Origin of the sequence: Actinomadura sp. NPDC000600, assembly GCF_040492135.1 — a bacterium.
In the GTDB taxonomy this organism is placed as follows: domain Bacteria; phylum Actinomycetota; class Actinomycetes; order Streptosporangiales; family Streptosporangiaceae; genus Spirillospora.
On the sequence record NZ_JBEUPD010000006.1, the window covers coordinates 275,753 to 331,756 of the forward strand.

General features: G+C 70.9%; 50 protein-coding genes and 2 tRNA genes (1 of these 52 running past the window's edge). 25 read left to right on the top strand and 27 right to left on the bottom strand.

Annotated features, from left to right (window positions below; genetic code table 11):
- The 4 genes from purB to ABWI07_RS12095 form a co-directional block, all read left to right on the top strand.
- Positions 1-442, top strand: partial view of an adenylosuccinate lyase gene (purB, locus tag ABWI07_RS12080; RefSeq protein ID WP_149260523.1) — the 3' portion only. 869 nt of this gene lie to the left of the window's left edge; only the last 442 of its 1,311 coding nucleotides appear in the window; its start codon lies off the left edge, out of view; it ends in the stop codon at positions 440-442.
- Positions 443-450: 8 nt separating this feature from the next.
- Complete coding sequence (locus ABWI07_RS12085) at positions 451-1,239, top strand: MOSC domain-containing protein (protein WP_149260524.1); 789 nt, start codon at positions 451-453, stop codon at positions 1,237-1,239.
- A 269-nt stretch (positions 1,240-1,508) separates the two neighbouring features.
- Positions 1,509-2,795 carry a UDP-N-acetylglucosamine 1-carboxyvinyltransferase gene (gene murA / locus ABWI07_RS12090; RefSeq protein ID WP_353818548.1) on the top strand — a complete coding sequence of 429 codons (1,287 nt, stop codon included), beginning with the start codon at positions 1,509-1,511 and terminating at the stop codon, positions 2,793-2,795.
- An 855-nt stretch (positions 2,796-3,650) separates the two neighbouring features.
- On the top strand, positions 3,651-4,982 hold the full coding sequence (locus ABWI07_RS12095; protein WP_141579421.1) for a transcriptional regulator: 1,332 nt from the start codon (positions 3,651-3,653) through the stop codon (positions 4,980-4,982).
- Positions 4,983-5,091: 109 nt separating this feature from the next.
- Here ABWI07_RS12095 and ABWI07_RS12100 read toward each other — a convergent pair whose 3' ends face one another.
- Positions 5,092-5,265, bottom strand: coding sequence for a type II toxin-antitoxin system prevent-host-death family antitoxin (locus tag ABWI07_RS12100; protein WP_149260525.1), 174 nt, complete (start codon positions 5,263-5,265; stop codon positions 5,092-5,094).
- A 53-nt stretch (positions 5,266-5,318) separates the two neighbouring features.
- On the opposite strand from ABWI07_RS12100, the gene ABWI07_RS12105 reads away from it, so the two are divergent.
- Positions 5,319-6,551, top strand: coding sequence for an RNA-guided endonuclease InsQ/TnpB family protein (locus ABWI07_RS12105; protein WP_149260526.1), 1,233 nt, complete (start codon positions 5,319-5,321; stop codon positions 6,549-6,551).
- 13 nt (positions 6,552-6,564) lie between these two features.
- Here the strand turns inward: ABWI07_RS12105 and hisC are convergent, their stop codons facing one another.
- The 7 genes from hisC to ABWI07_RS12140 all read right to left on the bottom strand — a co-directional run bounded on the left by hisC (position 6,565) and on the right by ABWI07_RS12140 (position 11,991).
- On the bottom strand, positions 6,565-7,638 hold the full coding sequence (gene hisC / locus ABWI07_RS12110; protein WP_353818549.1) for a histidinol-phosphate transaminase: 1,074 nt from the start codon (positions 7,636-7,638) through the stop codon (positions 6,565-6,567).
- A 39-nt stretch (positions 7,639-7,677) separates the two neighbouring features.
- Positions 7,678-7,971, bottom strand: coding sequence for a DUF6401 family natural product biosynthesis protein (locus tag ABWI07_RS12115; protein ID WP_149260528.1), 294 nt, complete (start codon positions 7,969-7,971; stop codon positions 7,678-7,680).
- 57 nt (positions 7,972-8,028) lie between these two features.
- On the bottom strand, positions 8,029-8,703 hold the full coding sequence (locus ABWI07_RS12120) for an NUDIX hydrolase (protein ID WP_149260529.1): 675 nt from the start codon (positions 8,701-8,703) through the stop codon (positions 8,029-8,031).
- Between the two features lie 77 nt (positions 8,704-8,780).
- Positions 8,781-10,127 carry an SPFH domain-containing protein gene (locus ABWI07_RS12125; RefSeq protein WP_149260530.1) on the bottom strand — a complete coding sequence of 449 codons (1,347 nt, stop codon included), beginning with the start codon at positions 10,125-10,127 and terminating at the stop codon, positions 8,781-8,783.
- A 144-nt stretch (positions 10,128-10,271) separates the two neighbouring features.
- Positions 10,272-10,454, bottom strand: coding sequence for an NfeD C-terminal domain-containing protein (locus tag ABWI07_RS12130; protein WP_149260531.1), 183 nt, complete (start codon positions 10,452-10,454; stop codon positions 10,272-10,274).
- A 114-nt stretch (positions 10,455-10,568) separates the two neighbouring features.
- Positions 10,569-11,267: a hypothetical protein gene (locus ABWI07_RS12135; protein WP_149260532.1), complete on the bottom strand. Its 699-nt coding sequence runs from the start codon at positions 11,265-11,267 to the stop codon at positions 10,569-10,571.
- 52 nt (positions 11,268-11,319) lie between these two features.
- A complete protein-coding gene (locus tag ABWI07_RS12140; RefSeq protein ID WP_149260533.1) occupies positions 11,320-11,991 on the bottom strand; it encodes a lysophospholipid acyltransferase family protein in 672 nt (223 codons plus the stop codon).
- A gap of 411 nt (positions 11,992-12,402) precedes the next feature.
- Between ABWI07_RS12140 and ABWI07_RS12145 the strand changes: the two genes are divergently transcribed.
- Positions 12,403-12,753: an STAS domain-containing protein gene (locus tag ABWI07_RS12145; RefSeq protein WP_149260534.1), complete on the top strand. Its 351-nt coding sequence runs from the start codon at positions 12,403-12,405 to the stop codon at positions 12,751-12,753.
- Between the two features lie 49 nt (positions 12,754-12,802).
- Here ABWI07_RS12145 and ABWI07_RS12150 read toward each other — a convergent pair whose 3' ends face one another.
- The 7 genes from ABWI07_RS12150 to ABWI07_RS12180 all read right to left on the bottom strand — a co-directional run bounded on the left by ABWI07_RS12150 (position 12,803) and on the right by ABWI07_RS12180 (position 22,268).
- A complete protein-coding gene (locus tag ABWI07_RS12150) occupies positions 12,803-13,630 on the bottom strand; it encodes a glutamate ABC transporter substrate-binding protein (protein WP_149260535.1) in 828 nt (275 codons plus the stop codon).
- Positions 13,631-13,660: 30 nt separating this feature from the next.
- Positions 13,661-15,196 (bottom strand): GlnX family signal transduction membrane protein, encoded by a 1,536-nt coding sequence (locus ABWI07_RS12155; protein WP_353818550.1) that lies wholly within the window; start codon positions 15,194-15,196, stop codon positions 13,661-13,663.
- Entirely contained in the window at positions 15,193-15,954 is a 762-nt protein-coding gene (locus ABWI07_RS12160) for an FHA domain-containing protein (RefSeq protein WP_353818551.1), read from the bottom strand. Before ABWI07_RS12160 ends, ABWI07_RS12155 begins: the two co-directional genes overlap by 4 nt.
- Positions 15,955-15,959: 5 nt before the next feature.
- Positions 15,960-17,279 (bottom strand): VWA domain-containing protein, encoded by a 1,320-nt coding sequence (locus ABWI07_RS12165; RefSeq protein ID WP_149260537.1) that lies wholly within the window; start codon positions 17,277-17,279, stop codon positions 15,960-15,962.
- Entirely contained in the window at positions 17,276-18,463 is a 1,188-nt protein-coding gene (locus tag ABWI07_RS12170) for a PP2C family protein-serine/threonine phosphatase (RefSeq protein WP_149260538.1), read from the bottom strand. Before ABWI07_RS12170 ends, ABWI07_RS12165 begins: the two co-directional genes overlap by 4 nt.
- A gap of 2 nt (positions 18,464-18,465) precedes the next feature.
- Entirely contained in the window at positions 18,466-20,514 is a 2,049-nt protein-coding gene (locus ABWI07_RS12175; RefSeq protein ID WP_502912818.1) for a serine/threonine-protein kinase, read from the bottom strand.
- 539 nt (positions 20,515-21,053) lie between these two features.
- Positions 21,054-22,268 (bottom strand): hypothetical protein, encoded by a 1,215-nt coding sequence (locus tag ABWI07_RS12180; RefSeq protein WP_200842015.1) that lies wholly within the window; start codon positions 22,266-22,268, stop codon positions 21,054-21,056.
- Positions 22,269-22,609: 341 nt separating this feature from the next.
- On the opposite strand from ABWI07_RS12180, the gene ABWI07_RS12185 reads away from it, so the two are divergent.
- The 3 genes from ABWI07_RS12185 (at position 22,610) to ABWI07_RS12195 (ending at position 26,054) form a co-directional block, all read left to right on the top strand.
- Positions 22,610-23,959, top strand: coding sequence for a hemolysin family protein (locus ABWI07_RS12185; RefSeq protein ID WP_353818553.1), 1,350 nt, complete (start codon positions 22,610-22,612; stop codon positions 23,957-23,959).
- Positions 23,947-24,963, top strand: coding sequence for a hemolysin family protein (locus ABWI07_RS12190; RefSeq protein ID WP_149260540.1), 1,017 nt, complete (start codon positions 23,947-23,949; stop codon positions 24,961-24,963). Before ABWI07_RS12185 ends, ABWI07_RS12190 begins: the two co-directional genes overlap by 13 nt.
- A 74-nt stretch (positions 24,964-25,037) precedes the next feature.
- The gene (locus ABWI07_RS12195; RefSeq protein WP_149260541.1) at positions 25,038-26,054 is read left to right on the top strand and encodes a cation diffusion facilitator family transporter; all 1,017 of its coding nucleotides are present in this window, start codon (positions 25,038-25,040) and stop codon (positions 26,052-26,054) included.
- Positions 26,055-26,583: 529 nt separating this feature from the next.
- On the opposite strand, the gene ABWI07_RS12200 is transcribed toward ABWI07_RS12195, so the two are convergent.
- Positions 26,584-27,234 carry a hypothetical protein gene (locus ABWI07_RS12200; RefSeq protein ID WP_353818554.1) on the bottom strand — a complete coding sequence of 217 codons (651 nt, stop codon included), beginning with the start codon at positions 27,232-27,234 and terminating at the stop codon, positions 26,584-26,586.
- 18 nt (positions 27,235-27,252) lie between these two features.
- On the opposite strand from ABWI07_RS12200, the gene ABWI07_RS12205 reads away from it, so the two are divergent.
- A complete protein-coding gene (locus ABWI07_RS12205; protein WP_353818555.1) occupies positions 27,253-29,682 on the top strand; it encodes a hypothetical protein in 2,430 nt (809 codons plus the stop codon).
- Positions 29,683-29,697: 15 nt separating this feature from the next.
- On the opposite strand, the gene ABWI07_RS12210 is transcribed toward ABWI07_RS12205, so the two are convergent.
- A complete protein-coding gene (locus ABWI07_RS12210; RefSeq protein ID WP_353818556.1) occupies positions 29,698-30,081 on the bottom strand; it encodes a phage holin family protein in 384 nt (127 codons plus the stop codon).
- Positions 30,082-30,184: 103 nt separating this feature from the next.
- On the bottom strand, positions 30,185-30,643 hold the full coding sequence (locus tag ABWI07_RS12215; protein ID WP_353818557.1) for a hypothetical protein: 459 nt from the start codon (positions 30,641-30,643) through the stop codon (positions 30,185-30,187).
- 193 nt (positions 30,644-30,836) lie between these two features.
- Between ABWI07_RS12215 and ABWI07_RS12220 the strand changes: the two genes are divergently transcribed.
- The gene (locus tag ABWI07_RS12220) at positions 30,837-31,499 is read left to right on the top strand and encodes an HAD family hydrolase (protein WP_353818558.1); all 663 of its coding nucleotides are present in this window, start codon (positions 30,837-30,839) and stop codon (positions 31,497-31,499) included.
- 30 nt (positions 31,500-31,529) lie between these two features.
- Here ABWI07_RS12220 and ABWI07_RS12225 read toward each other — a convergent pair whose 3' ends face one another.
- A complete protein-coding gene (locus ABWI07_RS12225; protein WP_353818559.1) occupies positions 31,530-32,732 on the bottom strand; it encodes an RNA-guided endonuclease InsQ/TnpB family protein in 1,203 nt (400 codons plus the stop codon).
- Between the two features lie 200 nt (positions 32,733-32,932).
- Between ABWI07_RS12225 and recQ the strand changes: the two genes are divergently transcribed.
- The 9 genes from recQ to ABWI07_RS12270 all read left to right on the top strand — a co-directional run bounded on the left by recQ (position 32,933) and on the right by ABWI07_RS12270 (position 42,595).
- Positions 32,933-34,759, top strand: coding sequence for a DNA helicase RecQ (gene recQ, locus ABWI07_RS12230; protein ID WP_353818560.1), 1,827 nt, complete (start codon positions 32,933-32,935; stop codon positions 34,757-34,759).
- 554 nt (positions 34,760-35,313) lie between these two features.
- On the top strand, positions 35,314-35,775 hold the full coding sequence (locus ABWI07_RS12235; RefSeq protein ID WP_353818561.1) for a DUF5666 domain-containing protein: 462 nt from the start codon (positions 35,314-35,316) through the stop codon (positions 35,773-35,775).
- A gap of 90 nt (positions 35,776-35,865) precedes the next feature.
- On the top strand, positions 35,866-36,549 hold the full coding sequence (locus ABWI07_RS12240) for a response regulator transcription factor (protein ID WP_149260547.1): 684 nt from the start codon (positions 35,866-35,868) through the stop codon (positions 36,547-36,549).
- A complete protein-coding gene (locus ABWI07_RS12245; RefSeq protein WP_149260548.1) occupies positions 36,546-37,874 on the top strand; it encodes a sensor histidine kinase in 1,329 nt (442 codons plus the stop codon). Before ABWI07_RS12240 ends, ABWI07_RS12245 begins: the two co-directional genes overlap by 4 nt.
- Before the next feature lie 78 nt (positions 37,875-37,952).
- A complete protein-coding gene (locus ABWI07_RS12250; protein WP_353818562.1) occupies positions 37,953-38,921 on the top strand; it encodes an alpha/beta hydrolase in 969 nt (322 codons plus the stop codon).
- Positions 38,918-39,781, top strand: a complete 864-nt coding sequence (locus tag ABWI07_RS12255) for an SDR family NAD(P)-dependent oxidoreductase (protein WP_149260550.1) — start codon at positions 38,918-38,920, stop codon at positions 39,779-39,781. The genes ABWI07_RS12250 and ABWI07_RS12255 overlap by 4 nt, the downstream gene beginning before the upstream one ends.
- Before the next feature lie 348 nt (positions 39,782-40,129).
- Positions 40,130-40,762: an acetate uptake transporter gene (locus tag ABWI07_RS12260; RefSeq protein WP_149260551.1), complete on the top strand. Its 633-nt coding sequence runs from the start codon at positions 40,130-40,132 to the stop codon at positions 40,760-40,762.
- Between the two features lie 106 nt (positions 40,763-40,868).
- On the top strand, positions 40,869-41,411 hold the full coding sequence (locus tag ABWI07_RS12265; protein WP_353818563.1) for a DUF1707 SHOCT-like domain-containing protein: 543 nt from the start codon (positions 40,869-40,871) through the stop codon (positions 41,409-41,411).
- Between the two features lie 434 nt (positions 41,412-41,845).
- Positions 41,846-42,595, top strand: coding sequence for a hypothetical protein (locus tag ABWI07_RS12270; RefSeq protein WP_149260554.1), 750 nt, complete (start codon positions 41,846-41,848; stop codon positions 42,593-42,595).
- A 59-nt stretch (positions 42,596-42,654) separates the two neighbouring features.
- Here the strand turns inward: ABWI07_RS12270 and ABWI07_RS12275 are convergent, their stop codons facing one another.
- The 3 genes from ABWI07_RS12275 to ABWI07_RS12285 form a co-directional block, all read right to left on the bottom strand.
- Positions 42,655-43,176, bottom strand: a complete 522-nt coding sequence (locus tag ABWI07_RS12275; protein ID WP_353818564.1) for a hypothetical protein — start codon at positions 43,174-43,176, stop codon at positions 42,655-42,657.
- 106 nt (positions 43,177-43,282) lie between these two features.
- Positions 43,283-43,681 (bottom strand): hypothetical protein, encoded by a 399-nt coding sequence (locus ABWI07_RS12280; RefSeq protein ID WP_149260556.1) that lies wholly within the window; start codon positions 43,679-43,681, stop codon positions 43,283-43,285.
- A gap of 736 nt (positions 43,682-44,417) precedes the next feature.
- A tRNA-Arg gene (locus tag ABWI07_RS12285) sits at positions 44,418-44,490 on the bottom strand.
- A 188-nt stretch (positions 44,491-44,678) separates the two neighbouring features.
- Between ABWI07_RS12285 and ABWI07_RS12290 the strand changes: the two genes are divergently transcribed.
- Together ABWI07_RS12290 and ABWI07_RS12295 are read left to right on the top strand one after the other, a co-directional pair.
- Positions 44,679-45,110: a hypothetical protein gene (locus ABWI07_RS12290; protein ID WP_149260557.1), complete on the top strand. Its 432-nt coding sequence runs from the start codon at positions 44,679-44,681 to the stop codon at positions 45,108-45,110.
- A 137-nt stretch (positions 45,111-45,247) separates the two neighbouring features.
- Positions 45,248-45,339 (top strand) — tRNA-Ser (locus ABWI07_RS12295).
- Positions 45,340-45,500: 161 nt separating this feature from the next.
- Here the strand turns inward: ABWI07_RS12295 and ABWI07_RS12300 are convergent.
- The 4 genes from ABWI07_RS12300 to ABWI07_RS12315 form a co-directional block, all read right to left on the bottom strand.
- Positions 45,501-47,072: a site-specific integrase gene (locus ABWI07_RS12300; protein ID WP_353818565.1), complete on the bottom strand. Its 1,572-nt coding sequence runs from the start codon at positions 47,070-47,072 to the stop codon at positions 45,501-45,503.
- 461 nt (positions 47,073-47,533) lie between these two features.
- Positions 47,534-47,734, bottom strand: a complete 201-nt coding sequence (locus tag ABWI07_RS12305) for a helix-turn-helix domain-containing protein (protein ID WP_230298595.1) — start codon at positions 47,732-47,734, stop codon at positions 47,534-47,536.
- A 60-nt stretch (positions 47,735-47,794) separates the two neighbouring features.
- Positions 47,795-49,615, bottom strand: a complete 1,821-nt coding sequence (locus ABWI07_RS12310) for a relaxase/mobilization nuclease domain-containing protein (RefSeq protein WP_353818566.1) — start codon at positions 49,613-49,615, stop codon at positions 47,795-47,797.
- Between the two features lie 31 nt (positions 49,616-49,646).
- Positions 49,647-50,069 (bottom strand): hypothetical protein, encoded by a 423-nt coding sequence (locus tag ABWI07_RS12315; protein ID WP_353818567.1) that lies wholly within the window; start codon positions 50,067-50,069, stop codon positions 49,647-49,649.
- 1,074 nt (positions 50,070-51,143) lie between these two features.
- Here ABWI07_RS12315 and ABWI07_RS12320 point away from each other — a divergent pair.
- The 3 genes from ABWI07_RS12320 (at position 51,144) to ABWI07_RS12330 (ending at position 54,904) form a co-directional block, all read left to right on the top strand.
- Positions 51,144-51,524 (top strand): mCpol domain-containing protein, encoded by a 381-nt coding sequence (locus ABWI07_RS12320; protein ID WP_353818568.1) that lies wholly within the window; start codon positions 51,144-51,146, stop codon positions 51,522-51,524.
- Positions 51,521-52,270, top strand: coding sequence for a hypothetical protein (locus tag ABWI07_RS12325; protein ID WP_353818569.1), 750 nt, complete (start codon positions 51,521-51,523; stop codon positions 52,268-52,270). The genes ABWI07_RS12320 and ABWI07_RS12325 overlap by 4 nt, the downstream gene beginning before the upstream one ends.
- Positions 52,271-52,816: 546 nt before the next feature.
- Positions 52,817-54,904, top strand: a complete 2,088-nt coding sequence (locus tag ABWI07_RS12330) for a HEAT repeat domain-containing protein (protein ID WP_353818570.1) — start codon at positions 52,817-52,819, stop codon at positions 54,902-54,904.
- Positions 54,905-55,136: 232 nt separating this feature from the next.
- Here the strand turns inward: ABWI07_RS12330 and ABWI07_RS12335 are convergent.
- The coding region (locus ABWI07_RS12335; RefSeq protein WP_353818571.1) for a hypothetical protein at positions 55,137-56,004 on the bottom strand (868 nt) is incomplete at its 5' end.

Sequence of the window (56,004 nt, forward strand, 5' to 3'; positions counted from 1 at the left end):
CGTCCCGGTGCTGGAGGGCATCCCGCTGTGGCACGAGCGCGACATCTCGCACTCCTCCACCGAGCGGATCGCGCTGCCGGACGCCTCCATCGCGCTCGACTACATGCTGAACCTGACCAACCGCCTCATGTCCGGACTTGTCGTTGACGAGGCCCGCATGCGGGAGAACCTGGACTCGACCGGCGGGCTCATCTACACCTCGACCGTCCTGCTGGAGCTGGTCGAGGCGGGCATGTCGCGTGACGACGAGGCGTACCCCCTCGTCCAGAAGGCCGCCATGGAGACGTGGGAGACCGGGACGCCGTTCCGGGAGACGCTGCGCGCCCACGCGGCGGAGGCGGGCCTCACGCTGGACGAGAAGCGCCTGGACGAGGTGTGCCGCCCCGAGCGCTTCGTGGAGCGCCTGGCCCCGATGTTCGACCGCCTGACCGCTCTCAGTTAGGAGGGGCCGTGAGGGGGATCCTGACCGAGCTGAACGCCTACCCGCTCAAGAGCGGCGGCGGGACCGCGCTGCGCACCGCCGAACTGACCGCGCGCGGCCTGCCGTTCGACCGCGAGTTCATGCTGGTCACCCCCGAGGGCCGCTTCCTGTCCCAGCGCGACCACGCCCGGATGGCGCTGATGAGCCCGTCCTACGACGGGACGGTCCTCACGGTGGACGCGCCGGGCGCCTCGCGGCTCGTCCACAAGGCCGTGGACGCGGGCGAGGTGCGGGAGGTCTCCGTCCAGCGGTCGGAGTGCCAGGGCGTCGACCAGGGCGACGAGGCGGCGGCCTGGTTCGGCGACCTGCTCGGCGCCGACTGCCGCCTGGTGCGCTTCACCGGGCGGCGGCCCACGCGCCGCGGCGGCGGCGAGGTCATGTTCGCCGACGGCTACCCGCTGCTGGTCATCTCCGCCGAGTCGCTGGCCGACCTCAACACGCGGCTCGACGAGCCGCTCCCGATGAACCGGTTCCGCCCGAGCCTCGTCGTCGAGGGCCTCGGCCCCTACGGCGAGGACGAGGTGCGGCTGCTGCGCGTCGGCGAGACCGTGATCGAGATGGTCAAGCCGTGCTCCCGGTGCGTCATCACCACCACCGACCAGCGGACCGCCGAACGCGGCCGCGAGCCGCTGCGGACGCTCGCCTCCTACCGCACCCGGGAGCGCGGCATCCAGTTCGGCCAGAACTGCGTTCCGCGCGTCCTCGGCACGCTCACGGTGGGCGACCCGGTCGAGGTCGTCGAGGTCCGCACCCCTTGATGATCTTCAAAACACCGGCGGCGGGGGTTCGCCGCCCCTAGGCTCCTTCTGGGAATTTTCCCAGGGAACGCGAACCTTTGGCGTGTTCCGGAAGTCTCAACGAGCAGACTGACGCCCGCGGGACCAAGGCCGGACACCACACCTCCGGCCCGATGGTTTACTGGGGTCGCGTCGGCAACGGGGGGACACCGTCAGGCACGCTCGGCCCTCGTGCTCCCAACTGGATCGCACACGCAACCGCACCCGAGAGGAAGTTAGGCGGCATGAGCATGGGCCACGAGGTTCGCTACCGCATGCGCGGCGGCCGGCAGCTGCACGGCACGGTCTTCATCCAGGGCGCGAAGAACGCCGTCCTGCCGATGATCGGCGCCTCGCTGATGGCCTCCAGGGGACGCACCGTGCTGCGCAACGTCCCGATCATCGAGGACGTGCGGCGGGCGGTGGAGCTCGCGCGGGCCGTGGGCGCCAAGGCCGAGCTCCACGAGACCGAGCGCACGCTGGTGATCGACGCGTCGTCGCTGAACAGCCCGGTGCTGCCCGCCGAGATCGCGTCCCGGTTCCGCGGCTCGTTCCTGTTCGTCCCGGCGCTGCTGCACCGCCTCGGCGAGGCGGTCATCGAGGGCGTCGGCGGCTGCAACCTCGGCAGCCGCAACCTGGACTTCCACTACAACGGCTTCAAGCGGATGGGCGCCACGGTCACCGAGCACGTGGCCGACAACGGCGACGGCATCATCCACATCAAGGCCGGCGACCTGCGCGGCGGCACGCTCTACTGCGACACCCCCTCGCACACCGGCACCGAGAACCTGATCATGGCGGCGGCGCTGGCGCACGGCACCACGCTGATCAAGAACGCGGCGCTGGAGCCCGAGGTGCTGGACAACATCGCCATCCTCCAGGCGATGGGCGCCCGGATCAGCGGCGGCGGCACCGGGTTCATCACGGTCGAGGGCGTGGACGAGCTGACCGCCGTCGAGCACACCGTGATGCCCGACCGGATCGACGCAGGCGTCTTCGTGATGGCCGCCGCGATCACCGGCGGCGACCTCAGCCTCGTCGGCGCCTCGCTGGAGCACCTCGGCGTCGCGGCCGACAAGCTGGAGCAGATGGGCGTCGAGTTCCACCAGCAGGGCGCCGTCCTCCAGGTGCGCCGCGACCGGACGCTCCGCCCGATCAACGTCATCACCGACGAGTACCCGGGCTTCGCCACCGACCTGCAGTCGCCGATCATGGCGGTGTCCTGCCTCGCCGAGGGCCCGTCCTACATCTACGAGCGGATCTTCGACGGCCGGTTCAAGCTGGCCGGCGAGCTGGCCAAGATGGGCGCCGACATCGAGGTGGACGGCAACCGCGCGAAGGTCAACGGCCCGCGCGGCCTGCGCGGCGCCGAGGTCGCGGCGCACGACCTGCGCTGCGGCAGCGCCCTCGTGCTGGCCGGCCTCGCCGCGGAGGGCGAGACCACCATCACCTCGGCCTACTACCTCGACCGCGGCCACGCGCACACGGCCGAGCGGCTCTCCCAGCTCGGCGCCGAGATCGTCCGCGAGGTCGGCTAGCCCCGCCCGCCACGCCGCGCCGGACCCCGGCGCGGCGTTTTGGCGCGCCGTCAGGACCCGGCGTTCCGGCTCGGCGCCCCGGGGCGGGGATCGGCCGAATGTGGCCTCGGCCTGACCAACTCCCGGTTGATCCCTGACGGGCCGTGTAACGAACCACTGCAATTCGCCTGAGCTATGCGTTACCATCCGACTACGCACGGCACGGGCGAGGCGTCCTTACTGTCCGAAGCCCGACTCTCTGACCTGCGCAGTCATGCCTGGAACGGTCCCGATCGACCTGACCGTAACGCGGTAAAAAATCACCTGCCGGCGCGGACGGCCCGCTCCGGACGGATCCCTCGTCTTTCCGGAGCGGCCGAGATCGGGTCGCCGGATTTCGGCCATCGGGTAAACCAAACGGACGCCGCAGGGGTCCCTCCAGTACGTAGGTGCGTCAGGAAGGGGCCTCCGCGGTGATTTCGGGTCTTGTTTTTCTACTTCGGACATCCGAAGATGCAGGATCAAGGCTGGCCGAATGGTGACAAATTACTGACCAGGGGGTCCCGTAGGTTACTTTTTCGCCGCACTCTTGATTCGATTTCGCGTCTGGGTGTCACATCACGTCGCCCTGACCCGATCTGCCAGCTGGAAGGAGCTCGTGTCCGCTTCACCGGAACGGACGAGAGCTCGGGTAAGAGGACCCGCCCCGCTTCGCGGAGGCGGGCCCGCGGGAAGGCGAATCGCACGGGAACTGCGGTGCTGGGTCAGAAGGCAGGGGCGACAAGCCATGAGTCAACCGTTGGGCGGAACGTGCGCGAGCAGGTGGCCGGGGCGGCGACCCCGCCGAGAGGCCGGATCGGAAGCGAGCGATCATCGATGACGGCGGCACGAACGGGGTCGGTCACCCCCGACCTCACGATCGGTGTCGTGGGCCCTCATGACCTCGTGGAACGGGTCATGCTGATGGGCCACGGCCCCACACCCGTACCGAGCAGGCTGGTGGCCGCCGCGTACCGCGACGAGCAGGAGGCGGCCGACAAGGTCGTCCGCCTGGGCTCGGGCGTGGACGTGTGCCTGTTCGCCAGTCCCGTCCCGTACGACTTCGCGCGCAAGGCCGGCGTCCTCACGATGCCCGCCACCTACGTGCCGCTGAACGGCGCCGCCCTGCAGGGCGCGCTGCTGCGGGCGTCCCTCGACGAGCGCTTCGACCCCGCCCGGGTCAGCATCGACGTGCTCGGCCGCGCCGAGGTCGAGGAGGCCTACTCCGAGATCAGCCTCGGCACCGAGCAGGTGCACCTGCGCGAGGAGGCCGCGGGCCCCGGCACGCTCGCCGCCTTCCACGAGCGGCTCTGGCGGCGCGGCGCCACGACCGTCGCGATGACCTGCGTGCACGCGACCGCCGAGCGCATGGAGATGGCGGGCGTCCCGACCATCCGCGTCCGGCCGACCGGGGCCGCGATCCGCAGCTCCCTGCAGACCGCCGCGCTCCTCGGCGCCCACCACCGCCTCGAGGAGTCGCAGCTCGTCGTCGTGCTCGTGGACGTCCCGACCCTCCGCGAGACCCCGCGCCGCGTCACCCCCCGCTACTGGCGCGACGAGCTGAAGCTGGCCCTGCACCGGGTGCTCCTCCAGGAGGCGCACCGGATGAACGCCTCCGTCTGGCCCGTCGACGACCACAGCTACCTCGTCATCGCGACGCGCGGCTCCGTCACCGCGTCCACCGAGGGGTTCCGCACCCCGCCGTTCGTCGAGCGCGTCCGCGAGGAACTCGGCCTCGCCATCGAGGTCGGCATCGGCATGGGCCGCACGGCCCACGAGGCGGAGAACCACGCCCGCGCCGCCCTGGCGCGCTCCCAGAGCTCCCAGCGGGCGCAGGGCTTCGCGCTCGACCGCGACGGCCGCGCGCTCGTCCCCGCGCCCCGCACGCCGCCGCGCGCCCAGCCGCAGGCCAAGCCGAAGGGCCTGGAGATCCTGGCCCGGCTCGCCGACAAGCTCGGCGACCAGGAGCAGCCCCTCATAGTGGACGCGGAGAACGCCGGCAAGATGCTCGGCGTCACGCCCCGCACGGCCCGCCGCCTCCTGCGCACCCTGGTCGAAGAGGGCCTCGCCTGGCCGCTCCCCCCGAACCGCACCCCCCAGCCGGGCCGCCCCCGCCAGCTCTACCGCCTGATCGTCGAGAAGCTCGGCCCGGCCGCGAAGACCAGCTGAGGGATCGGTCGGCTACCGGGTTGCGGGACAGTGCTTGGGCTTTCAGGCCGGGGGTGAAGGCCCGAGCGGGAGGGCTTTCAGGCCCGAGCGTGCCTTGACCGGGCCGGCATTAGGGGGCGTCGTGGTCCGGGTCGGCGGCTTCGGCGATGGGGACGGGGACGATCGCGGCGATGCGGCGGCCCCGGTTCGTGATGTAGGTGATGCGTCCCCGGACGGCGGCGTCGTTGAGGACGTCGGCGAACTGGCGGCGTGCGTCGGCGACGCTCATCTCTTCCGACTTCATGAACGTCAGTGTACGACCAAGCTTCTTAAAGTGCATGGATGTACAATCCAAGCGTGCAGCTCAGGTACAACTTCCGGCTCTACCCGACCCCCGGCCAGCAGCAATCGCTGGCGCGGGCGTTCGGGTGCGCGCGGGTAGTGTTCAACGACGCCCTGCGTGCACGCCAGGAAGCGCATGCGGCGGGGCTGCCCTACCCCTTGGACGGGGAACTGTCCAAGCGGGTGATCACGGAGGCGAAGAAGACCGGCGAGCGGGCGTGGCTGGGCGAGGTGTCGGCCGTCGTCCTGCAGCAGGCCCTGGCCGACTTGAACACCGCCTACCGCAACTTCTTCGCCTCGGTGTCGGGCACGCGCAAGGGCCGCGGGGTCGCGCCGCCCCGGTTCCGGTCCCGCAAGGACCGGCGCCAAGCGATCCGGTTCACCCGCAACGCCCGCTGGAGGATCACGCCGGGCGGGAAACTGCGCCTGCCCAAGATCGGGGACGTACGGGTCCGGTGGTCACGGAACCTGCCGTCCGAGCCGTCAAGCGTGACAGTGATCAAGGACGCGGCCGGACGGTACTTCGCCTCGTTCGTGGTGGAAGTGCCGGACGAGCCCCTACCGCAGGCGGCAGCCGATGTCGGCATCGATCTGGGGCTCACGCATTTCGCGGTGCTGTCGGACGGCCGGAAGGTGTCCTCGCCGAGGTTCCTGCGCCGCGCCGAACGCCGTCTCCGCAAGGCCCGGCAAGCCCTGTCGCGCAAACAGAAGGGATCGGCGAACCGCAAGAAGGCCGCCGCGAGGGTCGCGCGGCTGCACGCCCGCGTCGCCGACGCGCGCCGGGACCATCACCACAAGCTCTCCACCCAGTTGATCCGTGACAACCAAGCGGTCTACGTGGAGGACCTGGCGGTGAACGGCCTTGCGCGTACGCGGCTGGCCAAGAGCGTGCACGACGCGGGCTGGTCCCGCTTCGTGGCGATGCTGGAATACAAGGCCGCCCGGCACGGCCGCTCCTTCGCGCGGGTGGACCGCTGGTTCCCCTCCTCCAAGCTGTGCTCGACCTGCGGGACCTTGGCCGAGTCGATGCCGCTGAACGTCCGGTCGTGGACCTGCCCGTGCGGGGCGGTCCACGACCGGGACGTCAACGCCGCCATCAACATCCTGGCCGCCGGGCAGGCGGACAGGCTAAACGACCGTCGAGCGCAGGTAGGACCGGGACACGTCCCGGCACCGCGCAGTGAAGCGGTAACCCACCCGGACGCAGCACGGTCAACGCGCAGCGTGGAGGGAATCTCCGTCCTTTAGGGCGGAGAGGATGTCAACGGTTGAAGGTCTTGGCGACGGCCAGGAAGGCGTCGTTCTCCTCCGGGGAGCCGATGGAGACGCGGGCGCCCTCGCCGTCGAAGGGGCGGACGCTCACGCCCTGGGCGTCGCAGGCTGCCGAGAACTCCATCGTGCGGTCGCCGAGGCGCAGCCAGACGAAGTTGGCCTCGGTGGGCGGGACCGTCCAGCCGTCGGCGAGGAGGGAGTCGCGGACGCGGACGCGTTCCTGCACCGTGCCCTCGACGCGCTGCATCAGCTCGTCGGTGGCCTCGAGGGACGCGATGCCGGCGGCCTGCGCGACGGAGTTCACGCTGAACGGCAGGAACGTCTTGCGGATGGATCCGGCCACGAGCGGGTGCGCGACGAGGTAGCCGATGCGCAGGCCCGCGAGGCCGTAGGCCTTGGAGAACGTGCGCAGGATCGCGAGGTTCGGGCGGTCGCCGTAGAGGGTGAGCCCGTCGGGCACCTCTTCGTCGCGGATGTACTCGCGGTACGCCTCGTCCAGCACGACCAGGCAGTCGGCGGGAACGCGGTCGAGGAACGCCTCGATCTCCGCGCGGCGCACGGCGGTCCCGGTCGGGTTGTTCGGGTTGCAGAGGAAGATCAGCCGCGTGTTCTCGGTGATCGCGTCCGCCATCGCGCTCAGGTCGTGGGTCTCGTCCCGCAGCGGCACCTGGACGCTCGTCGCGCCCGACAGCGACACCAGCAGCGGGTACGCCTCGAACGACCGCCACGCGTAGACGACCTCGGCCCCCGGCTCGGCGACGGCCTCCAGCAGCATCTGGGTCATCCCGACGGAGCCGCAGCCCACCGCGACGTGGTCGGCGGGGACGCCGCAGAAGGACGCGATCGCCTCGGTCAGCGCGGTCGCGTTGTTGTCCGGGTAGCGGTTGACGTTGCGCGCCGCCTCGCCGATCGCCTCCACGACCGAGGGGAGCGGCCCGTGCGGCGACTCGTTCGACGAGAGCTTGAACGAGCGCCCCTCGGGCGACACCACGACCTTGCCGGGCTTGTAGGCCACGAACCGGTCGAGGACGGAGCGGAAGCGGGGTGTGGTTGCCTCGGACACCGTTGTCCTCCAGATTGCACAGGGGTGATGATCCCCAGCCTACGCAGCGTCCCTCATCATCCAACAAACCGCCACGATTCGGACGAACTCCCAGTCCCGGGTGTCGGCGGGCCACCATCCCCGGTTGAAGGCGTCCTCCGCGAAACCGTGCAGGTACCCCATGAGCTCCTCCGCGCCGGGCGGTTCGCCCGGTGCGCCGAGCTCGTCGCGGAGGCTGGCCACGTGCTGGTCGACGGCCGCCGCGAGACCCGGGGAGCCGGCCATCTCCGCGACGCCCGCCTCACCGATGTCCCGGACGATCAGGCCGAGCGCTTCTGGCGAGTCACCGTTCATAGGGGGTGAAACTAGCAACGGTCCGGCGCTGCTCGGAACATCACCCCAGGTAAAAGCTCATCCGCGGGGCCGCAGCATGGGCGGCCGCAACTGCTCGGCGTCGCCCCTGCGGTACAGCCTGGCGGGGCGTCCGCCGTCGCGCGTCGTCGTCCGGTCGGTCGGGATGAGGAACCGGTCGGCGCCGGTCACCTTCCGGTGGAAGTTCCGCGGGTCGAGGGTCGTGCCCCACACGATCTCGTAGACGCGGCGGAGCTCGGCGACCGTGAACTCCGGCGGGCAGAACGCCGCCGCCAGCGAGGTGTACTCCAGCTTCGCCCGCGCCCGCTCCATCCCGTCGCACAGGATGCGCCGGTGGTCGAACGCGGCCCGGTCGTGGTGCAGGAGGTCGTCCACGGCCGTCCACAGCACCTGGGCCCGGCTGGACGCGGGCAGGTCGGGCGCGAGCCCCAGGTACGCGACGCTCACCACGCGCTGCCGGGGGTCGCGGTCCGGGTACCCGTAGGTCGCGAGCTGCTCCAGGTGGATCCGCACGTCCGCGAGCCCGGCCCGCTCCGCCATCAGCCGGGCCGCGGCGACCGGCAGGTCCTCGTCGAGCTGGATGAACCCGCCCGGCAGCGACCACGCCCCCTCGTAGGGCGCCCGGTCGCGCCGCCACCGCAGCGCGCACAGGCGCTGCTCCCGCACGGTGAGCACGACCAGGTCGACGGAAACGGCAAGCCGCGGCACGGACATGCAACGAACTTAGCGGGACCGGCCCACCTCCGAGGCCAGGAAGGCCCGGCGGGGCCGGGCCTTCCGCGCATCGGCGACTAGTCCTCCTTGGGGATCTCCACCGGGACGGTCGCCGCCGGGGCGCCGCCGTGGCCGTTGGCTCCGACCGGGGCGCTCTGGGCGTTCAGGTTGCCCAGGAGCTGGCGGGCGACGCCGAGGCCGGTGCCGCCGAGGGTGAGGGCCTTGGCGAGCATGTCCTCCACGCCCTGCGCGCCGTTCAGCACGACCATGTTGTCGACGTTGCCGAACACGCCCGCGCCCGCCTCGACGATCTGCGGCCACTTCTCGGCGAGCTGCTGGGCGATGACGGCGTCGGTGTTCTCCGCCAGCGCCTCCGCGCGGGCCTTGATCGCCTCGGCCTCGGCGAGGCCCCTGCGCCGGGTCGCGTCCGCCTCGGCCTCACCGATCAGCCGGATGGCCTCGGACTCGCGCTGCGCCTTGAGCTGGACCTCCGTCGCGGCGGCCTGGGCGTAGGAGATGCGCTCCTCGCGCTCGGCCTCCGCCAGCTTGACCTGCTCGTAGGCGCGGGCGTCGGCGGGCTTGCGGACCTCGCTCTCCAGCCGCTTCTCGGTGCGCTCGGCCTCCAGCTCGGCGTTGCGGGTCTCCTTGAGGATGACCTCCTGCCGGGCCTGCTGCGCGGCCTGCTGCACCTGGCCCTCGTACTCGGCCTTCTTCATCTCGGTGTCCCGGATGACGGCCGCGTTCTGCCGCTCGGTCTCCTGCTCGCGCGCGGTGGCCTCCTGGTTGCGCTCGGCCTCGGCGATGCGGGCGGCGGCGGCGACCCTGGCGGCGTGCGGGCGGCCGAGGTTGGTGATGTAGCCGGTCTCGTCGTCGATCTCCTGGATCTGCAGGGAGTCCACGACCAGGCCGAGCTTGCTCATCTCGTCGGCGGCCGAACCGCGGGTCTCGGAGGTGAGCCGCTCGCGGTTGAGGATGAGGTCCTCGACGGTGAGGTTGCCGATGATGGAGCGCAGGTGGCCGGTGAACAGCTCGTGGATCGCGCCGTCCATCGAGTTCTGCTGCTCCAGGAAGCGGCGCGCGGCGTTGGCGATCGAGACGAAGTCGTCCCCGACCTTGTAGATGACCACACCGCGGACCTTGACCGGGATGCCCTGCTGCGTCACGCAGTTGACCTCCAGGTTCGCGGCGCGGCTGTCGAGCCGCAGCCGGCGCGCCGTCTGGAAGCCGGGCAGGACGGACGTCCCCTTGCCCGTCACGATCTTGAATCCGAGGCTGTCCACCCCGTCGATCGGCTTGGACTTGGCGCCGAGCCCGGAGATGATCAGGGCCTCGTTCGGCTCGGCGACCCGCCAGACCATCTTGAACAGGATGATCAGCACGATGATGGCGACGACGACGCCGCCCGCCACGGCGAGCACGGGCATGGGGCCTCCTCCTCCGGGGGTTGGGCGGCCGGCCCCGGAATGTCAGGCCCGTCCGCGTTTCCCATCAGACGCGGCAGAGGAGCGTTCGGTTCGATCTCCGGCCTGGAAGTTCATGGCCTCATCGGGCCACCTTCTCGGGGACGCTCAACGGGCCAGCGCGGGCGCCACGTACACCGTCCGGGGCGGGTGGTACTCGACCACGACGACGATCGAGCCGACGCCGATCTCGTCGCGCGGGTCGACGGGATGGGCGTAGAACGCCTCCGCCCCGCCGCGGACCGCGATCATCACCTCGCCGACCAGCCCGGGTCCGATCCGGCCGGTCACCCGGCCCTCCTTACCGATCAAGGACACCCCCTGGACTGGTCCGCCGGAGCCGCTCTCCGCGCCGCGTAAGGCGAACGCTATCCGGTCCGGGGGACCGGCGGTGAGCCCGCGGACTCAGGGCAGGACGCGCTGGGCCTGGGCCAGTGCCTCGCGGGCCAGGCGCTCGGCCTCGGCGCGGGTGGCACCGGGCCCGAAGACGGTGATCGTGGCGAGGTAGTGGCGGCCCCGGAACACGACGTACCAGGTCCGGGTGCGGGCTCCGCCGCTCGCGGTACTGACCCCGACGGTGCGCGACCCCTCGCCGATGTCGCCCTTCGGGGCCTCGACCACCCTGTGCTCGGCCCAGGCGGAGCCGACCCTCGTGCGGAACTTCAGGCAGCCGGGGGTGACGCGGGCGTTGACCTGCTTCTCGGCGTCCCCGGCGGACATGCCCATGAGGGTCTCGGTCGCGGTCACGCCGCGGCTGCCGGTGAACGAGACGAGCGCGGCGGGCACGTCGCCGGCCACGCCGCCGCCCGGACGTCCCGTCCCGCAGCGGGGCTTGTCGAGGACGGCGTCCCGCTGGAGCCGGGAGGCGTTCTGGATGGCCTTCAGCGAGCCGTACTCGCCCCAGTCGGGCTCCCCGGCGCGCCGGTAGCCGGACGGCTGCTGGAGCAGCGCCTGCAGCAGCTGGGCGGAGGTGTAGCCGATGCCCGCCGCCTCGGCGCGGGCGGTGCCGCGGACCTGGCTCGCGCGCTCGGCGTCGCCGCCGCACGCGGTGGCCGCGACGGCCGTCGACAGCAGCAGCATGACCGGGAGGAGCCTGTGCGCCATGGCCGCGACCCTACGGCGCGGAAGGGGCCCGCCGCCCCCGGCGACACGCGGGTCAGCCCTTTTCGGCCCGCTCGTTGTACTCCCCGGCGTACTCCTGGCCGGACATCTTCTGGATCGTCTCGACGATCTCGTCGGTGATGGCGCGCCGGGCCTTGGCGGGCGGCAGGTCGCGGTAGCGGGAGAAGTCCATCGGCGGGCCGATCCGCACGGTGGGGCGCGGCCCGAACACGCGCGGGAACCCCGCGCCGATCGGCTGGATCTTCTCGGTGCCCTCCAGGGCGACCGGCAGGACGCGGGCACCGGACTCCAGGGCGAGCCAGCCGATGCCCGTCCGGCCGCGGTAGAGGCGCCCGTCCGGGGAGCGGGTGCCCTCCGGGTAGATCGCGAACGCGCCGGCGTTGTCGAGCACCTCCAGGGCCTGCTCGAGGGCGCCCATGGCGGCCCGCCGGGCGCCGCGCCGCACCGGGACGTGGCCGAGGTTGGTGAGGAACCAGCGGACGAAGCGGTTCTTGAGCCCGCCGCCCTCGAAGTAGGCCGCCTTGGCGATGTAGGTGACCGGACGCGGGACCGCCAGGGGGATGATGAAGCTGTCGATGAACGACAGGTGGTTGCTCGCCACGATGAGCGGCCCGTAGCTCGGCACGTTCTCCCCGCCCACGACCCGCGGACGGAAAAGCAGCCAGAGGATCGGACGCACCACGCGCGTCATGAACGTGTAGAACATCCAGCCTCCCGAATTTCGCCACCGCCACTGTAACCTCCACGCCGATCCGGGCCGCGGTCAGCGTCCTCCTTTCCCGTCCAGCAGCGGGCCAGGAATGGTCCAAGCGCTGGTCAGCCTCGGTGCGAGCGGGATTCGCGGCCATTCCTTACCGTCAAGTAAGTTTCTCTTCAGTAAGTTATTACCCCGTTTACCGGATCTCCTGGGAGGCACCCGGAGGCCCCGGGCGCATCGTCAGGTACAGTCGGGACCGGGGATCAGACGGGCGTCCGGCCCTCCGCGTTACGGTCCGCGGGCCCGGGCGGGCGACCTGGTCCTTTTCCCGGGAACTGCTTGGAATACGGGCACGGGTGCGCAATCCTGAGGAGTCACCTGAGATGGCCGGGTACCACCGGAGTGGGGCGTGAGGTGACGATGGACTTCGACATCAGCCTGATGCGCGACGACCGCTGCACGCTCGTCCGCGTGAAGGGCGACATCGACGTGGTCTCCCGTGCGCGCTTCGAGGAGGCGCTCTTCGAGGCCGTGGAGACCGGCGAGCCCATGGTCGTCGACATGCGCGAGGTCACGTTCTGCGACTCCACCGGGCTGAACGCGATCGTCGCCGCCAACCGCCGCGCCGGCGAGCGCGGCACGCACCTCGCGCTGGTGGCGCTGCCGCCGCGCGTCCAGCGGGTCTTCCGCATCACCGGGATCGACAAGTTCATCCCGATCCACGACACGCTGCGGGAGGCCATCGGCGCCTTCCCGTCCACGACGCCGTAGCGCAAGCTCAGTCGCGCTCCTTGTGGGGGGCGACCCCCACACCCCCGGTTCAGCCGCAGCCTTCGAACTGGGGGACGCTCGTCGTCAGCTTGAGCCCCGACTTGCCGAACCACTTGGCCAGCAGCCGCTGCGCGGTCCCGTCCTGGTACATGTCCGTGATCGCCCGGTTGACCTCCTCGCAGCCCTTCAGGTCCCCCTTCTTCAGGCCGACGCCGTACTTCTCGTCGGTGAACGGGGCGTTGATCATCCGTCCGGGGCGGCCGGAGGCGAACCCGGCGAGGATCAGGTCGTCGGTCGACACCGCGTCGAGGCGGCCGCCGGCGAGCCCCTCCATGCAGGCGCCGTAGGTCCCCACCTCGACCGGCTTCGCGGCGACCTTGCGCTCCTCGATCACGCGGCGCCAGGAGTTCGAGCCCTTCACCGCGCAGATCCGCTTGCCCTTGAGGTCCCGCACGTTCCTGATCGCGGCGGCGTCGGCGCGGACGAAGGTGTCCTGGTGGGCGACGTAGTAAGGGCCGGCGAAGGTGACCTTCGACTTCCGCTTCGCGGTGATCGAGTACGTCGCGACGATCATGTCGACCCGGCCCTTGGCGAGCGCCTCCTCGCGGACGGAGGAGTTCGTCGTCGTGAACTTCAGCCGGCTCTTCGGCACGCCCAGCTTGCCGGCGATGTAGGTCGCCACGTCGACGTCGAAGCCCTCGTACGTCCCGTCCGGGCGCTTCACCCCGAGGGCTGGCTGGTCCTCCTTCACGCCGACGACCAGGGAGCCCTTGTCCACGATGGACTGCTCCTTCTCGGCGCCGAGGCCGCAGGCCGACAGCAGCGCCGCCGCGGCGAGGACGGCCCCCGGGGCGGCGATGGCACGGGTCGCGCGCATGGCTTGATCTCCTTGATCAGGCGAACTCGGTCAGCGGAACTCGGCCAGCCGGGGACGGACCCCCGCGATGATCAGTGCGGCGATGACGGCGGCGGCCACCGGCGGCACCGCGTTCCAGCCGCGCAGCCCGCCGTCGGCGTCCCTGATCGCCTTGTCGAAGGCGTCCTGGTGGACGGCGGTCAGCGAGCTCAGCGCCGCGTCGTAGGCGTCGAAGTCGCGGATCGCGTTGGAGGTGCGGCCCATCCGCAGGTCGACCGCGCCCGTCCGGTTCCCCGCCGCCGCGAGCTGCCGCATCCGCGCGTCGTTGCGCTGGACGGCCCGGTACGCCGCGAGCGTCTTCGCCAGCGCGTCGCCCTCGCGTCCGCCGCCCACCGTCCGCGCCTCGTCCCCGAAGAAGCCGAGGAACGGCGCGGTGCCCGAGCCCGGCCGGTACGCGCCGGCCTTCTGCTCCAGGCCCGCGTAGTAGTTCTCCAGGTTCACCGGCTTGTCGCCGAGGTCGGGGTAGATCACCGCCAGCGACTTGTCGAGGTAGGTCTGCTCGTAGGTGTCCGCGCGGCCGGGGTCGAGGAGGTAGCGGCTCTCGTCCGCGAACGCGCTGTGGCTGATCGCGCGGGCCCGCGACAGCTGCAGGATCGAGTCGAACCCGTCCTGCTTCGCCTTCTTGATGTGCCCGGCGTGCGCGGTCAGCAGGCCCGCCCCCACCGCGGTGAGGACGACGGTGGCGAGCGTCGCCAGCACCAGCGCCGGGTTGAGGACACGGCGGAACGTCCGCACCAGGTACAGCTGCGTCGCGATCAGGAGCAGCAGCACGATCACGCCGGTGACGGCCACCCAGGTGCGCCCGGTCAGCACCGCGGACCGCTTCGTCTCGTACGACTGCCGGACGGTCGCGCCGGTGTCGAGGGTGATGTTGTAGGCCTTCGGCAGCAGCTGCAGCTTCATGAGGTCGGTGGCCTGCCGGTAGGCGTCCAGGACCTGCGCCGGCGTCTCGCCGGGCGCGTGGTCGGACTGCGCGTCGAGCTGCATGGCCTGGCCGACGAGCCGCTCGTACTTGCCGAGCCCGTCCAGCACCTCCTGGACGGTCCGCCGCAGCGCCGGGTCGCGTCCCGCGAGCTGCGCGGCCTGCACCGCCGCCGCGTCGGCCTCCGCGCGGCGCCTCTCGTACACCCGCAGCGTCTCGTCGTAGCCGATGCCGAGGCCGTGCTCGCGGCCGATCAGCAGGATGTTGGAGACCTGCGCGTCCATGTCGCTGAGCGCGAAGTACAGCGTGCCGGTCGCGACGACCTGCGGACCGGCGTCGTGCCCGATCGTCTCGACGGAGTCGCGCGCGTTGCCGATCGCGACGGTGAGGACGGCCAGCAGCGCCACGAGCGCGGCCAGGCACAGCACGACGTGCGCGCGGATGCGGCCCGGGATCGTCTTCAGCCACCGGCCGCGTACGAACGTCCTGAGGCGGCCCGCTCGCTGCGGGACGGCGGGTGTCCCCTCCGCGGGCTGCTCGGGCAGGGGCGGCTGCCCGGACGGTCGCGGCGCGGGCGCCGCCGGCGGTGCGGGGCTCATCGTCATGGCGTGCCCTCCTGCAGGGACAGCGTGATGGTCGTCCAGGCGCCCACGTGGATGCGGTCGCCGTGACCGACCGGAACCGGCACGTTCACCGGGATCGGCTCCGTCGCGCCGTTCACCGTCGTGCCGTTCGTCGAACCGGGGTCGATCAGGTTCCAGGCGCCGTCCGGCCGCGACAGCAGGACGGCGTGCAGATGCGAGACGCCCGGGTCCTCGGGCGGCGCGCTGAGGTCGATCTCGGGCAGCAGCGCGCGGGACGTGCTGCGCCGCCCGATCCGGACCCGGTCGCCGAGCAGCGGGACGCGACGCTCCGGGCAGTACGGCGGGAACGCGAGGCCCGCGGCGTCCGGGCCCATCTCCGCGAGGACCGAGTCGAAGTAGGCGCGGTCGGCCTTGATCAGCGCGTGCGGCCCGGTCGCCGCCGGGACCGGTTGCGGGGCGACGGGCCCGCTGCCCTGGCGCTGCTGCGGCACCAGCGGCACCGCGCGGGCGGTGCCCGCCGGGGTGAACTCGACGGTGTAGACGGTGCCGGTCTCGAAGTCGTACCCGTCCTCCTCGCAGAAGCGGCCGGAGCGCGGCGTCCCGCAGCGCGGGCAGGCGGGCTCCTCCCGCGACGCGGGCTCGGAGGCCGGCGCGGCGGTAGGCGAGGACGCGGGCTCCGGCTCGGCGAACTCGGCGCGCTGCGCGCCGTCCATGAGGTCGCCGCACACGTCGCAGTAGTCGGCGGCCTGGGACGCGTGCCCGCTCGGGCAGACCGGCATGGGGCTCAGCCCCCTGCCTCGTCGCCGTGCCGGGTCCGCACGGTCCGGACGGAGCGGGTGTCGAGCGACATCTCGTCCGCCTTCGCTACGTCCCGTTTCAGCCGCACGGTGCCGTGCACCGGGTCGACCACGTCCACGACCTTGTCGAGCAGGCCGGAGATCTGCTCGTTGCCGACCTCCCGCGCCAGCACCACGGCCCGTCCGAGCCGGGCGGTGGCGGTGTCCTCGTCGCCCTCCCGCCGCGCCTCCAGGCCCTGCTGGATCGCCTCGGCGAGCTCGGACTGCCCGGTGTGGTGCGCGACGCGGCCGTTGATGCGCGTCGACCTGGCCTCGTCGTCGGTCCACTCGGCGATGACGTTGCCGGACGCGAGGACCTGGTCGCCCGCGACGAGCTTCACCCACGCGGCCCGCATCTGCCGTCCGACGTCGCCCGGCTGCACCTCCACGCACAGGTGGTACTCGCGGTTCTCGTCGCCCCACGCTCCGAGCGGGTAGTCGCCGGTCTGCGTCCCCGACTCGACCCGGCGGGCGGTGAGGTCCTCCACGGCGGGGATCATCTGCTTGATGAACCGGAGCCGCGCCTGCTGCGGCGTCCACACGCGCAGCGTCACGTCGGCGACCTGCTTGCTCATCGCGGCCCGCGTCATCGCCAGGAAGTCGGCCTCCAGGTCGGCCGGGTCGGGGACGTCCAGGAACCCGCCCAGCAGCACCGAGGTGATCTTGCGGAGCTCGGCGACGTTCCAGTCGGTGCCGACGCCGCGCGCGTCGCACAGGAAGTTGCCGGTGCAGTGGCGCAGCGCCGCGTCGAGCTCCGCGTCGGACTCGTGCTGGTTCTTGCCGTCGGTGAGCAGGATCGCGTGCTTCACGGCGCCGGCCGCGGCGGCGTCGTGCCCGGCGAACAGCCGGTCGGCGAGCCGCAGCCACGACCCGATCGCCGTCCCGCCGGCCGCCTCCAGCCGCCCCACCGCGTTCACCGCGCTCCGCCGGGACGCCGCGTCGGCCCGGACGAGCCGCTCCCCCTGCGGGTAGACCATGCGCGGCCGGTTCGCGCCGGCGACCACCGCGAAGTGCACGCCGTCGCGCAGCACGTTCACCGCCGCCCGCGCCGCCCGCTTCGCCGCCGCCATCTTGCCCCGGTACGACATCGACCCGGAGGTGTCGATGATGATGATCTCCGCGGCCGGGGCGCGCCCGTCGTCCACGACCGGGCCCGCGCCGCCGGACGAGCGCGCCTCCACCGAGACGATCGCGTGCATCTCCCGTCCGCCTGCCGGGAGGTAGGGGTTCTGGTCAACACGGACGGTGAACTCCGGAAAATCGCTCATCTGCCCCGCTCCCTGGTCGGTTCTGGCGGCGGGTAGGGGAGCACCGCCACCGTCACGTTGTCGTGCCCGCCCGCGTCCAGCGCCGCCCGCAGCAGCCGCCGGGCGGTGTCCAGCGGTCCGTCCCGGCCCGCGAGGGCCACCTCCGCGAGGGCGGACGGCTCCGGCAGGTCGTTCCACAGCCCGTCGCTGCACAGCACCACCAGCCCGGGGCCCGTCGGCCGGAACGCCGCCACGTGCGGTTCGACCGGGCCCGCGTCCGCCCCCAGCCAGGCGGTCAGCGTGTGCGCCCGCCGGTCGGCCCACGCGTCCTCGGCGCTCATCGCCCCCTGGTCGACCATGGACGAGGCCCACGAGTCGTCCTTGGTCAGCCGGCACGAGCCCGCCGCCGACAGCCAGTAGGCGCGGCTGTCGCCGACCCACCCGACGGTGATGCCGCCCGCGTCGACGACGGCCGACACGAACGTGCACGCGGGCGAGGAGTCGGGATCGCCGGGCAGCCCCGCCACGACCTCCGCCGCCCTCGCCGCCGCGTCGCGCATCGCGCCCTGCGGGTCCATGCCGACCGAGACGCGGCCGGTCAGCACGGCCACTGCCGCCTCGGCCGCCAGCCGGGACGCCTCCTCCGACCCGGGCGCCGTCGCCACCCCGTCGCACACCACCGCGCACACGCCCGCGGGCAGCGCCGCGAGGGCGAACGCGTCCTCGTTGCGGCTGCGCCGCAGCCCCAGGTCGCTCACCGCCGCGCCGAACCGGCCCGCCTCGGCCTCGACGTGCTCGCGGCCGCTCGGCTGCCGCAGCCCGCACTGCTCGCAGTAGCCGTCCGCCCCGATGGTGCCGCCGCCGCAGTCAACGCAGGAGCCTCGTCCGCCGCCGGGCCGGGCGGCGCCGCCCCGCCCTTGCGCCGCCGGAGCCTGCCCGCCCGGCGCCGGGGCGGCGGGCGGGGGCGTGCGCGGGCCGAAAGCCTGCTCCGGCGAACGGGCCGGGTGCGGGACGGGGTTGGCCCCGAACGGGACGTCGCGTGACGGCGGCGTCGGAGAGGCGTGCGGCAGCGCGGTGCCGAGCGGCGGGGTCCTCGGCGTGGTGGGGTCGGGCCGCCCGCACTCCTCGCAGAAGCGGTCGCGTTCGTTCACGGGCTCGCCGCAGCCGCGGCACAGCGCGACGGGGGTGTGCTGGTCGGCGTTCATGGTCAGAAGAGCGTCCTCGGGCGGACGGCGTTGGCCCGTTTGACCATCGCGTGGCGGTGCCCGGCGCTTTCGGCGAGCTTGGCGAGCACGCGGTAGGTGTACTCGAGCTTCTTGCGGAGGGCCTGCTCGTCCAGGTCGGTGTCGAGGATCTGCTGCCGGACGCCGGGCGGGGCCGTGCCGCGCCCGGCGCGCACCCAGGCGAGCGCCGCCTCCAGCACCTCGGCGGTGAAAGCGGCCGACCGCTCGGTGTCGAGGCGCAGCGACGACAGCCGCCGTCCCGCCTCGAGGAGCAGGGGCGCGTTCAGCTCCGCGGGGCTCCGCCCCCGGACGGCGGTGGCGACGGCGGCGAGCTGCGCGGCGAGGTAGTGGCTGGAGATGCGGGGGACCGAGTCGAGGACGCGCTCGGCGGACGCGCGGTCCCCCGCCGCGAGCCGGGTGCGGGCCAGCCCGAACGCGGCGCTGACGTGGGTGGGGTCGGTGCGCCAGACCGTCTCGTAGTAGTAGCCGGCGCCGTCGGTCTCACCCAGGGTCTCGTGGCAGAACGCCAGCGCCAGCTTCGGCGCCTGCTCGCCGGGCGCGAGGTCGTACAGGTCGTTGAACACCGCGACGGCCTCGGTGCCTCGCCCGCCGGCGAGGGCGCGCACGCCCCGGTACCAGTCGACGCGCCAGTCGTCCGGGGCCTCGGCGGCGATGTCCTCCAGGAGGCGGGCGGCGCCGTCGAGGTCGCCCAGCTCGATGCGGACCCGCACCAGCGCGAGCCGCACCTCGCGGGACGCGACCGGCGCGGACGCCAGGGCCGCGGCCAGGTCGGCGGGGTCGCGGGCGGTGAGGCCGGCGAGGAACGCCGCGGCCGGGTCGGAGGCGTACACCAGCGGGACGGGCAGCGCCGCCGCGGCGGCGGCCGGCTCCACCGGCGCCAGGATCGGCCGGGCCTCGCCACTGCCGTCGTCGCCGTCCAGGCCGCCGACGATCTCGGTGCCGGCCGTCTGCTGCTCGGGGCCGAACAGCGGGGACGGCGCGGGCCGCGGGCGCCCGTCCTCGGCCGACAGGACCTCGCGCAGGACGCCGGTGAGCTGCTCGGCCATCTCGGCGGCGCTCTGGAACCGGCGGGCGGGGTCGGGGTGCGTGGCGCGGCGCAGCAGCCGGTGGTAGGACTCGTGCCGCTGGAAGAGCGGCACCTCCTCTCGCGGCGGCAGGCTGCGCAGGTGCCGTCCGGTGTAGCCGCGGAACGGGAAGCTCAGCACGGCCAGCGTCCGGCCCACGGTGTAGAGGTCGGAGCTGACCGAGGGGCCCTGCGAGCCGATCTCGGGGGCCTGGTAGCCGGGCGTGCCGAAGATCGGGCTGTCCGGGTCGAACGCCCGCCGGACGCCGCCGAGGTCGATCAGCTTGAGCTGCTCCTCGGACTGGATCGCGTTGTCGGGCTTGAAGTCGCAGTACAGCAGCCCGACTCCGTGCAGGTACCCGAGGGCGCTCAGCACCTCCAGGCCGTAGGCGATGACCTGGCCCAGCGGCAGCGCCGCCTGGTCGCCGTGCTCCTGGCGGGTGCTGAGGAGGATGTCCTTCAGGGAGCGGCCGCCGACGTACTCCATGACGATGTAGCCGGAGTCGCCGTGCTTGACGAAGTTGTAGATCTTGACGATGTTGGGGTGCTCGACCTCGGCGAGGAACGCGCGCTCGGCGGTCGCGGCGGCCAGCGAGTCGGCGTCGCCGGTGTCGAGCAGGCCCTTGAGGACGACCCACCGCTCGCTCACGTTGTGGTCGCGGGCCAGGTACACCCAGCCGAGCCCGCCGTGCGCGAGGCAGCCGAGCACCTCGTACTGCCCGCCGATCAACTCGCCCGGCCGGAGCTTCGGCGTGAACGAGAACGGGTGCCCGCAGTTGCGGCAGAACCCCTCGGTGCGTCCCGGGCGCCCGCCCCGGCTGCGCCCCACCTTCTCGTCGCACTTGCTGCAGAAGCGCCGGTTCTCCGGCACCTCCGGCTTCTCCATGATCGCCGAGGCGGGGTCGCGGGCCGGGACCGGCGGCACCTCGACGAGCCCGGCGCCGAGCATGCCGCGCCTGGCCGAGCCGGTCGAGCCCGTACCGCGGGTGCCGCCGCGCGAGGCCGTCCGCCCGGACCCGAGGCTGCCCGAACCGCTCGTCGGCGTGCTGCCGGACGACAGGCCCTGCCCGCCGCGCCCGCTCGGGCCGGACGAGCCCGGCGGCCGACCCGCCGGCGGTGCGGGGACCGCCGGGGTCGTCACCGGCGCGTGGCCCCCCGGAGGAGCAGCGGGGGCCGGCCCTGGGGGGCGCCCGTACGCGCCCGGGTAGCCGGGCATCGCGGGGGCGGCCGGACGCACGGGCGCGGCCGTCCGCGCGGGCTGCGCCGCCGGACTCGCGGGCTGCGCCGGACCGGCGGGCGACGGGCTGATGGGCGCCGGGCCCGTGTGCGACGGGTTCGCGGGCACGGCGTGCCGGGGCTGCGCCTGTTGCGGTGCCGACTGCTGTGCCGCTTCGGCGGCGGGTGGCGAGGACGCCGGGGCCATGCCGCAGACGTCGCAGAATCCGTCCGCCTCCACCTCGCCCGTGCAGCCGGGCTGGGTGCATCGGTTCATCGCCGGGTCCCCGTCTCGCTCTCGCACGCCCTGATGGCTCTCTGGTACTCCGCCAGCACCGCGGTGGCCCTGCGCAGGTCGCAGGGCGCCGTCCACAGCACCTCGCGGGCCTCCCCGTACAGCACGGTGAGCTGCTCGTCCTCGGCGAGGCCGAGCCGCGCGGCCTTCGCCCGGTAGGCCTCCAGCCGCCCCCGCAGCTCGCCGCGCCGGTCGAGCAGCCCCGCACTGAGACGCAGATCACTCCGCGCCCGTTCCAGCGCGTCCTCGACGGCGCGCTCGAGTTCGGCGAACCGCCCCGCCATCTCCACCCAGCGGCCGGCCTCGCGCAGCCGTTCGAGTGCGGCGAGCCGGTCGCGCAGCGCGGTGCCGAGGCCCTGCGACGGCACCGGGAGGCGAGGCGCGTGGATCTTGGCGAGGGCCGTCGCGTAGGCGTCGTGGGCCCGCCGCTCCGTCTCCTCGATCTCCTCGATGGAGGTCGTGACCCGCGCCACGAGTTCGGCGTAGTCCTCGCGCATCCGGGCGACGCCGGCGAGTTCGTCGCCGAGCGTGGTCAGTATGGCGCAGACGCGGTCGAGGCGAGCGGTGTCGGCGCGGCCGTCCTTGACCAGCGACAGCGGGTCGGTGCGGATCAGCCGGCCGAGCGCGGTCAGCTCGCGGCCGACCCGGTCGAGCTCGGGGTGCCGGGTGCCGTCCAGCGAGTGCGCCAGCCTGGCCGTCCGGCGCCAGCTCTCCTCGGCGTCCTCCAGCGGCTGCAGCAGCGCCGACCAGGCGGCGTCCGCGGCGGCGATCTCGCCCGCGACGAACTCGTAGGCGTCCGACATCATCGCGACGGCCTCGTCCAGCGTGATGCGGCGCTCCTGCGGGCCGAGCAGCGTCCGGTGCTCCAGCGGGATCTCCCCGTCGGGCAGCTCCACCGAGGTGCCCGACAGCAGCCCGGACAGCTCCGTCAGCGTGGCCGCGTCCAGGCGGGACGACCGTTCGCGCAGCTCGCGCGCCGTCTCCAATACGCGCTGGTAGGCGTCGAAGAGCCGCCACAGCGTCGCCAGCCGGGCCTGCGCCTCCTCCCAGCGCCGCCACGTCTCGCCGGTGAGCCGGGCGCCCTTGAGCAGGCGTCCGCCGTCGTGCTGCTCCAGCTCGATGAGGGACGCGGCGATGCGGTCGCGCTCGTCCCGCAGCGTCCGGAGGGCATGGTCGACGCCTTCACGGCTCATGGGCGCGGCGGCCCCTGCCCCGCTCTGGTCCAACGTCTGCCCCGCGATCGTCTTCTCGGTCCCCCTGAGCATGCCCGCAGAACCGGTCTGGGAGCACGGACCGGTCCACTATCGGACGTACGTTCTCATACAAGTGTGATCCGTGACACTGACCGAGACAAGGTGCTTTCCGTCTCGTCAGGTCCGCGTCGCGGGGCCGCCGCTCTCCAGCGATCCTCACGTGCCCGTACCCTGTGCGTTGGGAACCTCGTTGTCCCAGGTGACGTTACGACAGATACGTCATTTAACGAGAGGAGTGGTGAGTCCGCGGTGTCGGACCCCAGTCATAGACCCGGTGCCCCATGCTGACCGCGGCACTGGGCGTTCTCGCGGTGATCGTCCTCACCGCCGCCACCGGATACTTCGTCGCCCAGGAGTTCGCCTACGTCGCCGCCGACCGCGCGACCCTGGAACAGGCCGCCGCGCGCGGCGACACCTCCGCCCGCAGAGCCCTCAAGGTCATCGGCAGGGTCTCGTTCATGCTGTCGGGCGCGCAGCTCGGCATCACGATGACGACCCTGGTCGTCGGCTTCATCGCCAAACCGGCCCTCGCGGAGCTGATCCAGCCGCTGCTCGGCCTGGTGGGCATCCCCGAAGGGGCCACGGGGGCGATCGCCCTCGCCACCGGCTTCGTCCTGGCGACGCTCATCCAGATGCTGCTCGGCGAGCTGTTCCCCAAGAACCTCGCCCTGGCCCGCGCCGACCAGCTGGCGCGCGCGCTGGCCGCGTCCACCCTCGTCTACCTCGCTGTCGCGGGGCCGCTGATCCGGCTGTTCGACCGCGCGGCGGAGCGGCTGCTGCGCGCCGTGGGCGTCGAGCCCGTCGAGGAGCTGCACAGCGGCGCCACGCTGGAGGAGCTCGGCGACATCATCGGCAAGTCGCACAGCGCCGGGCACCTGCCCGCCGACCTGTCCGGCCTGCTCGAACGCGCCCTGTCGTTCGGCGACCTCACGGCCGACGAGGTCATGGTGCCGCGCCCGCAGGTCCGCACGCTCCCGGCGACCGCGCCCGTCGCCGAACTGGTCGCGCTGATCCGCGAGACCGGGCACAGCGCCTACCCCGTCTACGGGCAGGAGGTCGACGACGTGGTCGGCGTCGCGGGCGTCCGCGAGGTCGCCGACGACGCCCTCGACCCGTCCACCCCGATCGGGGCCGTCGCCCGGCCCGCGCTGCTGGTGCCCGGCAGCCAGCCGCTGTACGGCGTCATCGAGCACATGCGCGAGTCCGGCGAGGAGTTCGCCTGCGTCGTCGACGAGTACGGCGGACTCGCCGGCATCCTCACCTTCGAGGACGTCGCCGAGGAGCTCGTCGGGGAGATCGCCGACGAGACCGACGGCCCCGAGGACGCCCCGACGTCCGGGCCCGACGGGTCCTGGCTGGTCGACGCGGGCATGCGCATCGACGAGGCCCGCCGCCTCACCGGCCTCGACCTGCCCGAGGGCGACGCCTACGACACCCTCGGCGGCCTCGTCATGGCGGAGCTGCGGCGGCTGCCGAGCCCCGGCGACCGGCTCCGCGTCGAAGTGGACGGCGGCGCCGTCGAACTGGAGGTCGTGAGCGTGGCCCGCCGGGTCGCCGAGAAGATCCTGATCCGCGCGGCCGCGCCCGCGGACGTCACCGCCGGCGAGGAGGAGGTCGCGTGGACCCGCTGACCTCGCTGCTCATCACCGTCGCGCTGCTGCTCGGCAACGGCTTCTTCGTCGCCGCCGAGTTCGCGCTGGTCGCGGCCAACCGCCCGCAGCTCGAACGCGCCGCCGCGAAGGGCAGCCGTCCCGCCGTGGCCGCCGTCGCGGGCGTCCGCGAGCTGTCGCTGATGCTCGCCGGCGCCCAGTTCGGCATCACGATGTGCTCGCTCGGCCTCGCCATCGTCACCGAGCCCGCGTTCGAGCACTTCCTCGAACCGCCGCTGCACGCGCTCGGCGTCCCCGAGGCCGGCTCCAAGGCCATCGCGCTCGGGGCCGCGCTCGCCGTCATCACGTTCCTGCACATGGTCGTCGGCGAGATGGCCCCGAAGTCGTGGGCGATCGCACACCCGGAGCGGTCGGCGCTGATCCTGGCCCTGCCGTTCCGCGCGTTCGCGAAGGTGTCCCGCCCGATCCTGTCGGCGCTGAACGCGGTGACCAACGCGCTGCTGCGGCTCATCCGCGTGACGCCGAAGGACGAGCTGGACAGCCACACCGACCCGGCGCGGCTCAGCCACCTGGTCGGCGAGTCCCGCCGCCTCGGCCTCATCGGGCGCCGCGACCACGAGCTGCTGGACCGGGCGATCTCGGCGCGGGAGGCCACGGTCGGACACCTCGTCGTGCCCGCCACGTCCGTCACCACGATCGGCGCGGACGCGACCGCCGCGCAGATCCGCCGGACGGCGACGGCCCGCGGCCACAGCCGGCTGCTGGTGCGCGACCGGGACGGCGCGATGACGGGGATCGTCCACGTCCGGGCCGCCATCATCGAGCCCGACGGCGAGCGCCGCGCGGGCGAGCTGGCGCACCCGGCCCCCGTCCTCACGGCGGAGACGACCGTGCTGGACGCGGTCAGCCGCATGCGCCGCGGCCGCGCCCAGCTCGCGGTGGTGAACGACGCGGGCGGCGAGTTCGCCGGCATCGTCACCCTGGACGACCTCCTGGCGGAGCTTCTGGCCACCAACCCGCACTGACACAGGCCGCGTACCTGCGACAACGCCGCAGGTGTCGAGGTGCTGCAACGGGTTTTCCGGTCCATCATCGGAGGATGAGCGGACACGGGCACGGTCATGGTCACGGTCACCGGCACTCGTGGAAGGGGCGCCTCGCCCACCTGGTGCGCCCGCACTCGCACGAGGCCGCCGACAAGGTCGACTCGGCCATGGAGGCGAGCGCCCAGGGCATGCGCGCCCTGTGGATCTCCCTCGCGGGCCTGGGCGCGACCACGGTTCTGCAAGCCGCCGTGGTCGCGTTCACCGGTTCGGTGGCGCTGCTGGGCGACACGCTCCACAACGCCGCCGACGCGCTGACCGCCGTCCCGCTGGGCATCGCGTTCCTGCTCGGCCGCCGCCCGCCGTCCCGCCGGTACACCTACGGGTACGGGCGCGCGGAAGACCTGGCCGGTGTCGTCATCGTCCTGGCCATCGCCGCGTCCTGCGTCGCCGCCGGGTATGCCGCCGTCCAGCGCCTGGCCCATCCACAGCCTGTGGACCACGTGGCCGCCGTGGCGGGCGCCGCCCTCGTCGGCTTCCTGGGCAACGAACTGGTGGCCCGCTACCGCATCCGCGTGGGCCGCCGCATCGGCTCGGCCGCGCTCGTCGCCGACGGCCTCCACGCCCGCACGGACGGCTTCGCCTCCCTGGCCGTCCTGGTGGGCGCCGCCGGGGTCGCCCTGGGCGCCCCTTGGGCCGACCCGGTCGTCGGCCTGCTGATCACTGTGGCGATCCTCACCGTCCTGTGGCAGACGGCCCGCGAGGTCTGGCGCCGCCTCATGGACGCCGTGGACCCCGCCCTGGTCGACCAGGCCGAGGCCGCCCTCTCCTCCACCCCTGGAGTGCTGGGCGTGGGCGACGTCCGCCTCCGCTGGATCGGCCACAGCCTGCGCGCCGAGTGCGACGTGGTCGTCGACCCCTCCGCCACCGTCGTCCGCGCCCACCAGATCGCCGTGGACGCCGAGCACGGCCTCATGCACGCGCTCCCCCGCCTGGCCGGCGCCGTCGTCCACCCCGACCCCGAGCCCCGCCCCGGTGAAGATCACCATGCCGCCCTCGCGGGGCACCGCTGAGCCTGCGACCTGTGAGACGTTAGTCCGGACCAGAAGGGGAACATACTGGCCCCGGACGAGCGATCTGGGACGGGATGACGTCGTGAAGCAGCCTGCGGAAGCCAACGGACCCGACGAGGAGAACACCGGACCCGCTTACGTTCCGGACTCCGAACTCCCGACGGTCACCGTCCCCCTCCCCATCGCCCCGGACCCCGCCGGAGCGACCACCCCGGACGAGCAGGCGCCCCCTGCCCAACCCCCCGCCGAGGCCACCCAGGCCCTCCCGACCGTCGAGGACCCGGCGGCCGACGAAGGCGACATCACCCCACCAACCGAGACCGCCCCTCTCCCGACGAGCACGGCACCCCCGGCCGAGGACTCCCCAGCAGGCAGCACGCTCGCCTTCGAACCGCTCCCGGGCGACGACACGAGCGATGACGAACCCACGAACGAACCGGAGACGGCACAGTACGTCCCGCTAAATGACATGGCGTCCGCAGAGGCGGAACACGCCGACGCGACGGTGGCCCCCGCAGACACCAAGCCCTCACTCGGCAACCAGCCCACCGGCGCCACGACGGACGCGGCGATGCCAGTCGGCAGTCCACCCGACGCCGCCCTGCCGACGACCGATGCGCAGACGGAGATCGGCGGCCATTTCGTCCGCGACACGGCCGCCCCAGAGGCACCGCACGCCGACCAGTCCGCCAGCCCGACACCCGAAGCGACGCCACCAGACGGCCAGCCCGCCAATAGCGCGGACGAGACTGCGACGACGACCGGTGAACCACGCGGAGACGTCGAGGCGCCGATATTTGGAGCGCCGGTCACCGAAGGCGTCGCGAGTGCGGAGGCGGCGCAGCACGTCCTTCCAGAGGACATGGCCCCTGCGGGTGGGAGGGCCGTTCCGAGGTCGGTCTCGCACGGCCAGTCCGCCGGTCACGCGCCCGATTCGGAGGTGGCCGGCAGCGACCAGCCCATGGGCGTGGCTGGCGGAGATGCGGCTCACGCCGAACTCACCGGTGAGAGTCCGGCCGATGCCGAGTCGCCGGGCGGTGACCGTTTCACCGGCGGCACAGAGGATGCGGCGGCCGAGCCGGTGCCTGGCGGCGCCGAGGGAGCGGGCGGCGTTGGTGGTGCGGCCGATGCGGAGAGCCCGGTTGATGAACGGCTGCACGATGACGCGGAGGCCGTTCACGATGAGGCCCCCGGGTACGTGGCGGCGGGCGTCGGGGACGAAGGGCTCGATCCTCGGGCGGGGCTGGGGACGGTGCCGATCGAGGTCGCCGATCCGACGCCGCCGCTGGGGACGGACGCAGGTGAAGGTGACTGGCGTGAGCTGGTCGAGAGCGTCTACGGGCCGCTGACCGAGTTCTACGAGGGGCTCGACGCGCGGCTGCGGGAGGTCCCCGAGGACGTCCCGCCGATGGGGTGGGCGCCGCACATCGCGGCCCTCCGGGCGCTGCGCGACGGGCAGGTCGCAGGAGAGTGGGACGTGCTCGCCCGGTTCCTCGTCGCGCCCGGGACGCTGGAGGGCGCGGAGGGGCTGCGGCTCGTCCAGGCCGGCGAAGGGGACCAGGGCCGGGTCGTCCGGGACGCGGTCAAGGAGCTCACGGCGGCGGACGGGCGGGCCCTGCTGATCGCCCCCACCCCCGAGAAGGCCGCCGAGCTGCTGCGCGGCATGGAGGGCGACCCCGATGTCTTCTCGCTGCTGATCGAGACGCAGCCGGAGACGGCGGAGGCGCGCTCGGTGCGGACGCAGGCGCTCCCGCCCGTCGAGGAACTTCCCGTCGAGGAGCCGCCCGCCGAGGAGGAGCCGCCGCCGCTGCGGGAGCCGGGGTCCAACGGGACGGTCGAGTTCAAGCCCCTGACCGGCCCGCCCCCGGAGCCTGCGGCCGCCGTGACCAGGGCCGAGCCGCTGCCCACGCTGCCGCCCGCGGAAGCCGTGGAGCCAGTGGAGCCCCTGCAATCCGCAGAGCCCTTGGAGCCCGAGGAGGGGCCGTCGGCGCCGGAGACGCGGGTCCGGTCGGCGGCGCTGCGGCCGGTCGGGGAGGCGTGGGGGCTGTCCTGGCAGACGGAGGCACGGCTGCTCCAGCGCGGGCTGATGTCGCTGGAGCAGTGGCCGCGGGACGCGGCGGCGCTCCAGTCCGTCCAGGCCGAGAATCTGCGGCGGGCCGAGCAGCTGGAAGCGGAGAAGGCGGGCCTCGCCCAGGCGATCGAGGAGGCGCGGAACGCGGCGGCGGCCGCGGAGGAGGCGGCGGCGGCCGCCCAGGCCGAGGCCGAGCGGCTCTCCGGCGTCCAGGAGGAGGCCGAGACGGAGTTGGCGGGACCGCGGGCCGAGGCGGAACGGCTGAAGCAGGCCGCCGACGAGGCGGGCGCCGAGGCGGCCGCGCGGACGCGGACGGCCGACGCGACCTACGCGCGGTGCGTCCAGATCGACGAGCGGGCCAGGACGGCCCAGGCGGAGTTGCAGGGGGCGCGGCAGGCGGAGGCGTCCCTCACCGACGAGCTGGCGCGGGCGCGCGAGGCGCTGCCCGGCGCGGCGGAGGAGGCGCACCGGTTGACGGCGGCGGACGCCGACGCCGCCGCGGAGGGCCATGCCGCCTACTACCGGCTGGTCTCGGCGGAGTCGGCGCTGTCGGCCCTGCGCCGGAAGATGACGCTCGGGCAGCGCCTGCACGTGGCGTCGCCGCCGGCGGAGCTGCGCGATCTGCGCGCCGAGGTCAAGGCCCGGACGCGGGAGGCGGACGAGGCGGCGACGCGGGCGCGGGAGGCCAAGGAGGCGGCGGAGCACGCCGAGCGGGTCCGGCGCGGGCTGGCGTCGTTCGTGTCCGAGGGCGGCGCGCGGCTGAAGGCGGCGCAGGAGGCGCAGGAGCGGCTCGGGACCGAGCTGACCTGGCTCGCCGCGGAGCGGGAGAAGGTCGGCGCCGAGCATCAGGAGCAGGCGCGGCTGGCGTCCGCGGCGGTCGAGCGGGCCACGGAGGCGGGCCTGCGGGCCCGGGCGGCGTACCAGGTGGCGCAGGCGATCGAGGAGCGGGTCACCGCCGCGCGGACGTCCCGCGAGGCGGCCCTCGCGGCGGCGGCGCGGGCCCGGTCGGACGCGGAGGCCGCCACGGCGCACGCGGCGGAGACCGCGGCCGCGCTGGAGCGCCGCACCGAGGAGGCCGCGCGGGAGATCGCCGAGCGGGAGGCCGAGCTGGAGACGGTGGCGGCGGCCGAGGCGCGGTCGCGGGAGAGCGTGATCGAGATCTGCGGCGCCGACCCCGCCGACGACCCGGAGGTCGTCCCCGCGCACCAGCGGCGCGCGATGGCCCGGATCGAGGAGCTCACCGGCTACCTGGAGGGCGGCCGGGCGGCGGGGAGCGAGGTCCTGCTCCGCACCGCCGACCTCGTCGTCGGGACGCCGGCCGGTGCCGGGCTCACCGTCCGCGACGAGGACTTCGACGCGCTGATCGTCGCGGACGCGGGGACGGTCACCGACGGCGAGTTCCTCATCGGCGCCGTCCGCGCGCGCCGCTGGATCCTGGTCGGGACGGCCGGGTCGCGGCCGCCGGGCTACCGGGAGTACGCGGACTCGCCGTCGGGGCGGCTGGAGCTGAGCCCGTTCGAGCGCGCCGCGACCGCCGCGCCCGGCCCGCTGGACTAGTCCGCGCCGGACGGGCTAGTCCTCATCGTCGTCGTCGGGAAGGAACAGGTGGAGGAGCCAGCCGACGACGCCGACGACGATCGCGCCCCAGAAGGCGGGCCAGAAGCCGGACACGTGGAACGGCAGCTCGAGCCCCTCCGCCAGCTCGCTCGTCAGCCAGAGCAGCAGCGCGTTCACCACGAGCCCGATGAGCCCGAGCGTGATGACGTAGAAGGCGCAGCCGAGGGTCTTGATGATCGGTTTGAGGACGGCGTTGACGATCCCGAAGATGACCGCGACCGCGACCAGGGTGAGGATCCGCCGGGAGGTGGTCTGGTCGCCGAGCGTGATGCCGTCGATCAGGACCGTCGCGACCCACAGGGCGACCGCGGTGGCGCCGACCTTGAGAAGTATTCGCACGCCACGCATCATCCTGGCAGGGAACCGCCCATGTCATCCCACTGCGAGACGATACGGGCGGTGACTCCCGTCATAACGGCGGATGACCCGCCGGGGCCGCGCCCTACTCGGCGCGGTCGAAGAACGGCGAGGTGGCGGCTACCTGGGAGCCGGAGCCGGAGCGCCCGCCCGCGACGCGGACCCCCTGCACCGCGGTCTCGCGAGGCGTGCCCTGCCGCGCGGCGTCCCGGCGCGGCGAGCTCTGCCGGACGCGGGCCAGCTCGCGCTCCAGGCGGCGCTTCTCCATCTCCAGGGTGGTCAGGGACTCCTCGTGCTCCTCGCGCAGTTCGCGCAGGTCGCGGCGGGTGCGGATGCGGCGGGCGGCGCCCTTGAGGGTGAGCGTCATGCCGACGAGGAAGACGAGGGACACGCCCGCGCCCGAGAGGAAGAGCTGCCACTCGCTCTCCAGGCCCGGGACGCTCTGGCCGAACACGACGAGGTTCGCCGGGCCGGTGTTGTCCATGACGACACCGGCCCCGACGGCGATGGCGGCCGCGACCAGGAGAAAACCGACGAACACCATGGGCAGATCTCCTCTGCAGTGACTCCGGAGGGGGTGCGGAGGCCCACCACCTTGCCAGACCGAAACTGGATCATGTCGCATTCGTCGGATAAAGCCTGGTCAGAAGCTATTCGTCCGAACCTGCCGCGCAGGGTTCCGTTCTGATCGCGGCGGGTAGTGTCGGGACGTCGCGACGAGACCCGTGGAGGGGCCCATGTCCGTGCAGGCCATCGTGTTCGACCTGGACGGCGTCCTGATCGACTCCGAGCCGGTGTGGGAGGAGGTGCGGCGCGGCTACGTCGCCGAGCGCGGCGGGCGCTGGCTGCCCGACACCCAGGACCGGCTCATGGGCATGAGCACCCAGGAATGGGCGGACTACATCGCCTCCGACCTCGTCGACGGCGCCACCTCCGAGGAGGTCGCCTACGAGGTGGTCGACCGGATGTCGCAGCGCTACGAGGAGTCGCTGCCGCTGCTGCCGGGCGCCGAGGACGCCGTCCGCCGCATGGCCGCGTTCCGCCCGCTGGGGCTGGCCAGCTCGTCCCCGCGCGCCCTCATCGACATCGTGCTCGCGCACCTCGGGGTGGACGCCCTCTTCCACACGACCGTGTCGACCGAGGACGTCGAGCGCGGCAAGCCCGCTCCGGACGGCTACCTCGCCGTGGCTGCGCAGATGGAGGTCGCGGGGCGGGACTGCGTCGCGATCGAGGACTCCAGCAACGGGCTGCGGTCGGCGCACGCGGCGGGGATGACGGTGATCGCGATCCCGCGCCCGGCGCACCCGCCGGCGTCCGACGCGCTGGCGCTGGCCGCGCACGTCGCGGGCGGCCTCGACGAGCTGACCCCTGAGCTCGCGGAGGCGGTTTTCCACAGTTGACTTCCTCCTCTCCCTGGCGGGAGGGGAGTCCTACGGCTCGCGCCGTGGTTGTTTCTGCTTCGCGGCCGATTGCGGAAGGGAGGGCCCTTGCCGTCTGAAATCGGCTCCACAGACATCGCCGGGGTCTCCCCTGGCTACGACTCGACCAGCCGCAAGGATGTTCTTGGCCGCGTTGTGGTCCCGGTCGTGCCGGGTGCGGCAGCCCGGACACGTCCAGTGCCGGGTCGACAGACTCAACTCAGCGAGCAGATGCCCGCAGGCCGAGCAGGTCTTGGACGAGGGGCACCACCGGTCGATCACCACCAGGGTCCGTCCGGCCCGTTCGGCCTTGTACTCCAACTGGCGGCGGAATTCGCCCCACCCGCAGTCGGAGATCGCCTTGGCGAGCCTGCGGTTCTTCACCATGTTGGCGACGGCCAGGTCCTCGATCACGATGGTGTCCGCCCTGCCGATGAGGGCGGTGCTGGTGCGGTGCAGGAAGTCGGCGCGGGCGTTGCGGACCTTGCGGCAGGCACGGGCGACCTTGGCCTTGGCCTTGCGCCGGTTGCTGCTGCCGGGCCGCTTGCGGGCCATGCGCCGCTGGTACCGGGCCAGGTTGCGCTGCTTCTTCGCCAAGTGGCGGGGGTTGGCGATGCGGTCGCCGTCGGAGGTCACCGCGAAGTCCTTTACACCCAGGTCGACGCCGATGGCGTGCCCGGCGGGCGGTAGGGGGTCGGGGGCGCGGGTGTCGACGGCGAAGGTCACATACCAGCGGCCGTCGGGGTCCCGCGAGACCACCACCATCGTGGGGTTCAGCGTGGCCGGGTCCACGTCCGGGAAGGACCACACGAACTTCAGCGGTGCGGTGGTCTTGGCCATCCGCAACTGCCCGTCCTTGATGCGGAACGCCGAGCGGGTGTAGTGGGCGGACTGGCGGGAGGTACGGGTCTTGAAGCGGGGGTGGCGGGCGCGTCCGGCGAAGAAGTTGGCGAACGCGGCGTGCTGGTGGCGCAGCGCCTGCTGCAGCGGCACCGAGGACACCTTCGACAGGAACGCCAACTCCTCGGTCTTCTTCCACTCGGTGAGCGTGGCGTCGGTCTCCCGGTAGGAGATGCGCCTGCCCCCGGCCTGGTAGGCGCGGCGGCGTTCGGCGAGGGTCTTGTTCCACACCAGGCGGATGCAGCCGAACGTGCGGCCGAACAGGGCCGCCTGCTCGGGCTCGGGATAGGCCCGGCACTTGTACGCCGTCCGCATGACCGCAACATTACTAGCGGACAGGAAGCCGGTAAGGGTTTTCGGGTGTCAGCGGGCCCTTGTCTTGGACAGTCCCGGCTGTGCCGGGCCGCCACTGCCGGAGTCCGAATCCCTCCGCGGGCCGAAGAACAGGGCATCCATTGGAGGACCAGGTGAACGTTCGGGGGACGGGTGTCCGCGGCGGTTCGTAGTATGGCCCGGTGACTTCCCCTGAGACCCCGGAGACGCTCGAGACCCTGCGGCGCGTGTTCGGCTACGACGCGTTCCGGGACGGCCAGCGGGAGATCATCGAGCATGTGGTCGGCGGCGGGGACGCCCTCGTCCTGATGCCGACCGGCGGCGGCAAGTCGCTGTGCTACCAGATCCCGGCGCTCGTCCGTAAGGGCACCGGCGTCGTCGTCTCCCCCCTCATCGCCCTCATGCAAGACCAGGTGGACGCGCTGCGCGCCCTCGGCGTCCGCGCGGGCTTCCTCAACTCCACCCAGGACTTCGACGAGCGCCGCATGGTCGAGGCGCAGTTCACGGCCGGCGAGCTCGACCTGCTGTACCTCGCGCCCGAGCGGCTGAAGCTCGCCGCGACCGTCGAGCTGCTCGACCGGGGCGACGTCTCCCTGTTCGCGATCGACGAGGCGCACTGCGTGTCCCAGTGGGGGCACGACTTCCGGCCCGACTACCTGACGCTGTCCGGCCTGCACGAGCGCTGGCCCGAGATCCCCCGCATCGCGCTGACCGCGACCGCCACCGAGGCCACCCGCGGCGAGATCGCGTCCCGGCTCCGGCTCGAACAGGCCCGCCACTTCGTGGCGAGCTTCGACCGCCCCAACATCCAGTACCGGATCGAGCCGAAGACCGACGCCAAGCGCCAGCTGCTGCGCCTGCTCCAGAGCGAGCACAAGGGCGACGCGGGCATCGTCTACTGCCTGTCCCGCAACTCGGTGGAGAAGCACGCCGCGTTCCTGACCGAGAACGGCATCGAGGCCCTCCCGTACCACGCGGGCCTCGACGCCGAGATCCGCGCGGCGAACCAGGCGCGCTTCCTCCGCGAAGACGGCCTCGTCATGGTCGCGACCATCGCGTTCGGCATGGGCATCGACAAGCCCGACGTCCGCTTCGTCGCCCACCTCGACCTGCCGAAGTCCGTGGAGGGCTACTACCAGGAGACGGGCCGCGCCGGACGCGACGGCCTCCCGTCCACCGCCTGGCTCGCCTACGGCCTGCAGGACGTCGTCAACCTGCGCAAGATGATCGACGGCGGCGAGGGCGACGCCGCGCACCGCCGCCGCCAGGGCATGCACCTCGACTCCATGCTCGCCCTCTGCGAGACGGTCGAATGCCGCCGCGTCCAGCTGCTGGACTACTTCGGCCAGTCCGGCGAGCCCTGCGGCAACTGCGACACCTGCCTCACCCCGCCCGAGACGTGGGACGCGACCGTCCCCGCCCAGAAGGTCCTGTCCACCGTGGTGCGGCTCGACCGCGAGCGGCGCCAGAAGTTCGGCGCCGGCCACATCGTCGACATCCTCCTCGGCAAGAAGTACGCGAAGGTCATCCAGTTCGACCACGACTCGCTGAAGGTCTTCGGCATCGGCACCGAGCTGCGCGACGTCGAGTGGCGCGGCGTCATCCGCCAGCTTCTCGCGCAGGGCCTGATCGCGGTGGAGAGCAACCACGGCACGCTCGTCCTGACCGACGAGAGCGCCGGCGTGCTGCGCGGCGAGCGCAAGGTCATGATGCGCCGCGAGGCCGAACGCCCCGTCGCGAAGGCGGCGAAGACCGCCAAGGCGGCCAAGGCCCAGGTCGAACTCCCCGCCGAGGCGATGCCGATCTTCGAGCGGCTGCGCGCCTGGCGCGCCGCGACCGCCAAGGAGCAGGGCGTCCCCGCCTACGTCATCTTCCACGACGCGACCCTGCGCGAGATCGCCACCGCCCTCCCCACCTCCTTGGCGGAGCTGGGCCGCGTCAACGGGGTAGGCGAGAACAAACTCGCCAAGTACGGCGACCAGGTCCTGGAAACCCTCGCCTCCGACTAACCCGGCCCCAGCCGCCAACGCGCACCGCCACACGGAAGCCGTCCGAGGACACCAAGGCAGGCCTGGAACGCTGGCGACCGCGGCGGACGCCGAGCCAACACGGAACGCCGGAGACAGCGCGAGACGCCGGAGGCGGTTTGGGTGCGGGGGGCGGTGTGGGGATCCGGGCGGCCGGGTGACATGGCGGTACTCCCGTGTCGCCACGGAACAGATGCATCACCGACTCTTTACAAACTGTCATCAAGTAATTACCATCTGTGCATGACGACATGGAGTTGGACCGTTCCCGGTACCACCTGGACCCGCGCCGGCACGAGCTGGACCTATGCAAGTACCGGCCGGAGCAGCAAAGGAACGAGCTGGACCTGACCCGAGGGGCACGAACGATTCGCCGAAGCCCCGGGCAGGACGGGGCCAGGGCCTGAACGGTTCCTCGCCGACGCGTTTGCCGGCGGATGGGGTGCACGGGGTGGCTGGGGGTGGTTGGGGACTCTCAGGGTTCTCTCAGGGTTGGGCGTGGACTTCTGCCAGATGCGGCCGGTTACATGATCCGCATGCGAACCAATCGGAAGACGATCACGGCTGGTGTCGGCGCTGCCGGGCTTCTTGGGCTCGGTCTCTACCTCGCGGTCCCCGCCTTCGCCGACGACCCCGCGCCCTCCCACTCCCCCACGGCGCACGCGGGTCAGGGGCACCCCGGCAAGGGGCACCCGTTCCGCCGGGCGCGCGGGCTGAACGGTGTCCACGGCGAGGCCACCGTCAAGCGCAAGGACGGCTTCCACCTCGCCACCTGGCAGCGCGGCAAGATCACGTCGATCTCGGGGAGCGGGGTGACCGTCCGCAGCGAGGACGGCGCCTCCTGGACGTGGAAGACCGACGACAAGACCCGTGTCCGCAAGAACGGCGACAAGTCGTCCCTCAAGAGCCTGGCCGGCGGCGACCAGGTGCTCGTCGCCGGGGAGCGCTCCGGGGACACCCGGACCGCCCGGCTGATCCGCGTCCCGCAGCACCGCTGACCCGCCGGCACCGACCATGCCGGGTAGTTTCGGGCGGGAAAGCCCGATGTGCGGGCACGATGCGGGCGAGGGAACGGGCTGCGGGAGCGGATGAGCGAGACCCAGCGGGTGCTCGTCGTGGACGACGAGGCCAACATCCGCGACCTGATCGAGGTCGCGCTGCGCTTCCACGGCTTCGCGACCGCCACCGCCGGCACGGGCGAGGAGGCGCTGCGGGCCGTCCGCGAGGCGCCTCCCGACCTCGTCCTGCTGGACGTCATGCTGCCCGACCTCGACGGCTTCGAGGTGTGCCGGCGGCTGCGCGCGGACGGCGACCAGGTCCCGGTGATCTTCCTGACCGCGCGGGACACGCCGTCCGACACCGTCAGAGGCCTCACGCTCGGCGGTGACGACTATGTCACCAAGCCGTTCTCGATCGAGGCGCTGATCGCCCGGGTGCGGGCCGTCCTTCGCCGGGCGGCCCCGCCGGCGCCCTCCGCCGGGCCAGTGCTGCGCGTCGCCGACCTCGAACTCGACGAGGCGCACTGGACGGTGCGGCGCGGCGGCGTCCCCGTCGAGCTGTCCCCGACCGAGTTCCGGCTGCTCGCCTACCTGATGCGCAACGCGGGCATGGTGCTCTCGCGCGCCCAGCTCCTCGACGGCGTGTGGGGCTGGGACCACGGCAACCCGCAGGTCGTCGAGACCTACATCAGCTACCTGCGCCGCAAGCTGGACCCGCTCGGCACCCCGCTCATCCACACCCAGCGCGGGGTGGGCTACGCGCTGCGGCCATGACGCTCAACGCGAGACTCCTCACCGGCCTGCTCGCCATCACCACCGCCGGGCTGGCGATCATGGGCCTGGTCAGCGCGCTCGTCCTGAACGGGTACCTGATGCACCGCGTGGACGGGCAGCTCCAGGCCACCCGCGACCGCGCCGTCACGCGCCTCCTGCGCCCCGGCCTCCCGGAGCAGGGGGTGGCTCCCGCACAGTTCGTGGTGCTGGCCGTCGGCCCGGCGGGACGGGTCCGCGTCCTCAGCGGCGACGCGCCCGCCCCCGAGCAGGCGGTGCGGGAGGTGCGGCGGCTGGGCCCCGACGAGCTGGCCGCCCGCGCACGCACCCTCGAACCGTTCTCCCTGCCCGGCCTGCGCGCGGTGGCGCGTCCGTCGCGGAACGGCGTCATCGTCGTGGCGGCCCCCCTCACCGAGATCCACGCGGCCGTCCGCAACCTCGTCCTGACCGAGATCGCCACGGCCGCCCTGCTCCTCGCCGTCCTGCTCGTGCTCGGCCGGTGGCTCATCCGCCGCGGCCTGCTGCCGCTGGGCCGGATGGCCGCCACCGCGCACGCCATCACCGCGGGCGGCGACCTGCGCGCCCGCATGCCCGGCCCCGGGCAGCGCACCGAAACGGCCCGCCTCGCCTCCGCGATCAACGTGATGCTGGAGCGGATCGAGCAGGCGTTCTGGGCGCGCAGCCGGTCGGAGGCCCGGGTCCGCGAGTTCGCGGCCGACGCGTCCCACGAGCTGCGGACGCCGCTCACCACCATCCAGGGCTACGCGGAGCTGTACCGGCACGGCGCCCTCGGGCCCGACGAGCTGCCCGACGCGATGCGCCGCATCGAGGAGGAGGCACGTCGGATGAACAGCCTCGTCACCGACCTGCTCGAACTCGCCCGTCTCGACCGCGAGGCGTCGCTGCACCCCGTCCGCACCGACCTCGTCGCCCTCGCCAGGGACGCGGTGGCCGACGCGACCGCCGCCGACCCCGACCGTCCCATCGTGCTGGACGCCCCTGACACTCTGGCCGCCACCGTCGACGAGGCCCGCATTCGCCAGGTCTTCGCGAACCTTCTGGCCAACGTGCGGGCCCACACACCCCCCGGAACGCCCACCACCGTCCGTCTGGCGCCGGGCCTGATCGAGGTGGCGGACGAGGGGCCGGGCATGTCCCCGGAGGACGCCGCGCGCGCCTTCGAACGCTTCCACCGGGGCGCGCAGGGCGGCACCGGCCTCGGCCTCCCCATCGTCGCCGCCATCGCCGCCGCCCATGGAGGACGGGCCGAACTGCTGTCCGCGCCGTCCAAAGGGACGATCGTCCGCATCACGCTCGGTTCCCACTGAGCGGGACACGCCGGTGCCGGTGGCGACGCCGTCCTGCACAGTCCGAAGGTCGGCTCCCCGAACCGAAGGAACCGCAGCATGTCCGGCTGGAGTCATCGGTACGCGCGCGTGAACGGCCTGGACGTCCACTACGTGGAGCAGGGAGAGGGGCCGCTCGTCGTCCTCCTGCACGGCTTCCCGCACATCTGGTTCAGCTGGCGCCACCAGATCGGGCCGATCGCCGACGCGGGCTTCCGGGTCGTCGCGCCCGACATGCGCGGAATGGGGCACACCAGCGGCCCGCGTGACCACCGTGAGTACGACGTCGACCGGATCGTGGGCGACCTCACCGGCCTCCTCGACCACCTCGGCGAGGAGCGGGCCGTCTTCAGCGGGCTCGACTTCGGCCTCTTCGCCGCCTACGACCTCGCGTACCATGCCCCGGACCGCGTCGCCGCGATCATCGGGCTGGAGAACCCCTTCTTCACGCCGAGCGAGGAGTCGCCGCTGACGCTCGCCGCCCGCCAGGCGAAGCGGCACTTCAACCACATCCACTACTTCGCCGAACCCGGCGTCGCCGACCGCGACCTCGCCGCCGCGCCCCGCGAGTTCCTGCGCAAGGTCTTCTACGCGCTTTCCAGCGACTACCACTACCTCGACGTCTGGCGGCAACCTCCCGGAACGTCCTATATCGACGCCCTTCCCGAGACGCCGCCGCTCCCCTGGTCGTGGCTGACCGAGACGGAGCTGGAGTTCTACGTCGACGCCTACAGCCGCAGCGGCTTCACGGGCGGGCTCAACTGGTACCGGGCGATGGACCTGTCCTGGGAGTACCGCAAGTCCTACGGCGACCGGAAGAACCCCGTCCCGTACTACTTCATCGGCAGCGAGCAGGACGCCGACCTCGAGGGCTGGCACGGCGACGACCCTCTGAACAGGCTCGGCGACCACCACGCCGACGTCCGCGGCGTCCAGATGATCAAGAACGCCGGCCACATGATGCAGATGGAGAAGCCCGCCGAGACCACGGCGGCCATGCTCGTATTCCTCGCTGGGAGCGCCAGGTGAGCCTTACCGAAGACCGGGTCGTCGTGGTCACCGGAGCCAGCCGCGGCGCCGGGAAGGGCATCGCGCTGGCCCTCGGCGCGACCGGGGCGACGGTGTACGTGACGGGACGGACGCGCGCCGAGGGCGACGCCGACCTCCCCGGCACGGTCTTCGCCACGGCCGAGGAGATCGACGCCCGCGGCGGCACCGGCGTGCCCGTGATCTGCGACCACTCCGACGACGAGCAGGTGGCGGAGCTGTTCAAGCGGGTGGAACGCGAGCACGGCGCGCTGGACATCCTCGTCAACAACGCGTTCACGATCCCGGACGGACTCACCCGCAAGGGGCCGTTCTGGGAGAAGCCGCTGGCGCTCCAGAGCATGTTCGACGTGGGGATGCGCTCGGCCTACGTGGCCGGCTACTACGCCGCTCCGCTGCTGGTGCGGAACAACGCGGGCCTCGTCGTCAACACCTCGTCCTTCGGCGGACGCTGCTACATGCACGGCCCGGCCTACGGCGCGGGCAAGGCCGCCGTCGACAAGATGGCGCATGACATGGCGGTCGACTTCGAGCCCTACAACGTCGCCGTCATCTCGCTATGGATGGGTCTGCTGAAGACCGAACGGAACAAGGCGCTCTTCGAGGGCGTCCCGGACCGGTACAGGTCGTTCGCCGCGGGCGCGGAGTCCGCCGAGTTCAGCGGCCGGGTGATCGACGCGCTCGCCCGGCACCCTGAGCTCATGCGGTGGAGCGGGCAGGTCCACATCGGGGCGGAGCTCGGCGCCGAACTGGGCGTGGTGGACGTCGACGGGAGCAGTCCCCGGTCCCACCGCGGGCATCTCGGCGACCCGCCCACCTTCAGCTCCGCCGTCGTCAAGTAGTCGGCAACGCCTTCACCAAGCCTTGCCCGGCCACACCACCCGGAATTCGCCTGGACTTCCTCATCCGGCTCGAAAACGCCCCGTGCGCGGAAAATAGTTCTGCATATCGCGAAGCGATATTCCGCACCCCCGCTCGCAGCTGATGCGCTTAATGGGGATATGCCTGGATTACCCCATGAAGGGGCCCCTGACCTGGAGCGCAAGCGGAGTTATGATCCGAAACTGGGGCCGACGCGATAACGGTCCCATCAGGGGCGCCCGGACGTCCGTTGTCCGCATTCCTTCGTCCATCCCTGTCCGGCCGAGACCGAGCGAGACAAGGCGATGGGACTCCAGTGAGGAGGCACCATGACCCACGTCGAGCAAGAGTCCACACCGCAGACCCCGCCCGCGGCCGCCGATCCGGCGCCGCTGGGCCTGGCGGCGTTCGCCCTGACCACGTTCCTCCTCTCGGTCAAGAACGCCGGATGGACCGACGGCACCGACGCCTGGCTGAGCTACGCCCTCGCCTACGGCGGCCTCATCCAGCTCCTGGCCGGAATGTGGGAGTTCCGCAACCGCAACGTGTTCGGCGCGACGGCCTTCTCGTCCTACGGCGGCTTCTGGCTCGGCCTCGGCCTGTACGTCGTCCTGGTCGCCGGCGGGGCGAGCCCCGCCGAGGAGGCCAACGACCTCGCCTGGATCCTGCTCGCCTGGGCGATCTTCAACACCTACATGATGTTCTGGGCGACGCAGGTCAACCAGGCCGTCCTGGCGGTGTTCGTCGCGTTGGAGGCCACGGAGATCATCCTGTTCATCGGGAACTTCGCCACCAGCGAGACCACGATCAAGATCGGCGGCTACCTCGGCGTCCTGACCGCCATCTGCGCCTGGTACGCCTCCGCCGCCGGCATCATCAACGGCATGACGGGCCGCACCTTCCTCGGCGTCGGGAAGCCGCTCACGGCCCTGACCTCCCGAACCGGCCCCTATCCACGCTGATCCACCGCGGCCCCCGGGCGCCGCGCAGCTGATCAGTTCGCGAGCCCGCCTGGGCCGGCCGGCTCGCGGTCTCCTCGCCCGACAAGTGCGGCGCTAGGGTGAGTTCGTGACCCCCCGTCCTGAACATCCGGCGCGCCTCGTCGGCGACGACGACCGCGAAACCGCCGTGCAGCGTCTGCGAGAGGCGTACGCCAAGGGGCACATCTCGCACGAGGAGATGGACGAACGCCTCGACCAGGTTCTCAGCGCCCGGACCCGCGGCGACCTCGCGACCCCCTTGGCCGCACTCCCGGACGAGGAGGCGGGCGCCACCTCCACGATCGGCGCCGCCACCGGACGGATCAAGCGCCGCGGCGCCTGGCGCGTACCGCGCTCCCTCAAGGTCGAGTCCGCCTTCGGGAACGTGGACCTGGACCTGTCCAAGGCGATCATCGAGCACCCGGTCGTCGACATCGAACTGCGGGTCGGCACCGGCCGAGCCAAGATCACCGTCCCCCGCGACGCCATCGTCGAGACGGAAGGCCTGCACACCGGTCTGAAGGACGCGCGCTACACGCCCCGCCACCCCGCGCGCCCCGGCGGCCCCAAGATCAGGATCACGGGCTCCATGGGCTTCGGCCGCCTGAAGATCCGCCACTCCCGCCGCTGACGCTTTCCTCGCGCCCCGCCGACCGTCCGAGTCCGGCGGTCGGGCCGCGCCAGGCGTCATGCGGTCGCTGCCCCCGACCGGACTCCTCCGATCCGCGCATTCCGGAATGATCAGCCGGGCCCGTCCGATCGGTTCGTCGATCGCACCTCCTCGCCTATTTCCGGATTGAATGTGATCTAGACCAGTACCATGAGCGTCCGGCCGCATCCTCAATGGTTCGGGGGACGTCGATGAGTGCTGGTCAAGGCCCGTGGGGCCCGTACGGCGGCGGGCAGCAACCGGGGCGGCCGTACGGCGGGCCTCCCGGCCCGCAGTGGGGACCGCCGCCCGGCCCGCAGTGGGGCCGACCGCCCGGACCACCGCCCGGACCCCAATGGCGGCCGCCGCCCGGGCCACCGCCCGGACCGCCCCGGCCGCCGTCGCGCACGTGGCGGGTGCTCCGGCTGCTCAACCCGATCCTGGCCGCACGCCAGGTGGCCAGGGCGGCCCGCCCGGGCCGGGTGGACGATCCGGTGGTGCGGAAGGTCCAGGTCCTGCGCGCGGTGGTCGGTCTCATCGCAGTCGTGTGGGTCATGGTGACCTACCGCGTCGCCTCTGACGCCAAGTCCGTGGCCTACGACCGGGCCGACCAGATCGCGACGTCCGCGGCCCTGCTACCAGCCACGTTCCCGGTCGTCGTCGGCGCGTTCATCCTCGGAAGCCGTCCGCACATGCGCGGCCTGTACCTGCGGCGGTCGCTGAAGCCGCTGGGAGCATTGCTGGCTCTTGTCGGCACGGTCTTGCTCGTCTATGTTCTCGTCCACGTGATGCCGGAAGGCGGCCTCATCGGCGACGACGAGAAGCCGTCCCCGGGCGTCTACATGAAGCTCCTGGTCATGGTCATCGCCGCCCTCTGGACGCTGTGGGCGATCGCGTTCGTGATCTGGGGCGGCGCCATCGCGGTGGTGAACGTGCTCCGGACCGCCGACATCCACGAGGTCCTGCCCCCGGTCATCGCTACCGTCCTGGTCTGGGAACTCGCGATCGGGGACCTGATCTCGAACGACTACCACGGCCTCCCGGTACCGGCGCGGATCGCGGTGATCCTCGGCGGCCCCCTCTCGGTCACAGCGGTGAGCCTCTGGGAACTGCGGCGCCTCAAAACCCGCCACGCGCTGACCGTCCGCCAAGCGCTGGGCCGCTGACACACCCGCACGCGCAGTCCTGGAATGGTGAAGCCAATGGGACGCCCCGTGGGACAGCGTCACGGGTTCCTTGACATGCCCCTTGGCCTCGGGAGCCACATCGGCCCATATTTATCGGTGAAGTCCTCGGCTACTTCCCTGAAGTCGGGGTCGCCGTTGGCCCGAGCGCGGTGGACGAGCTGCTCCAGCAGTCGCCATGCTCCGATATGGGCGAGGAGCTCCGCGAGGCGGCGGAAGTCGTCGCAGTCGGCCGAGTCGAGCTCGTCCATGATGAGTGGCGCAAGCAGAGGTTCGAGCCGGTCGCGCGGAATGCGGCCGATGGCCCGCCGGGCGGCCAAGGCCAAGGCATCTGACATGGACAGAGCGACAAGCTGAGGGAGGAGTTCCTGCCCGTCTCCTGAGAACGTCCCGAGAAAGCTGAGGGCGGTGGCCTGCTCCCAGCCTCCTTCGGTCAAAGCGGCCCTGAGGATCTCAAGCCTGTCCTGGGCGTCTTGGAAGAAGGCCGCCTGACGGCGGTGGAGTTCGCGTTCAGCCTGGACGAACGCCTCCCACAGTTCTCTGTCGGAAGGTGCGGTGCTCACGGCTCCTCCTCGCTCACGGCCGCCGGGCGCGGCCGGTCGGCGCGGTCGCGCGCTTGCTTCGACTCTCATCCCGCCCGTGCCGTGCGCTGTCTCCGGGACGCGCCAGTCAGCGCTCGACAGAACCGACAATGCTCTGAGCGGACTTTCTCCTGAGCCCCAGATTCAGCCGCGCAAGTGATTGGCCGTCGCTGCGGTCGGCGATAACGACCTGAGTGAACAGCCTGGACTTCATCGTGGCGGTGAGGGCTTGGCGGGGCGCCTCGAACACCAGATCGCCCGGCTTGGAGGCGCTGCTGGTCTTGGCGTACATCAGGACCCGCTGAGAGGTCACCACGACCCACACGGCCGGCATAGAGGCGAAGACGAACAGACCGGCACCGCCTGTGGCCGCCGTCGTCACCAGTCCCGTGGCCAGCCCGGCCGCCAGATTCTTGGTCAGGTGCTGCTTCATCCCTCGCTTGAGCTGGGCGACGACCGCAACGTCGACCGTCTCGCCGTCGTTCATATGAGCACTCAGATGCCCCCGGAGCTTGGCTTTCGCAGACATAGAATCCCCTCAAATTCACACAAAGAGGGAGAATCATAGATCGCAGGCGCCGCCGAGTGAATCCACCGACCGGATGACTTCGCGCGGCATCGCCGCCTCACTCTCCCCCAGAGCCGCACCACCCAGCGCCGCGGGCCGCATCCGGTAATGGCGGAGAGTCCAGAACCACCAGTACCAGGCCCTTTTCATGACCGGACGCCCCGCGCTCTGCTGATCACCTGGACATCGCACTCACTGCCGTCCAACGAATTCGCACCCATCCGAGGGCAGAAGATGACCGGGTGCGGCCGGTCACGCGTGGTCGCCTCGACGCCGGGACGGTCGACGTCCCCAAGGCGCACCGAAAGCGTCGGCTCGCGCACTTCACGACTCCTGCCGGAGCGGCGTCCGCACCCGTGAGCGTCGCCTCCTCGGCCTCGGCAACGGCCCTTAGGCGGCACAGGCGCCCAGAGGGTCACCTCCTCGGGCTCTCCGGTACGGACCAGCAGCCCGGTTGCCAACGAGCCGGCGCCCTTGGCGGAGAGTGAGACCCATCCGGCGCACCGAGACTTGATGGACACGTTCGCCCCGGCCATGGCCGTGCGACGGCTGAGACCGTGAGCGGCGCCGTCTCTGGAGCCTGATTGACCCCCGGTGGCTCCCATGGCACACGCAAGAGGCCCCTCCCGGAACTGGAAGAGGCCTCTGACCCGTGCGCACCCGAAGGGATTCGAACCCCTAACCTTCTGATCCGTAGTCAGATGCTCTATCCGTTGAGCTACGGGTGCCTGCCGGAGTTACTGTACCGGCTCCAGGGACCTGACCGCGAATCGGTTGGTGGATGCCGGGGGCAGGGAGTGTGACTTGAGTCACGGAACCCTTGGGGGTGCTGGTACGCCAAAGGGGGGATTGAGGCGGGTCTGACCTGGGAGGGTGTAGCCCGTCCGAAAGCCCATCCCCCTGAAGGAGAATCCCCATGCGCATGTCCGCCACCAAGCTGGTCGGCGTCCTCGCCGTCGGTGGCCTGATGCTCGGTTCCACGGGTTGCAGCGCGGTCGACGCCATCGCCGGCGGGAAGAAGACGACCGCCTGCAAGAACATCGAGACGGAGCTGCGGAGCTTCTCCACCAGCGGCATGTCGATGACGACGCCCGGCGGCGCCTCGGCCACCGCGCAGAAGTTCTCGGACACGGCCGCCAAGGTGCGGTCCGAGGGGCAGAGCGCCGGCGGTGACGTCGAGACCGCCGCGACCGCCTTCGCGGGCGACCTCGACGAGACCGCGTCGATGCTGCGGCAGGTCCAGTCCGGCAGCACGACCCCGCGCCAGCCCGACCTCGCGGGAATGCGCCAGCACGGCAACGACCTGGCCGAGGCCTGCGGGTTCACCGGCTTCCGGCTCGGCGGCTGACGGCCGACGCGATCCGCTCCCGCGGCCCCGGGAGCGCGCCGCACGGACCTGTTTCCGACTATGCTGTCGAGGCCACGGGTCAGACTTTGCCGGTTGGCTCGCCGAACCGGTAGCCTGTCCTGAGCCCGATGGCTCCTGGAGGATTCGCCTAGTCCGGTCTATGGCGCCGCACTGCTAATGCGGTTTGGGTGCAAGCCCATCCGGGGTTCAAATCCCCGATCCTCCGCCACTTTGACCAGGGACTTCGTCCAAGATTGCGATCTTGAACGAAGTCCCTGTCGCGTTCCAGATGTCCGTTTCTCCTGGCCTGGTGTGCACATGGTGTGCACGGGAGGTCGGCGGAGTGCTTTCGTCGCCGGACGATGCGGGTGCTGGCCGTCTCGGCTTTGATTACCCTGCGTGTTGACCGCGCCGGTTGCGTCTGTCCGCAAGTGAGATCACGTTGGCGGCATCAGGTGTGCTCTGCCGCGTCCGACGAGGGACGACCGCAGCCACCGCCTCGGCGGCTGCCCGGGATACCTCGGGAAGCACTGACGTGTAGGTGTCGGCGGTGAACGAGTGGCGGGCGTGGCCGAGTGTCTCGCTGATCACTTTCATGTTGACGTTGCCGAGCAGGGCGAGCGTCGCGGCTCCGTGCCGTAGATCGTGGAAGCGGATCGGCGGCAGCGGCTCACCTCCCATCGCCACCTGGACGGCGCGAACGGCGATCCGGTGGTGACGAGCGATCCTGTCGATCGCCCAGCCCTCGACGGAGTGCTTGTCCTGGACGAGTCCGTACTTCTTGATCAGTTCCTCGAACCGTGTGGAAATCCACTGGGGACGCAGCCATGCCCCGTCCTCGCGAGTGAAGACCCGCCCGGAGTCCACCCACACCTCGGGGCCGGCGGCGGACCTTTCACGTTCCTGGACTCCCCGCCAGTCCAGCAGTACCGAGATGGTCGCCTCGTCCAGCGCCACGGTGCGCTCGCCGGCCTCGGACTTGGTGTCGTCGTACTCGTCGGCCTGGCTCTCGGAACCAGGACGCGTCTCGCGGACGGTCAGCGTGCCTGCCCCCTGGAGGTCGGTGTCCGCCCAGGCCAGCCCCGCGACTTCGGCTCGACGCAGCCCGCGGAAGGCGACCAGGTGGAAGAGGGCGTACAACCGCTCGTCCGCGATGAAGTCGAGGAAGGCGCCCGTCTGGGCGGGCGTCCAAACCATCACCGGCCCAGGTACCTTGCCGGTCTCCTGCCACCGCTGGACGCGTTCGGTCGTCCAGACGAGCGGCTTCGCCCGCCTTCCCCTGACGCGTGGTGTTTCAACGTGCGCGATCGGGTTCTCCCTCAGGCGCTTGGACTTCACCGCCCAGTTGAGCGCCGAGAGCAGAACCGCATGGATCTTCCTCACCCGCGTCGGGGAGATGGGCTTGGTCTGTTTGCGGCGGGGAGCCTCTCCTACCTTGAGCTGTTGCGTTGAGTACGCGCGGACCTCAAGCAGGCGCCGGAGCATCTCGCTCGGCTTCCCCCCCTCGGGGAGGGGACGGTTGATCTGCAGGATCGCCTCGTACAGGCCGATCACGTGCTTGTCTCTCAGGTCGACCAGTTTGAGGTGTCCCAGGCCGGGCACCAGGTAGAGCTTGACGATCTCCGTATAGTCCGCGAACGTCGAGGCTGACAGGCTCTCCTTCTTGGCAGGAAGCCAGATCGTCTCCAGGTAGGCGCCCGTCTTCAGGCTCCGATCGAGTTGCCGTCCATGGATCTCGAACTTGGCGAGTTCTTCCGTGAGCGCTTGCTGCGCGGCCTTCTTCGTCTTGTACGGGCCGACGGTCGGCTGTCTTCGTCGACCGCTGCCTCCTGCGGGTGCGTCGTAGCGCGCCCACCATGCTCCGTGGTCGCGGTTGACCAGCTTCGGGCACTTGCCCGCGAGGTACTTCTCGCCGGTCTCGGGATTGCGGCAACCACAGCGCTTGTAGGTCGTGCCTCGCATGGCTCCTCCTTCGGGAACGGTTCTTCATTCCGTGGTGGCGGGGGCCGCGAAACGGCTCCGCGGGAGTTGCTCTCCTCGCGAGGCCGTCTTCCAGTCGGACACCACTCGATTTACGCCGAGCTCCTCGTAGATCTCGGTGAGCTTCAGACGGGTGTAAGGGGCTTCGCAGAACGCTTCCTGCCGGGCAGCAAGGCCCTCGATCGCCTCACAGGCAGGGGGTGACGGAGAGGTCCCGGGGCAGGAAGGGAGGCGGTGGCGTTCTGCTGCCGCACGCTCACGGTGAGTCAACTACAGGCGGGTAGATCTTTTCAAGCAAAGCCTTGATGGTTGAAAGCCCGAGGTCAGACGCCCTGCACCGGGATGTCGAGCTTCGTCGCCATCCCGGTGCCAGGCGGTCTCTCCGGACTTTGCAGCCGCTCCTTGGTTCACTCGGAATCAGCGAGCCAGCCGACTCCTGAGGACTACGTGACGCCGAGCAACTTGCGGAGTTCCGCGGTCGGCACGCGGTAGGTGGTGCCGACTCGGATGATGCGACAGGGGAAGTCGCCACGCTTCGCCAGCTCGTAGGCGTACGTGCGGGACAGTCCAAGTGCGCGTGCGGCAGTCATGATGCTGACGACCGTGGGGAGCGTGTCGAGGTCCTTGTACTGCATGGTCTGCATTCGGATGCCTCCGTGTCTTGGTATGTGGAGGTGGAGTGATGCTTCGCCATGGCGAACTTGTTAGCGGCGCGGGCGACTTGGGCGGGTTGGTGCCGTGGGGTTGGCCGGTGCGGGGCGGCTGGGTGTCGTGGGTAGCAGCGGAGCCCATGGGCTGGGGAAGGCAGCCATGGCGAGGCGTGCTTGCGAGGACATGGCTTCCTGGGCTGGTGGACGTGGCGCGTTGTCGGCGTCGGCGGGTCTTGCTGCGCGGACCTGCGCGGCGGCTTTTCGGGCGGCTTCAGCTTGGGCTTGCCGGCACTGGAGTCGGCGGAGCTCGGCGATGGTGTCGAGCAGGGTGATGAGGCTGGAGACCAGCAGCACCGCCGACACCGTCGTCCGATCCTTGATGGCGCCGGTCAGCGCGAGGAGCCGGGCCGCGGTGCGCAAGGCGTTGCCAGCAGGACTGGGACGGGGAAGACGCCCGTAGGGTGCGCGAGCGGCGCGGTCGTAGGTGTCGGCGGCGCTGCGGAGGTGGTGGTTGCCGGTGACTCGTGCGGCCGCGTGGAGGGCATCGGAGGCAGCCCAGCAGGCGTCCTGGCCGGCGTGCGGATTGGTAGCCAGGTGGCGACGGAGATGGGCGGTGGCGTGGGCGGCGGCACGGGCGGCGTCGTCGTAGAACGCCTGCCGTTCCTCGACAGTGAGGTCGTCGTCGATCGTTGGCGCGGGGCCGGTGGCGGGCGAGGTCCAGCGTTGCTGGAGGCGCGTCAGTGAGAGGTCATCTGCAAGGCGGCTTCCCGCGTGCCAGGTCGGTTCTTCCTCACCGTGGTCGGTGGGGAACGCGACGGCATAGCCGGTGATCTGGCCAGGCGCGTGCTGGCTGTCGCGGACCTTGACCAGGAGGCCGTAGTCCTGGAGGCGGCCGAGGAACCCGTTGGTCGTCCGGGCTTCGTCCGCGGCACGGCGGACGGTCGTCCGCAGCACAGCCCGCTTCGTCCGCTCGGACAGGTGCCGTCCGTCCAGCGGACGGACGGCGGACGAACCGCGGACCGTGCCGTCCGCACCTGCCCAGCGGTGGCGAAGTTTGGGCAGCGTGAGGTCCGAGGCAAGCTTGCCTCCCCCGTACCAGACGGGCTGCCCATCCGCGTTCACATCACCGGGCGCAGCCACGGCGTACCCAGTCAGTTCGCCGGCCGTCCGCTGGCTGAACCGCTGCCGCACCAGGACACCGTCGGCCTGGAGGCGCTCGAAGAACTCACTCTCGCTGCAGGCTCCAGCGGCCGCCGTCTGGACCTTTCGACGCAGGAGGGTACGAGATGGCACCGCCTGACCACGGCGGACGGCCTTCTCGGTCTCGCCGCGTTTGGGGCGGCGGGCGGCCGTGCGGTCCGCCGGCGCCGTGGAACGCAGACCGAATCGCTCCTCCACCGCCCGGCAGGCGTCGCGCACCCGGTACCCGTCGTTCCATACCTCTGGACGGACGCCGTCCGGCCGCGCCAGCGTGGCCACGATGTGGACGTGGTCGTCGGCGTGGCGGACGGCGATCCAGCGAACGGAGTCCACGTCCCCCGTCGGTGCCAAGCCGGTCCGGCTCATGATCTCGGCCGCGATCTGCGCCCACTGCCCATCAGTAAGAACCGGGTCCTCAGGAGCGGCCCGGACTGCGCAGTGCCAGACGGGCTTGCGGTAGTTCCGTTCACCGAGCAAGGCCAGCGGCTGTGTCAGCAGACCCTCCACATGACGAAAGTCGCGGCGACCATCAGGCCCTACCCCCGGCTCCAGATCGGCCACGTCCTCGAAGCCCGCCACGATGTGCGGGTTGTGATGCTCGCCGTTGGCGCTCGGGCCGTAGAGGTACCGCAGCAGTCCCTGGACCCGGGCGCCGCCCAAGACCTTCCCGATCACGACGCAACGCTCAGGACCAATGCCTTCACGATCACGGCAGCCGCCTTCTCAACTCCTCGGCCAGGTCATCCAGCTTGCGGACCGTCTGCGCAGCGGCGCGGGCATACCACTGGATCGTCGACGACGCCTCCCCCGAATTCAGTGCGGCGACAGCCTGGTTGAGATTGACGCCGATCCGCTGCGCCTGACCACGCGCCTGCATGACGGCCTGCAGTACCTCGCGCATCTCGTTGTGCTCTGCTCGCGGCGTCCCGCTCGCCGCAGCCAGCAACGTGAGCGCCGCCCAGGCCGCGGTCGCCAGCCGCTCACGCTCGGCCGCTCTCGACACCGTCGCGTGCTCGTCCTCCGACAACAGGACGTACAACACCCGCCGCCGCCTCGTCTCGCCATGAGCTCGGCGGTTGCGTCGCCTCGCCATGCCCGACGAGGACTCGCCGCACCCCTCTTCGACCATCAGCCTCCTAACCTGGGATCGCGCTCGATCCCGCTCCACTGCGGACCGCGCCCGGTCCGCAGCCGATAACGCTTGCGTTTTCCATTTCTTGCCCGCCCCGCGCAGGTGGGGCGGGCTGCGGACCGCTCCTCTGCATGGCCGTCGCGCTCGGAAGAGCCTTGCAGCCTTCGCCTCGGGCTTGACTGCAACGGAATGACGGAAGGGCGTCGCGCATCACCAAGGGAGCGGCCCCACTCGTGCCGGATCGCCGCTTCCGCCCCGGGCGGACGGCCACTCAGGCTCTCCGGGATCTCCGTCCTGAGCCGCCTGGTCGGTTGCCTACGCCGACGCCTCGCGTTGGCATCCACCGGGGCGGTGCCGCGTTGCCTCTGAGCTCCCAGCCACGGGCCCATACAGAGTTGATCGTTTATGTAGAGGGTGAGCCGCTCAGCGGCTCCGTCGTGGTGAGGATCGAGTCCATCCAGCGAGGTGCTCTCCTGGTTCAACGGGAGTCGGGACCATGCGGGGCTCCTCCCTGTCAGGCTCGCCAGCGCGACACTGGCGCAATACGACCGTCTGCGCTCAGCTTCTCTCACCGCACGCGGTTCAGCCACTTTGAGCATCGGCGTGGCGTTCCATCTCTCGAAAGCATTACAGAAAGGCGAGTGTTACTTCGCCAGAGAACCCGCTGGAAGACCTCGCGCCTCCCACCCAGGCCGCTCGTGTTGGCCCACGACAACGACACAAGCGGGCTGGCGATCCAGCAAGAAGCTGCGATTCGAGGTCGGCCCTCACCGACTCGCTTAGCGATCTTGGACCTCTGGCGAGAGTGACGCCAGGGACCACCCGAGACGCTGCTACTTCCCCGATGTCGACCAACACATGAGGCCGCCATCAATGAAGCGGCTGGGCAAGTGGACGGATATGCACGACGCACATCCCCGCCATCACTGTCAGCGATGGGCAAGGTGGCCAACCTACCAATATATGGCAACTACGCTTCCGTTGACCAGATTGGGCCAGAAATCCAGACTCTTGACAGGATATATCCGCCAAACCTCTGCATCACGTCCGCCACCCCGGCAAGATGAGACGGTGAGCACGAACTGGTTCTTGGCGCTGGACGGCGACGACATCGGGCGCCGCCTGGAAATGTTCATGGTAACCGAAGATATGGCAGGTCTTCGAGAGTTCGCCGATACATTCGATAAACTACTGACTCACCTTCTTGATTCAATAAAACAGAATGACGCCATTGAGGTACTACTGCAAGGCGGCGATAGCATCCTACTATTGCTACCCGAATCGGAACTACTTGCAGTAGTGAACCTCGTCACGAGCATCTCGAGCAATACGGGGTACACTTTTTCTGGAGGATATGCCAAAACACTGCGCGGGGCATATATCGCTCTCAAACTAGCCAAAGCCGCCGGGAAAAATAGGATCGTGCCTCTTGACTCTAAGGTCGACTCGTGAATACAGCGTTGATCTTTGTTTGCTCGAGCGCAGTCGACGCATATCTCAATGCCCTTTGCTACCTAAGCGATAAACGCAGCGTCACCCAATTTAGCTTTGTTTTCATTACTGGAGCAATGACAGAGGGGCCATCGACTGATTTTGTCGATGACATAATTTTCTCGCTTGAGCGATTGGCGGAAGGGAAGTATCGGAATCGCGATATCGAAATTAGACAGAAAGTAAAGGATCGCTACTTGGAAATCGCTATGACATTGCGATCGAGCAGCAATTTGATCGAACTTGTCTCACTTGAGGAACTGGACGAGTTCCTTGCAGATCGCGCTCAACGGGCCAGCCCTCGACAGGTCTTCATAGACGTCACTGGTCTCCCAAAGATCCTCACGGCTCACGTGATGCTAATCAGTCTCGTAAGCGGTTATCAAGTTTATGCATTCGAGTTGCGCCATAAGGTCGATCAAGCCTATCCCGAACGTTCACTGTACTGGGCGATGCCGCAGGGAGGATTTGATTATCCTCCGCTCACGCGTGATCCGGCCGTGCAATCGAGCTTTCGCCAGCTTATCCACGTTCGACGGATAGTATGGACGATTGCAGCGACTTCACTTGTAGGGTTCGCTTGCTTCGTCGTCCTGCTGCTCGTCGATTCGACCAATGCAACACTGGCGATCATAGGACTTGCGGCAAATGTCATCGGTATCGCCAGTGGCATTTTTCAGGCCCTAATGACCAAGGCTCCACAGTAATAGATGACTGTCGGCGTTGCTATCCTGAGGCGATAGTCGTGAGCAGCGGTAAGCCGCAGCAACCCCGACCCGCCGCAAAGTCCGTGCCTCATTCCAGGATCGTCCGGCTTGCAGGTCCTGGATAGCACGCGGCGATCAGAGGATGTTGCGGTGGCGTGACTACGCCCAGTTCAGAGCTCCCAAAATGACTACCAGGAGCCATGGGTTGAGGAAGGCGGCCATATGGCCAAGCGTGCCTGCGTGGGCATGGCCAGCTGTACGGTCGGTTATGGCGTGTCGGCGGGGTCGGCGAGTTTCCCTTCGCAGGCCTACGCGGTGGCCTTCGGACAGTACCAGCATGGACTTGGCGAATCTGGCCTGCTAAAGGTCAATTGATGCCACCAGCATCACATCCGGTGTGCCGGACGATTCTGGATCCACTTTCCGAGGTCCCGGTCACGTAAGGGCAGCCACATGGGACCGATCCGCCCGGACGACAGAAAGAGGCGCACGCCGTCTCGCTGCCGGGGTGGTCGCGTGTCGGTGCCGCCGGGCATAGTGCCGCCTATGTTCAGCGGACTTCACGACATCGGCTGGTCGTCGATGGAGCATGCGTACGGCTCGGCCGAGGAGGTCCCGGCACTCTTGCTGGCGCTGCGCTCCTCAGACGCAGGGGAGCGGCGGGAGGCTCTCGGCAGGTTCTATAGCGCGGTCCATCACCAGGGCGATGTGTACCCGTGCACGACAGCGAGCCTTCCGTTCCTGTTCGAGCTGGCAGACGACGTCACGACGCCTGACCGGTCCGACATCGTTGAGCTGTTGGTCAGCATCGGATCGCAAGCCCTCGATCGCTGCGACGGGCAGTACGGCGCCAATGAACAACACGTTGAAGCGGTGGCGGCTACGCGGAGCCGTGCTGAGACGCTCATCCGCCTCGCCTGCGATCCCGATGTCCGCGTGCGCCGAGCTGCGATCCCCGGGCTCGGGTCGTTCATCGACGACGCCGACCGCGCTTCGGCGGTGCTGCGCGGCCGGCTGCCGGCCGAGCCGAGCATCGTAGAGCAGCTGCTGATCGTTGAAGCGATGGCAACCCTGGCCCTGCGCCTGCCGGAACGCGCCGAGACTCAGGCGATGGCGTGGTTCACCGAACTGGCCGCCGACTCGACCACGGCCCCTCAAACCAGGCTCGCGGCCGTGGTCCAGCGGGCTCGCTGCGCGCCCGAGCGAATTGATGACGGCACCATCGCAACCGCGATCAACCTGCTGCGCGAACTGGAAGATGCCGCCGTGCCGGCCGAAGCATGGTGCGATCCGCCTCGCCCGGCGGGCCCCACGGCCTCCGAAGACGGAGCACCACCGCAGGTCGTCGCCGCTTTCGAGGACCTCGAACGACACCGTCAGATCCACTCACCCATCACGGATCTCCTGCACACCTTCCATTGGACCTTGGCGGCAAGGGTCCCGCAGCGCACGGCACTTCTCGCCGAGCAGCTGCGCAGCCGCGATCCAGGCTCCTGCCTGGACGCCATCCGGATGAGCGCCGAGCTCATGAAGTCCTGGCGCGGAGACCACGCACGGCTCATCATCCTCGTCGCCGAACATCTCAACGCGCCCCACAATCAAGTCGCTGCTGAGGCGGCGGCCACGTTGAACTCTTGTCATGCGATCGCCGAACCGGCCCGCGAGGCCCTGGCGGCGCAGGTCTCCGTGCAGTACGCCACGTACGGGCCGGAGGTCTGGTTCGCGCCCCAGCGGCACCTGCGCAGGAGTCATCAGGAGGCCGTCCAAGCACTGGCCCGTCTCGGCGATTTGCGGGTGGTGCCGAGCATCCTCACGGCCCTGGACAGCGGAGACGACGCCTGGCGGGCGGTGCAGGTCGCCGGAACACTTCCGCAAGCCGCCGACCAGCTGGTACCCCGCCTGTGCGGCCATTTGAGGAGTCTCGACCTCACCCAGGGACTGTGGGAGATGAGCGCGCGGTCCGACCTGTCGGCCCTGGCCGCTCTCGCCGACGACAGCGCGATCGATGTGATCACAGAGACCCTCTCTACGGCAGTGCCTCATGAACTGTGGTCGACCGCATGTTCGGCTTTGGAAGCGTTGAAGGCTTTCGGCCCGTCAGCGGCCCCCGCCCTGCAAGCGATCCGGTCCCTGATCACAGCCTCCGACGCACATGTGCGTCCTGCCGCCGTCGCCGCGCTATGGGCCGTGGTCGGTGACCCGGACGAAGTCATGCAGCCGTTGCTCAATCTGCTCGACGACTCGATCCCATTCCGGATCAGCGCGGCAGCCGACGTACTCGCCGAGATCGGCCCTCCCGCGCAAGACGCACTGCCTCTCCTACGAGACCTGCTGACCCACAGCTACGAATGGGTCCGCGTCCCCTGCGCGACCGCCCTCTGGGAGATCGGCGGCGACGCGGAGGCGCCGGCTGTGCTGGACACACTCCTCCAAGCCTGGGAACAGAACCCTGCGACTGCCAACCATGCCGTGGCATGTCTGGACCGCATGGGCCCCGCGGCACGCCCCGCCCTGCCTCAACTCCGCTCCGAACTGCTCCATGCCCGGCGCCGCGGCAGATTCGACAGCATCGACAACGACGAAGAACTGCAGGCGATCAGCCGCACCCTCATCGAACGGCTGACCGGGTACTGATCTTCTTGCTACTGATTACAGGCCCGGACCGAGTTGTGGTGCCCCGGCGTCTTGCCACTCGACGAGTCCACCGGTCAGGCGCGGCTGGAAGGGTCCCGCGACTTCGATGGGCGCCCGCTCGTAAGCCTTCAGGAGGGTTCGACCCGTGCCTTGCCTCCGGCACCCGTCGACCGACGCACGCGGCCTGGTCCAGTGCGTGCGTCGGTCACGGCCCGCTTCTCCGGCTCGAGCCCTACTCGGCGTCGCCGGTCTCGGCCTCGGATTCAATCGGTTCGGTAGACCTCGTGCCAGCGCTCTCCTCCTGCTCAGCCGCCTCGAGGGCGGCGTAGCGGCGCCGTTCAAGTTCGTCGCGTTCCGCGTCCGGGATCGTCATTGACTCCGCGAGCACGGCGGCGAGCGCGTCCACGTGTGCGTTCTCTATGTCGGCCTGGAAGATCAACCGAATGTTCTCATCGGGCGTGATGACGTCGATCGCCGAGCGCCCGTTTCCGTCCTGTGTGGCTGCTCGGACGTATCGCACCTGGTCGATTGGGATCTCCTGCCCGATCTGGCCCTGCTTACGGAAAGCGTTGGTCCTCGCCATGATGATGCGGCGATCCGTGACGGCGACCAGGTTCTTCGCCGCCTTGTCGATCGCTGCCGCCGCCATGCCCTTCGCAGCCGCCACCATCTCTCTCGCTCCACCCGCGGCCGCACCGAAAGAACCGAGGACATCGAGCTGCTCAGGGAAGGCGAGGGCACGAAGGGCCTCACCGTCCTCGAGGAACCATCGCAGGGTGCGAAGGTACGGAGCGCGCTCCAGCGACGCCGGTTCGCATAGGACGTCCGGAGCCCCAAGCGGAGGGACTGGTGGGTGGAGAGCATCGGCAAGAGGCTCGATCGCCTCAAGAAGTTGGGTGCAGGTCAGGCGGGCGGCCTTCGAGTCCTTCCGACTGCGGGTCAGCGGCATCGTCGCGCGGCCGGGAAGCTCGGCGATGATTCGCAGTTCCCGCGTCAGTGAGTAGACAGGGCTCCGGAGTAGTGGAACTCTCGGCCTGATTGTCCGGTTCTGACAGTCGTGTGGCTGGGCCGGAGATGCGTGCAGGCACGACCTTCGTGAT

Coding starts and splice junctions, on each gene's coding strand:
- murA (WP_353818548.1), top strand. CDS start 1,509: ATGGGCCACGAGGTTCGCTACCGCATGCGCGGCGGCCGGCAGCTGCAC.
- ABWI07_RS12095 (WP_141579421.1), top strand. CDS start 3,651: ATGACGGCGGCACGAACGGGGTCGGTCACCCCCGACCTCACGATCGGT.
- ABWI07_RS12100 (WP_149260525.1), bottom strand. CDS start 5,265: ATGAAGTCGGAAGAGATGAGCGTCGCCGACGCACGCCGCCAGTTCGCC.
- ABWI07_RS12115 (WP_149260528.1), bottom strand. CDS start 7,971: ATGAACGGTGACTCGCCAGAAGCGCTCGGCCTGATCGTCCGGGACATC.
- ABWI07_RS12120 (WP_149260529.1), bottom strand. CDS start 8,703: ATGTCCGTGCCGCGGCTTGCCGTTTCCGTCGACCTGGTCGTGCTCACC.
- ABWI07_RS12125 (WP_149260530.1), bottom strand. CDS start 10,127: ATGCCCGTGCTCGCCGTGGCGGGCGGCGTCGTCGTCGCCATCATCGTG.
- ABWI07_RS12135 (WP_149260532.1), bottom strand. CDS start 11,267: ATGGCGCACAGGCTCCTCCCGGTCATGCTGCTGCTGTCGACGGCCGTC.
- ABWI07_RS12140 (WP_149260533.1), bottom strand. CDS start 11,991: ATGTTCTACACGTTCATGACGCGCGTGGTGCGTCCGATCCTCTGGCTG.
- ABWI07_RS12145 (WP_149260534.1), top strand. CDS start 12,403: ATGGACTTCGACATCAGCCTGATGCGCGACGACCGCTGCACGCTCGTC.
- ABWI07_RS12150 (WP_149260535.1), bottom strand. CDS start 13,630: ATGCGCGCGACCCGTGCCATCGCCGCCCCGGGGGCCGTCCTCGCCGCG.
- ABWI07_RS12155 (WP_353818550.1), bottom strand. CDS start 15,196: ATGACGATGAGCCCCGCACCGCCGGCGGCGCCCGCGCCGCGACCGTCC.
- ABWI07_RS12160 (WP_353818551.1), bottom strand. CDS start 15,954: ATGCCGGTCTGCCCGAGCGGGCACGCGTCCCAGGCCGCCGACTACTGC.
- ABWI07_RS12165 (WP_149260537.1), bottom strand. CDS start 17,279: ATGAGCGATTTTCCGGAGTTCACCGTCCGTGTTGACCAGAACCCCTAC.
- ABWI07_RS12170 (WP_149260538.1), bottom strand. CDS start 18,463: ATGAACGCCGACCAGCACACCCCCGTCGCGCTGTGCCGCGGCTGCGGC.
- ABWI07_RS12175 (WP_502912818.1), bottom strand. CDS start 20,514: ATGCTCGGCGCCGGGCTCGTCGAGGTGCCGCCGGTCCCGGCCCGCGAC.
- ABWI07_RS12180 (WP_200842015.1), bottom strand. CDS start 22,268: ATGAGCCGTGAAGGCGTCGACCATGCCCTCCGGACGCTGCGGGACGAG.
- ABWI07_RS12185 (WP_353818553.1), top strand. CDS start 22,610: ATGCTGACCGCGGCACTGGGCGTTCTCGCGGTGATCGTCCTCACCGCC.
- ABWI07_RS12195 (WP_149260541.1), top strand. CDS start 25,038: ATGAGCGGACACGGGCACGGTCATGGTCACGGTCACCGGCACTCGTGG.
- ABWI07_RS12215 (WP_353818557.1), bottom strand. CDS start 30,643: ATGGTGTTCGTCGGTTTTCTCCTGGTCGCGGCCGCCATCGCCGTCGGG.
- ABWI07_RS12220 (WP_353818558.1), top strand. CDS start 30,837: ATGTCCGTGCAGGCCATCGTGTTCGACCTGGACGGCGTCCTGATCGAC.
- ABWI07_RS12225 (WP_353818559.1), bottom strand. CDS start 32,732: ATGCGGACGGCGTACAAGTGCCGGGCCTATCCCGAGCCCGAGCAGGCG.
- ABWI07_RS12235 (WP_353818561.1), top strand. CDS start 35,314: ATGCGAACCAATCGGAAGACGATCACGGCTGGTGTCGGCGCTGCCGGG.
- ABWI07_RS12240 (WP_149260547.1), top strand. CDS start 35,866: ATGAGCGAGACCCAGCGGGTGCTCGTCGTGGACGACGAGGCCAACATC.
- ABWI07_RS12245 (WP_149260548.1), top strand. CDS start 36,546: ATGACGCTCAACGCGAGACTCCTCACCGGCCTGCTCGCCATCACCACC.
- ABWI07_RS12250 (WP_353818562.1), top strand. CDS start 37,953: ATGTCCGGCTGGAGTCATCGGTACGCGCGCGTGAACGGCCTGGACGTC.
- ABWI07_RS12260 (WP_149260551.1), top strand. CDS start 40,130: ATGACCCACGTCGAGCAAGAGTCCACACCGCAGACCCCGCCCGCGGCC.
- ABWI07_RS12280 (WP_149260556.1), bottom strand. CDS start 43,681: ATGAACGACGGCGAGACGGTCGACGTTGCGGTCGTCGCCCAGCTCAAG.
- ABWI07_RS12290 (WP_149260557.1), top strand. CDS start 44,679: ATGCGCATGTCCGCCACCAAGCTGGTCGGCGTCCTCGCCGTCGGTGGC.
- ABWI07_RS12300 (WP_353818565.1), bottom strand. CDS start 47,072: ATGCGAGGCACGACCTACAAGCGCTGTGGTTGCCGCAATCCCGAGACC.
- ABWI07_RS12305 (WP_230298595.1), bottom strand. CDS start 47,734: ATGCAGACCATGCAGTACAAGGACCTCGACACGCTCCCCACGGTCGTC.
- ABWI07_RS12315 (WP_353818567.1), bottom strand. CDS start 50,069: ATGGTCGAAGAGGGGTGCGGCGAGTCCTCGTCGGGCATGGCGAGGCGA.
- ABWI07_RS12330 (WP_353818570.1), top strand. CDS start 52,817: ATGTTCAGCGGACTTCACGACATCGGCTGGTCGTCGATGGAGCATGCG.